General features: G+C 66.6%; 64 protein-coding genes, 1 pseudogene and 1 other annotated feature (2 of these 66 only partly in view). Of the genes and pseudogenes, 33 read left to right on the top strand and 32 right to left on the bottom strand.

What is annotated here, in order from left to right:
• Positions 1-1,112, bottom strand: partial view of a MobF family relaxase gene (mobF, locus tag A3Q40_RS16470; protein ID WP_068103809.1) — the 5' portion only. 3,697 nt of this gene lie to the left of the window's left edge; the window shows 1,112 of its 4,809 coding nt (coding positions 1-1,112); the start codon lies at positions 1,110-1,112; its stop codon lies beyond the left edge, outside the window.
• A gap of 331 nt (positions 1,113-1,443) precedes the next feature.
• Here mobF and A3Q40_RS16475 point away from each other — a divergent pair, with 331 nt between their 5' ends.
• Together A3Q40_RS16475 and A3Q40_RS16480 are read left to right on the top strand one after the other, a co-directional pair.
• Positions 1,444-1,866 carry a hypothetical protein gene (locus A3Q40_RS16475; protein WP_157889644.1) on the top strand — a complete coding sequence of 141 codons (423 nt, stop codon included), beginning with the start codon at positions 1,444-1,446 and terminating at the stop codon, positions 1,864-1,866.
• 18 nt (positions 1,867-1,884) lie between these two features.
• Positions 1,885-2,475 (top strand): hypothetical protein, encoded by a 591-nt coding sequence (locus tag A3Q40_RS16480; protein ID WP_068103813.1) that lies wholly within the window; start codon positions 1,885-1,887, stop codon positions 2,473-2,475.
• Here the strand turns inward: A3Q40_RS16480 and A3Q40_RS16485 are convergent.
• Positions 2,462-3,115 carry a hypothetical protein gene (locus tag A3Q40_RS16485; protein ID WP_068103815.1) on the bottom strand — a complete coding sequence of 218 codons (654 nt, stop codon included), beginning with the start codon at positions 3,113-3,115 and terminating at the stop codon, positions 2,462-2,464. The two genes, A3Q40_RS16480 and A3Q40_RS16485, sit on opposite strands and share 14 nt — an antisense overlap.
• 115 nt (positions 3,116-3,230) lie before the next feature.
• Here A3Q40_RS16485 and A3Q40_RS16490 point away from each other — a divergent pair, with 115 nt between their 5' ends.
• The 4 genes from A3Q40_RS16490 to A3Q40_RS16505 all read left to right on the top strand — a co-directional run bounded on the left by A3Q40_RS16490 (position 3,231) and on the right by A3Q40_RS16505 (position 5,659).
• Entirely contained in the window at positions 3,231-3,518 is a 288-nt protein-coding gene (locus A3Q40_RS16490) for a hypothetical protein (protein ID WP_068103817.1), read from the top strand.
• A gap of 205 nt (positions 3,519-3,723) precedes the next feature.
• Complete coding sequence (locus A3Q40_RS20420) at positions 3,724-4,125, top strand: hypothetical protein (protein WP_068103819.1); 402 nt, start codon at positions 3,724-3,726, stop codon at positions 4,123-4,125.
• A complete protein-coding gene (locus tag A3Q40_RS16500; protein ID WP_068103821.1) occupies positions 4,122-5,108 on the top strand; it encodes a hypothetical protein in 987 nt (328 codons plus the stop codon). The genes A3Q40_RS20420 and A3Q40_RS16500 overlap by 4 nt, the downstream gene beginning before the upstream one ends.
• Positions 5,105-5,659, top strand: a complete 555-nt coding sequence (locus A3Q40_RS16505) for a thermonuclease family protein (RefSeq protein WP_068103824.1) — start codon at positions 5,105-5,107, stop codon at positions 5,657-5,659. Before A3Q40_RS16500 ends, A3Q40_RS16505 begins: the two co-directional genes overlap by 4 nt.
• A 268-nt stretch (positions 5,660-5,927) precedes the next feature.
• On the opposite strand, the gene A3Q40_RS16510 is transcribed toward A3Q40_RS16505, so the two are convergent.
• Positions 5,928-6,266: a DUF2834 domain-containing protein gene (locus tag A3Q40_RS16510; protein WP_068103826.1), complete on the bottom strand. Its 339-nt coding sequence runs from the start codon at positions 6,264-6,266 to the stop codon at positions 5,928-5,930.
• Between the two features lie 97 nt (positions 6,267-6,363).
• Between A3Q40_RS16510 and A3Q40_RS16515 the strand changes: the two genes are divergently transcribed.
• The gene (locus A3Q40_RS16515; RefSeq protein ID WP_371831482.1) at positions 6,364-6,582 is read left to right on the top strand and encodes a hypothetical protein; all 219 of its coding nucleotides are present in this window, start codon (positions 6,364-6,366) and stop codon (positions 6,580-6,582) included.
• A 253-nt stretch (positions 6,583-6,835) separates the two neighbouring features.
• On the opposite strand, the gene A3Q40_RS16525 is transcribed toward A3Q40_RS16515, so the two are convergent.
• The 8 genes from A3Q40_RS16525 to A3Q40_RS16555 all read right to left on the bottom strand — a co-directional run bounded on the left by A3Q40_RS16525 (position 6,836) and on the right by A3Q40_RS16555 (position 9,946).
• Entirely contained in the window at positions 6,836-7,180 is a 345-nt protein-coding gene (locus A3Q40_RS16525) for a hypothetical protein (RefSeq protein WP_068103833.1), read from the bottom strand.
• A 138-nt stretch (positions 7,181-7,318) separates the two neighbouring features.
• On the bottom strand, positions 7,319-7,750 hold the full coding sequence (locus A3Q40_RS16530; protein ID WP_068103835.1) for a hypothetical protein: 432 nt from the start codon (positions 7,748-7,750) through the stop codon (positions 7,319-7,321).
• A complete protein-coding gene (locus A3Q40_RS16535; RefSeq protein ID WP_068103837.1) occupies positions 7,747-7,968 on the bottom strand; it encodes a hypothetical protein in 222 nt (73 codons plus the stop codon). Before A3Q40_RS16535 ends, A3Q40_RS16530 begins: the two co-directional genes overlap by 4 nt.
• Positions 7,965-8,420 (bottom strand): hypothetical protein, encoded by a 456-nt coding sequence (locus A3Q40_RS16540; protein WP_068103839.1) that lies wholly within the window; start codon positions 8,418-8,420, stop codon positions 7,965-7,967. The genes A3Q40_RS16535 and A3Q40_RS16540 overlap by 4 nt, the downstream gene beginning before the upstream one ends.
• Positions 8,417-9,055 carry a DnaB-like helicase N-terminal domain-containing protein gene (locus A3Q40_RS16545; RefSeq protein WP_235606337.1) on the bottom strand — a complete coding sequence of 213 codons (639 nt, stop codon included), beginning with the start codon at positions 9,053-9,055 and terminating at the stop codon, positions 8,417-8,419. Before A3Q40_RS16545 ends, A3Q40_RS16540 begins: the two co-directional genes overlap by 4 nt.
• Positions 9,056-9,091: 36 nt before the next feature.
• Positions 9,092-9,235 carry a hypothetical protein gene (locus A3Q40_RS20425; RefSeq protein WP_157889646.1) on the bottom strand — a complete coding sequence of 48 codons (144 nt, stop codon included), beginning with the start codon at positions 9,233-9,235 and terminating at the stop codon, positions 9,092-9,094.
• 35 nt (positions 9,236-9,270) lie between these two features.
• Positions 9,271-9,504, bottom strand: coding sequence for a glutaredoxin-like protein NrdH (nrdH, locus tag A3Q40_RS16550; RefSeq protein WP_068103841.1), 234 nt, complete (start codon positions 9,502-9,504; stop codon positions 9,271-9,273).
• Positions 9,505-9,715: 211 nt separating this feature from the next.
• The gene (locus A3Q40_RS16555; protein ID WP_068103843.1) at positions 9,716-9,946 is read right to left on the bottom strand and encodes a hypothetical protein; all 231 of its coding nucleotides are present in this window, start codon (positions 9,944-9,946) and stop codon (positions 9,716-9,718) included.
• A 391-nt stretch (positions 9,947-10,337) separates the two neighbouring features.
• Between A3Q40_RS16555 and A3Q40_RS16560 the strand changes: the two genes are divergently transcribed.
• A complete protein-coding gene (locus tag A3Q40_RS16560; RefSeq protein WP_157889647.1) occupies positions 10,338-10,508 on the top strand; it encodes a hypothetical protein in 171 nt (56 codons plus the stop codon).
• A 332-nt stretch (positions 10,509-10,840) separates the two neighbouring features.
• Here A3Q40_RS16560 and A3Q40_RS16565 read toward each other — a convergent pair whose 3' ends face one another.
• Both A3Q40_RS16565 and A3Q40_RS20430 read right to left on the bottom strand, forming a co-directional pair.
• Positions 10,841-11,833 (bottom strand): DUF4192 family protein, encoded by a 993-nt coding sequence (locus A3Q40_RS16565; protein ID WP_068103847.1) that lies wholly within the window; start codon positions 11,831-11,833, stop codon positions 10,841-10,843.
• Between the two features lie 44 nt (positions 11,834-11,877).
• Positions 11,878-12,018: a hypothetical protein gene (locus tag A3Q40_RS20430; protein WP_157889648.1), complete on the bottom strand. Its 141-nt coding sequence runs from the start codon at positions 12,016-12,018 to the stop codon at positions 11,878-11,880.
• A 932-nt stretch (positions 12,019-12,950) separates the two neighbouring features.
• Between A3Q40_RS20430 and A3Q40_RS16570 the strand changes: the two genes are divergently transcribed.
• Positions 12,951-13,301 carry a hypothetical protein gene (locus tag A3Q40_RS16570; protein ID WP_068103849.1) on the top strand — a complete coding sequence of 117 codons (351 nt, stop codon included), beginning with the start codon at positions 12,951-12,953 and terminating at the stop codon, positions 13,299-13,301.
• A 137-nt stretch (positions 13,302-13,438) separates the two neighbouring features.
• Here A3Q40_RS16570 and A3Q40_RS20435 read toward each other — a convergent pair whose 3' ends face one another.
• Positions 13,439-13,603, bottom strand: a complete 165-nt coding sequence (locus A3Q40_RS20435) for a hypothetical protein (protein ID WP_157889649.1) — start codon at positions 13,601-13,603, stop codon at positions 13,439-13,441.
• 179 nt (positions 13,604-13,782) lie between these two features.
• On the opposite strand from A3Q40_RS20435, the gene A3Q40_RS16575 reads away from it, so the two are divergent.
• Positions 13,783-14,631, top strand: coding sequence for a lipase family protein (locus A3Q40_RS16575; protein ID WP_068103851.1), 849 nt, complete (start codon positions 13,783-13,785; stop codon positions 14,629-14,631).
• Here A3Q40_RS16575 and A3Q40_RS16580 read toward each other — a convergent pair.
• A protein-coding gene (locus tag A3Q40_RS16580; RefSeq protein WP_157889537.1) for an IS3 family transposase occupies positions 14,589-15,850 on the bottom strand; the annotation gives its coding sequence in 2 pieces (ribosomal slippage) (positions 14,589-15,556 and positions 15,556-15,850; 1,263 coding nt in all). The genes A3Q40_RS16575 and A3Q40_RS16580 overlap by 43 nt on opposite strands.
• Positions 15,435-15,566, bottom strand: a sequence feature (AL1L pseudoknot). Its footprint overlaps the gene before it by 132 nt.
• 63 nt (positions 15,851-15,913) lie before the next feature.
• Between A3Q40_RS16580 and A3Q40_RS16590 the strand changes: the two genes are divergently transcribed.
• A complete protein-coding gene (locus A3Q40_RS16590) occupies positions 15,914-16,489 on the top strand; it encodes a lipase family protein (protein ID WP_068103854.1) in 576 nt (191 codons plus the stop codon).
• A gap of 90 nt (positions 16,490-16,579) precedes the next feature.
• Here the strand turns inward: A3Q40_RS16590 and A3Q40_RS20440 are convergent, their stop codons facing one another.
• The 8 genes from A3Q40_RS20440 to A3Q40_RS16625 form a co-directional block, all read right to left on the bottom strand.
• Complete coding sequence (locus A3Q40_RS20440) at positions 16,580-16,948, bottom strand: hypothetical protein (RefSeq protein ID WP_068103855.1); 369 nt, start codon at positions 16,946-16,948, stop codon at positions 16,580-16,582.
• A gap of 153 nt (positions 16,949-17,101) precedes the next feature.
• Positions 17,102-17,314, bottom strand: a complete 213-nt coding sequence (locus A3Q40_RS16600) for a hypothetical protein (RefSeq protein ID WP_068103858.1) — start codon at positions 17,312-17,314, stop codon at positions 17,102-17,104.
• Positions 17,311-17,583: a hypothetical protein gene (locus tag A3Q40_RS16605; RefSeq protein WP_068103860.1), complete on the bottom strand. Its 273-nt coding sequence runs from the start codon at positions 17,581-17,583 to the stop codon at positions 17,311-17,313. Before A3Q40_RS16605 ends, A3Q40_RS16600 begins: the two co-directional genes overlap by 4 nt.
• A 239-nt stretch (positions 17,584-17,822) precedes the next feature.
• Positions 17,823-19,451, bottom strand: coding sequence for a ParB/RepB/Spo0J family partition protein (locus A3Q40_RS16610; RefSeq protein ID WP_068103862.1), 1,629 nt, complete (start codon positions 19,449-19,451; stop codon positions 17,823-17,825).
• Positions 19,452-19,591: 140 nt separating this feature from the next.
• A complete protein-coding gene (locus A3Q40_RS16615) occupies positions 19,592-19,861 on the bottom strand; it encodes a hypothetical protein (RefSeq protein ID WP_157889650.1) in 270 nt (89 codons plus the stop codon).
• A gap of 438 nt (positions 19,862-20,299) precedes the next feature.
• Complete coding sequence (locus A3Q40_RS20445; protein WP_157889651.1) at positions 20,300-20,470, bottom strand: hypothetical protein; 171 nt, start codon at positions 20,468-20,470, stop codon at positions 20,300-20,302.
• Positions 20,467-20,799, bottom strand: a complete 333-nt coding sequence (locus A3Q40_RS16620) for a hypothetical protein (RefSeq protein ID WP_068103866.1) — start codon at positions 20,797-20,799, stop codon at positions 20,467-20,469. The genes A3Q40_RS20445 and A3Q40_RS16620 overlap by 4 nt, the downstream gene beginning before the upstream one ends.
• 30 nt (positions 20,800-20,829) lie before the next feature.
• Positions 20,830-21,591, bottom strand: a complete 762-nt coding sequence (locus tag A3Q40_RS16625; protein WP_082833976.1) for an ImmA/IrrE family metallo-endopeptidase — start codon at positions 21,589-21,591, stop codon at positions 20,830-20,832.
• A gap of 127 nt (positions 21,592-21,718) precedes the next feature.
• Between A3Q40_RS16625 and A3Q40_RS16630 the strand changes: the two genes are divergently transcribed.
• The 6 genes from A3Q40_RS16630 to A3Q40_RS16655 are packed head-to-tail and all read left to right on the top strand — an operon-like array spanning position 21,719 to position 25,839.
• A complete protein-coding gene (locus A3Q40_RS16630; RefSeq protein WP_068103868.1) occupies positions 21,719-22,117 on the top strand; it encodes an ArsR/SmtB family transcription factor in 399 nt (132 codons plus the stop codon).
• Positions 22,114-23,223, top strand: a complete 1,110-nt coding sequence (gene arsB, locus A3Q40_RS16635) for an ACR3 family arsenite efflux transporter (protein WP_068103870.1) — start codon at positions 22,114-22,116, stop codon at positions 23,221-23,223. The genes A3Q40_RS16630 and arsB overlap by 4 nt, the downstream gene beginning before the upstream one ends.
• On the top strand, positions 23,223-23,876 hold the full coding sequence (locus A3Q40_RS16640) for an arsenate reductase ArsC (RefSeq protein ID WP_068103872.1): 654 nt from the start codon (positions 23,223-23,225) through the stop codon (positions 23,874-23,876). The genes arsB and A3Q40_RS16640 overlap by 1 nt, the downstream gene beginning before the upstream one ends.
• Before the next feature lie 40 nt (positions 23,877-23,916).
• Positions 23,917-24,339: an arsenate reductase ArsC gene (locus tag A3Q40_RS16645; RefSeq protein WP_068103874.1), complete on the top strand. Its 423-nt coding sequence runs from the start codon at positions 23,917-23,919 to the stop codon at positions 24,337-24,339.
• Positions 24,336-24,743, top strand: coding sequence for an arsenate-mycothiol transferase ArsC (locus A3Q40_RS16650; RefSeq protein ID WP_068103876.1), 408 nt, complete (start codon positions 24,336-24,338; stop codon positions 24,741-24,743). The genes A3Q40_RS16645 and A3Q40_RS16650 overlap by 4 nt, the downstream gene beginning before the upstream one ends.
• A gap of 37 nt (positions 24,744-24,780) precedes the next feature.
• Positions 24,781-25,839, top strand: a complete 1,059-nt coding sequence (locus A3Q40_RS16655) for an ArsO family NAD(P)H-dependent flavin-containing monooxygenase (RefSeq protein ID WP_068103878.1) — start codon at positions 24,781-24,783, stop codon at positions 25,837-25,839.
• A gap of 59 nt (positions 25,840-25,898) precedes the next feature.
• Here A3Q40_RS16655 and A3Q40_RS16660 read toward each other — a convergent pair whose 3' ends face one another.
• A complete protein-coding gene (locus tag A3Q40_RS16660) occupies positions 25,899-26,345 on the bottom strand; it encodes an ArsI/CadI family heavy metal resistance metalloenzyme (protein ID WP_068103880.1) in 447 nt (148 codons plus the stop codon).
• A gap of 96 nt (positions 26,346-26,441) precedes the next feature.
• Here A3Q40_RS16660 and A3Q40_RS16665 point away from each other — a divergent pair, with 96 nt between their 5' ends.
• The 4 genes from A3Q40_RS16665 (at position 26,442) to A3Q40_RS16680 (ending at position 29,846) form a co-directional block, all read left to right on the top strand.
• The gene (locus A3Q40_RS16665) at positions 26,442-26,801 is read left to right on the top strand and encodes an Rv2640c family ArsR-like transcriptional regulator (protein ID WP_068103882.1); all 360 of its coding nucleotides are present in this window, start codon (positions 26,442-26,444) and stop codon (positions 26,799-26,801) included.
• Positions 26,802-27,031: 230 nt separating this feature from the next.
• Positions 27,032-28,099, top strand: coding sequence for a tyrosine-type recombinase/integrase (locus A3Q40_RS16670; RefSeq protein ID WP_068103884.1), 1,068 nt, complete (start codon positions 27,032-27,034; stop codon positions 28,097-28,099).
• Complete coding sequence (locus A3Q40_RS19950; RefSeq protein WP_082833978.1) at positions 28,099-28,446, top strand: helix-turn-helix domain-containing protein; 348 nt, start codon at positions 28,099-28,101, stop codon at positions 28,444-28,446. The genes A3Q40_RS16670 and A3Q40_RS19950 overlap by 1 nt, the downstream gene beginning before the upstream one ends.
• Positions 28,447-28,712: 266 nt before the next feature.
• The gene (locus tag A3Q40_RS16680) at positions 28,713-29,846 is read left to right on the top strand and encodes a hypothetical protein (RefSeq protein WP_157889652.1); all 1,134 of its coding nucleotides are present in this window, start codon (positions 28,713-28,715) and stop codon (positions 29,844-29,846) included.
• Here the strand turns inward: A3Q40_RS16680 and A3Q40_RS16685 are convergent.
• The 3 genes from A3Q40_RS16685 to A3Q40_RS16695 all read right to left on the bottom strand — a co-directional run bounded on the left by A3Q40_RS16685 (position 29,822) and on the right by A3Q40_RS16695 (position 33,678).
• The gene (locus tag A3Q40_RS16685; protein WP_068103888.1) at positions 29,822-30,064 is read right to left on the bottom strand and encodes a hypothetical protein; all 243 of its coding nucleotides are present in this window, start codon (positions 30,062-30,064) and stop codon (positions 29,822-29,824) included. The two genes, A3Q40_RS16680 and A3Q40_RS16685, sit on opposite strands and share 25 nt — an antisense overlap.
• A 454-nt stretch (positions 30,065-30,518) precedes the next feature.
• A complete protein-coding gene (locus tag A3Q40_RS16690) occupies positions 30,519-32,138 on the bottom strand; it encodes a pentapeptide repeat-containing protein (protein ID WP_157889653.1) in 1,620 nt (539 codons plus the stop codon).
• A 766-nt stretch (positions 32,139-32,904) separates the two neighbouring features.
• Positions 32,905-33,678 (bottom strand): hypothetical protein, encoded by a 774-nt coding sequence (locus A3Q40_RS16695; RefSeq protein ID WP_157889654.1) that lies wholly within the window; start codon positions 33,676-33,678, stop codon positions 32,905-32,907.
• A gap of 85 nt (positions 33,679-33,763) precedes the next feature.
• On the opposite strand from A3Q40_RS16695, the gene A3Q40_RS16700 reads away from it, so the two are divergent.
• The 6 genes and pseudogenes from A3Q40_RS16700 to A3Q40_RS20945 form a co-directional block, all read left to right on the top strand.
• Positions 33,764-33,958 carry a helix-turn-helix domain-containing protein gene (locus A3Q40_RS16700; protein WP_068103894.1) on the top strand — a complete coding sequence of 65 codons (195 nt, stop codon included), beginning with the start codon at positions 33,764-33,766 and terminating at the stop codon, positions 33,956-33,958.
• Between the two features lies 1 nt (position 33,959).
• Positions 33,960-37,229 (top strand): helicase-related protein, encoded by a 3,270-nt coding sequence (locus tag A3Q40_RS16705; protein ID WP_068103896.1) that lies wholly within the window; start codon positions 33,960-33,962, stop codon positions 37,227-37,229.
• Between the two features lie 7 nt (positions 37,230-37,236).
• Entirely contained in the window at positions 37,237-37,899 is a 663-nt protein-coding gene (locus A3Q40_RS16710; protein WP_068106455.1) for a DUF4391 domain-containing protein, read from the top strand.
• Between the two features lie 31 nt (positions 37,900-37,930).
• The gene (locus A3Q40_RS16715) at positions 37,931-39,886 is read left to right on the top strand and encodes a site-specific DNA-methyltransferase (RefSeq protein ID WP_069972975.1); all 1,956 of its coding nucleotides are present in this window, start codon (positions 37,931-37,933) and stop codon (positions 39,884-39,886) included.
• 4 nt (positions 39,887-39,890) lie between these two features.
• The gene (locus A3Q40_RS16720) at positions 39,891-42,968 is read left to right on the top strand and encodes a type III restriction-modification system endonuclease (RefSeq protein ID WP_068103900.1); all 3,078 of its coding nucleotides are present in this window, start codon (positions 39,891-39,893) and stop codon (positions 42,966-42,968) included.
• Between the two features lie 135 nt (positions 42,969-43,103).
• Positions 43,104-43,469 (top strand): annotated as a pseudogene (locus A3Q40_RS20945) (hypothetical protein); the annotation flags it as partial.
• Between the two features lie 51 nt (positions 43,470-43,520).
• Here the strand turns inward: A3Q40_RS20945 and A3Q40_RS16725 are convergent.
• The gene (locus tag A3Q40_RS16725; protein ID WP_068103902.1) at positions 43,521-44,105 is read right to left on the bottom strand and encodes a recombinase family protein; all 585 of its coding nucleotides are present in this window, start codon (positions 44,103-44,105) and stop codon (positions 43,521-43,523) included.
• A 297-nt stretch (positions 44,106-44,402) separates the two neighbouring features.
• On the opposite strand from A3Q40_RS16725, the gene A3Q40_RS16730 reads away from it, so the two are divergent.
• From A3Q40_RS16730 to A3Q40_RS16740, 3 genes are all read left to right on the top strand, one after another.
• Positions 44,403-44,885: a hypothetical protein gene (locus A3Q40_RS16730; RefSeq protein WP_201132877.1), complete on the top strand. Its 483-nt coding sequence runs from the start codon at positions 44,403-44,405 to the stop codon at positions 44,883-44,885.
• A 435-nt stretch (positions 44,886-45,320) separates the two neighbouring features.
• On the top strand, positions 45,321-46,322 hold the full coding sequence (gene zapE, locus A3Q40_RS16735; RefSeq protein WP_235606338.1) for a cell division protein ZapE: 1,002 nt from the start codon (positions 45,321-45,323) through the stop codon (positions 46,320-46,322).
• 81 nt (positions 46,323-46,403) lie between these two features.
• Positions 46,404-47,147, top strand: coding sequence for a hypothetical protein (locus A3Q40_RS16740; protein ID WP_157889655.1), 744 nt, complete (start codon positions 46,404-46,406; stop codon positions 47,145-47,147).
• 872 nt (positions 47,148-48,019) lie between these two features.
• On the opposite strand, the gene A3Q40_RS16745 is transcribed toward A3Q40_RS16740, so the two are convergent.
• Entirely contained in the window at positions 48,020-48,421 is a 402-nt protein-coding gene (locus A3Q40_RS16745; protein ID WP_068103908.1) for a hypothetical protein, read from the bottom strand.
• A 404-nt stretch (positions 48,422-48,825) separates the two neighbouring features.
• On the opposite strand from A3Q40_RS16745, the gene A3Q40_RS16750 reads away from it, so the two are divergent.
• On the top strand, positions 48,826-49,629 hold the full coding sequence (locus A3Q40_RS16750) for an SMI1/KNR4 family protein (protein ID WP_235606339.1): 804 nt from the start codon (positions 48,826-48,828) through the stop codon (positions 49,627-49,629).
• 49 nt (positions 49,630-49,678) lie between these two features.
• Here A3Q40_RS16750 and A3Q40_RS16755 read toward each other — a convergent pair whose 3' ends face one another.
• Positions 49,679-50,242, bottom strand: a complete 564-nt coding sequence (locus tag A3Q40_RS16755) for a recombinase family protein (protein WP_068103912.1) — start codon at positions 50,240-50,242, stop codon at positions 49,679-49,681.
• Between the two features lie 206 nt (positions 50,243-50,448).
• Here A3Q40_RS16755 and A3Q40_RS16760 point away from each other — a divergent pair, with 206 nt between their 5' ends.
• Positions 50,449-50,883: a hypothetical protein gene (locus tag A3Q40_RS16760; RefSeq protein WP_068103914.1), complete on the top strand. Its 435-nt coding sequence runs from the start codon at positions 50,449-50,451 to the stop codon at positions 50,881-50,883.
• A gap of 312 nt (positions 50,884-51,195) precedes the next feature.
• On the opposite strand, the gene A3Q40_RS20450 is transcribed toward A3Q40_RS16760, so the two are convergent.
• Complete coding sequence (locus A3Q40_RS20450; RefSeq protein ID WP_068103916.1) at positions 51,196-52,185, bottom strand: hypothetical protein; 990 nt, start codon at positions 52,183-52,185, stop codon at positions 51,196-51,198.
• Between the two features lie 350 nt (positions 52,186-52,535).
• On the opposite strand from A3Q40_RS20450, the gene A3Q40_RS16770 reads away from it, so the two are divergent.
• On the top strand, positions 52,536-53,474 hold the full coding sequence (locus A3Q40_RS16770; RefSeq protein WP_068103918.1) for a hypothetical protein: 939 nt from the start codon (positions 52,536-52,538) through the stop codon (positions 53,472-53,474).
• Positions 53,475-53,597: 123 nt separating this feature from the next.
• Here A3Q40_RS16770 and A3Q40_RS20640 read toward each other — a convergent pair whose 3' ends face one another.
• Positions 53,598-54,683, bottom strand: partial view of a hypothetical protein gene (locus A3Q40_RS20640; protein WP_201132880.1) — the 3' portion only. Its footprint extends 108 nt past the window's final position; 1,086 of the gene's 1,194 nt are visible here — the last part of the coding sequence; its start codon lies beyond the right edge, outside the window — the gene reads right to left on this strand; its stop codon occupies positions 53,598-53,600.

The following is a 54,683-nucleotide window of genomic DNA, read 5'->3' on the forward strand; positions in this document are numbered from 1 at the left end:
AGGCGGATCTGCTGCGCCTTCGACGGGGTGCGCCCGTGCTCGGCGCGGTATTCCTCGGTGAGCTCGCGGGCGCGGGCCATGATCGCGTCGCGTCGGGAGAACTCCGACAACAAGTCGGCGTCGAACCCGACGATCTCGCGCACCGGCCGTTTGCCGTCCGGGCGGGCGCGGTCCTCGAACTGCACACCGGCGTAGCGGGCGGTCTTGTCGGCGACGAGGGAGTTGTAGCGGGCGGCGGCGGCGACGGCGATGCGGTGCAGCGGCCGCGCATCGAGTGCGCGCCACTTCCCGTCGTCGGTGGTGCGGACCTTGTTCGAGATCGCACAGTGCGTGTGGAGGTTCGGATCCCCGGTGCGGTTGTCGTAGTGCACGAACTGCGTCGCCACCAACCCGTCGGTCTCGACCTGCTCGGTCGATCCCTTGCCGCGGCGGGTGAAGCCGGCTTCGGCCTCGATCCACGCGAGAGTTTCGTTCACCGCTTCGGTGTGCGCCCGCTCGACCGCGTCCTTGGCGGCGGCGTCGCCGAGTCCCCACAGGGCGCTGATCGACTTCTGTGGGGTGAACACCAGGTCGTACCCGGCGACGGGGTGACGCACCTTCGCTTCCTGGGCGCGGATGAACTCGGTGAGCTCCTTCGGTGCACCGTCGCGGCCGTACTCGGCGCGGTAGAACGCGGCGGCGGTGTCGATGCGGATGCGTTGCCGCTCCCCCGCCGACAACGCCTTCCCTGCATCCTTGGCCGCCGCCGTGGTCGCCGCTGTCACCGCGGCGAGGTAGGGCACCTTGTTCTCGAAGGTGGGGAACGGGCGGCCGAGCTGCTGCGCGGCGGCGGTGCGGTCGATGTCCTCACCGGCGAGCGCGGCGCGGGTGATGTTCGCTTCCGCGTCCGGGTGCAGTCCCTCACCGAAGAGCGCCTTCATCTGCGTCTCCGACACCACACCGTCGACACCGAGTGCGGCGGCGCCGCGGCCGGCCCACCGCCCGGGAGGGGCGCCCTCGGCGGTGTAGTAGTCGGCGATGTTCTGCCCCCGGGTGACGGTGTGATCACACGCCGCCACCTGCCGGGTCAGGTAGGTGTACCCGTCGCCCGCGTGGAGGCGGTGCAACGTCATCACCGCACACCACCCCCAGCGCGGGCCGAAATCGGATGCCCGGAAGGGCAGGGGGTTCGGTCCAGAAATAGCCGCTCAGCGGCCCTATCAGGGCGCGTCGTACCCCCCTTATGGGGGTCGCGCGACCAGACAAGCACAGACCGATCGTGCCGCAGGCGCTCTATAAGAGCAAATGGTGTGTGCGTTATGGGTTGGCGAGGAACGAGCTGCTTGGTGACGACGGAGGAGGAATGCGGGTCGACGGGTGTGCAGCGGAGCGGAAAGGCGATCCGGGGTCGGGTTGTGTTAGGGATCGGGCGAAATGTCGGGCGGGGCGGTTAGGGTGGCCGGCATGGCGTCCACCTCGGCGCGCGTCGCCGCGCGCACCCGCGCCCGCGAAGCGCAGCGACTCGTCCTCGCCGCCCGCGCCGAACGGGACAAGGCGAACATGGCCTCGCTGACGGAGTTCTTCACCGCAGCGGAAGAAATCGACGCGGCCCGCCGCCGCCAGGCGGAGGCGTTGGCGGCGATCCGCGAACGCGAAGGAACACTCACTGCGGCCGCGTCGCTGGCCGGTCTCACCCTCGGTCAAGCGCGCACCCTGCTCGCCGAACTGACCGGCCCCGTCGCACCGTCCGGTGCGGCGGCCGGCGGCGAGCTCGGCGCCGACGACGCCCCGTCGGCGGCGCCCGTCGACGACACCACCGTGTCGTCGACCGACAGTCCTGCACCGCACCACGCCGACGCTTCCGGCTCCTCCGAGTCGGCGGGATAAGCACCATTGCGGGTGCAAATGCCTCCCCACCACCCCGCCGCGGCGACGCCCGCCGTCGACGGTGACGACCAACTCGTGCTCCCCGGCTTCGACCCAGCCCCGCCGACTCCGGTGCGCAGCTCCTACCGCGGGACACCGCTCGCCGCTCCCCCGTCGGCCGCGACGATCGCGCGATTCCGCGCGAAAGTGGTCGTCACTCCCGGCTGCCACTTCTTCGTCGGCGCGGTCTCGAACCCCGACGGATACGGGCGCATCAACTTCGTCGACGGCGGCGCGCAGCGCACCGTCGGCGCGCACCGCTTCGCGCTGATCCTCGTGCACGGCGACCTCGGCCCCGACGCGGTCGGTGAACACGACTGCGACGAAACGTTGTGCGTGCGCGTCGGCGACGGGCACCTCAAGCTCGGCACCCAATCAGCGAACCTCGCGCACGCCGTCGCCACCGGCCGGCACCTCGGCTCGACCCCCGCCTACCGCGACCCGCGCGGCCGATACGGTCGAGCGGTCGCCATTCGCGACGCACTGCTCGGTGGGTACGACCCCGATCGGCTGCGTGCCGCGCTCGCGGGCGTCGACGCCGACAGCATCGCCGCTCCTACGCTGTTCTGAACCGCCGCTTACGTTCGGCCGGGTCGGGCAACGTGAACGGAAAGTGCTCGCGTGTGTTGTTGACGACGTGAGCGAGTTGTTCGCGGATCACGGTGGATTTGGCCTCCAACATCTCGCGGCCGGATCGAACGCTGGCGTCGTCGGGGTACTCGATTCCGTTGATGATCGGGCGCAGCTTGTCGACGGCGTGCAACATCGCGCTGATGTGCGGGTCGATGTGTGGGCTTCTCGTCAACAGGTGCATCGAGTAGAGAGCCGACCGCATTCGGCGCTCCGCAGGGAAGAACTCGTTGTCCTTCGTCCGCGCGAACTGCTCAGCCAGTTGCTCCTCGACGCGGTTCCCTGCGGTGCGGGCGTCGAGCATCATCTCGAGACCGGTTCGGTACGCCGAGTCGATCTGCATCCACTCCATGCAGGCGGTCGCTATGTCCACGGCGGCGTTGCGCACGTGGTCGTTGTAGTCGTCGCGGCGCTGCACTTCGTGGCGTCCATCGGCCTCGCCGAGAGTGCGGCGGTTGAAGTGCGCCGACACCACCAACGCGACCAACGCAACGACAATCGTTCCGACGCTCCCCCAGCCCTGGGTGAAACGAAATCCTTCCGCTGCCTGCTCGACTGCATCCTGCGCGGCGTACTGCATTCGTCGGACGCTACGGCGTTCATGTCGGACCTGTCCTGTAGGAACCGGGGCACACACCTTGTGCGCCGCGCCGAACGGCCAGTGGTGCACTCCCCCCGTCGTTGGGAGACCGCTCGTGCTGACACCGTTCGCCATCGCCGGCGGAGGACTGCTGATCCTCGCCGTGCGCCACATCGCCGTCCACGGCCGCGGCCGGTGGGCCACCGCCGCTGCGTGGTTGGTCATCCTCGGCAGCTTCGCCGTCAGCATTACCATCGCCGTCGCCGTGATCGCGTTCTTCGCGACGTTCTTCGCGGCGTTCGGTCTCGTGCTGATGGTGCTGGCGTTCATGATCCCGCTCGCCTACCTCGGCGGGTCCGTCGGCAACGGCAGCAAGGGCACCTACCCGCGCCGCTACTACTGACACCGACCGGCGCGCATCACCGTCGCGGATGCGTGTGTCGGTGTCGTGTTCTACAGTCGTCGGTGTTCGACCGTCGATGAGGGTCACGGTCGAGCGTCCATCACCGGTCGTCACACACCGCGTGTGCACACCACCGCTACTGCTGCGGGGGTGCACCTTTCGCGTACCTGTTGTGCGGCCGTCGACGCTCCCACGAAAGGCCCTCATGTCTGCCATCACCACACTCGACAAGGACACCGTTCTCGCACGCGCTCGCGCCGCGATCGACACCCGCACCCGCTACGTCGAATCCCTCTTCGACGCCGCAGCCGCCGCCTCCGCCGCACACACCGCAGCCGAAGCCGCCCGCAGTGCGGCCGCGGACGCCGACACCGCACTGGCGAAGGCGTACAAGGACGCCGTCGACGCCGGCTGGACACCGGCCGAACTGAAATCCGCCGGCCTGCCCGCACCGACCCCGCCGCGCAAGCCGTCGCGGCGGACCTCGGGTCGACGCACCCGACCCGCCACCGACACACCCGCCGCCGACACCACGGCCAACGACGGGACCGGCTCGACCGGTGCCTCCGACGCGCGCACCGACGGCGGTGCGGAGGTCCACCAGTGACGCCGCAGTCGGTGATCGAGGTCGTGATCGCCGACCGGCGAAGCGACGGCAGCGGCCCGCGCAACGTGCACGCCCACGGGGTGTTCCCCGACGAAGCCGCAGCGACCTGCTTCGTGCGGAACCAGCTCGCCGCCCTCCCGCTGCGTGGAGTGACCGACGTGCACGTGAGCCTGACCGCGCTCGGCGCGTCCGACACCGCGCGGCCGCTGCGCGACGTCTCCGGTGCGGTGGCCACGGTCGCGGCCGAGTTCGACACTGCACCGGCCGTCGAACGGGACCTCGCCGCAACACTGACCCGCGCCGCCCGCAGTCGCCGCGTCGACGTCGCTGCCGTCCTCGAACGGGCGGCGGCGACTGCGGCGGCGAACGTCGGCGGCGCCGACCTGCTGCTCGCGGCCTCACCGGAGTCGGTGGCGGCGCATCACGTGTCCGCGTTGGCCGGCCTGGGCACCGATCCGGAGTTGCCGCTGCTGCGGCGCACCGAACCGGTGGTGCTCTACTTCGAAACTCGCGACCAACAGCTCGACGACTACGGCATCCGCGAACTGTGCACGCGCGACACCGTCGCCATTCGGGCGGAGCTGCGCCGCGCCGAACTCGACGGTGGGCCGCGGGCGGAGTTGGAGGCGGAGCTGGCGGCAGTGCAGACGCTCTACGAGACCGACGTCGAGGCGTACGTGGCGACGTGGATCGCGGCGGCGACGTCACGGGCCCGCGACCTCGGGTTGCCCGACGACGTGCCGGTGCTGCTGTCGACCGATGAGACCGAGAGCTACGACGACGGGGATCTCGAACCGCTCTACGACTACGCCTTCGCCACCGTCGCCTTGCCGGGGTGCGGGTACACCCCGACCACCTACCCGCACCGCGACAGCAGCGGGATGCCCGACGTCGAGGCGTTCGTCGACGCCGAAGCCGCCGCACACCGTTCGTACCGGGACCGTGTCGCGGCGACCCGCGACGGCCGGCGGGTGCCGACGTGACCCGCGGGACCCGCCCCGTGGTCGCCGCGGGTGCGGCAGTGTGCGCGGCGGTGCTGGTCGGGTGCCAACCGGCGGATCGGTCCGGCGAGACGTTCGGGTGGGTCGATCCCCCGCCGACAGTTCAGGACGTCACGGTGACCCGCGTGATCGACGGTGACACCGTCGAGGTCGACACCGTGGACGGTGTCACGCAACGGGTGCGGGTGGTCGGGATCGACACCCCGGAAACGAAGCGTCCGGACACGCCGGTGCAGTGCTGGGGACCGGAAGCGACGGCGTTCGCGCGAGAGCTGCTCGACGGACAACGGGTGACGATGCGCGACGACCCCCGCGCCGGCGACGTCGACGACTACGGGCGCCTGTTGCGGTACGTCGTCCTTCCCGACGGGCGGGAGTACTCCGTCGCCGCCGCCGAGGCCGGCGCTGCCCGCGCGTACGTCTACGACGACACCCGTCCTCCGCAGTTGGCCGGCGAGATCGCCGCCGCGCAGGACCGCGCCGACGCTGCGGGCCTGGGGTTGTGGGGACCGCCGTGCCACGGCGGCCTCTGACAGAGTCCCGCTCACACGACGAGAGCCGCAGACCGATGGTCTGCGGCTCTCGTTCTTGCATGGGACGGTGCCCGCCAGTGCACCTCTCGGCAGGTGGCCGCTCGTAGCGGCGAAAGGGGTGGTACCCGGGGCATTGGGACCGAACACCGTCGGCCTGTCCAACGACGGAGGCACCGGAGGTATTCCGGTGGCGCCAGCTGCACGGTCGGGCGCCTGTGAATGGGTTTCGGTTGCCGTTCGGACTCGGGTCGGTCCGGGCGCTGCGGTTCTAGGTGGTCGAGCGGATCGTCCGGGCGCGGATGCCGAGGAAGAACGGGATAGCGGTGCCGATGCCGACGGTGAAGGTCATCAGCACGCTCACCCACCACCATCCGCGAATGCCGAGTCGCCCGGCTTCGGCTCGAGCCCACAGGTGGAAGCCGACCACCACCAGGATCAAGTCGACCATCGCGAAGCGACCGGGCATGGTGGACCAGATCTTGCCCACGAAGAAGTCGGCTGCGGAGCGTGGTCCGTTCTGCGCGACGTAGGGCAGGGCGATCGCGTTCTGCGCGACCCCGGCCGCGGCGGCGAGCGCCATCAGCCGGCGTTCTTCGGACAAGGTCATCGAACACTCCTCGGTTGGTCGTCGAGACGGTGAACGGTCGGGCTGGTTGACTGTAGCGGTGAGTGAGACACGACGTAGCACTAACTTCGTGCCGACTGTGGGTGCCCGCGTCACAGTGACCCTGACCGACGCCGGCCCCGGCTCGGATGGGCACACCACGTCGCCGGGCGTGGTGGTGGAGGACTTCGGGGCGGAGGTGCTGTCGGGCGACGACCTCGGCCGCGACTGGGGCCTCGCCCGGCGGTGGGCGGTGGCGCTCGATTCCGGCCGGCTGGTCTTCGTCGACACTGCCAACCTTGCACCGGTTCGGCCGTAACCCAACGACCCACGGAACCCATCCACCGCTGCCGACGACGAGAAGGAACCGCTGTGATTCGCCATCCCCGCTGTCGGGACACCTCGTCGTCGTCCACCCCGTGCGGGGGTCTGCTCGGTTCCGGTGACCGCGTCACCCTCGACCGGGAGGAAGCACGGCAGCGGTCGTGGGTCTGCACCGTCGATCCCACGCACAACCCCGACGGTTCATCGCCGCGCCCCTCGCACGAGGCCGGCCGGTAGCGCGCTGCGGTTCAGCGGGGATCGTGCAGCCACGGTCGGTCGGCGCGGTCGTCGTCGGCGACGTCCTGAGCGAGCGACGACGGCCGCTGCGGCTGTTCCGGGCGCTCGGTGGCCGCCGATCGCCGCGACCGGTCGTGTCCGCGCACCAGCATGGACATCGCGATGAGGGCGAACACCACGGTCAGAAACAGTCCGCCGTCGGCGGCGGTGAGGTTCCCTCCCGATGCGAACCCGCGGTCGGCGGTCGCGTTACCGATCAGCATCACCGAGCACATCGCGACCACCAGGACGAGCAGGGCGAGGGTCAGCTTGGTCAGCAGCGGCATCGAACTGGTGGCCTTACGGAAGTCGGGCACGTCGGAGATACCTCTTTCGTCTGGTGGGTCGGACGGTGTCACGGGGCACCGACACGAGCCGGCAGTGTGGTCCATCTTCTCGTCGAGTAGGGCGGACGCGATGCGGCCGTCGCCGTCGGCGCGTAGTGCACGGTGCGCTCAGCGGGGATCGTGCAGCCACGGTCGGTCGGCGCGGTCGTCGGCGGCGACGGTGCGGGTGAGCGACCACGGGTGGCGCAAGGACGCGGGAGCGGCCGATGCGCGCCGCGCGGTGGCCCTCCTGCTCACCAGGTACGCACGGGCGAAGATCGCGACCATCAGGAGCAGCGCGGCGGGTCCGATCATGAGTTCCCACCCGGGTCCGGGCCCACGGCCGACCGCGTCGTTCGTGTATTTCGCCAGCACCACCCCTGCCCACGCGCATTGCACCAAGTACAGCGAGACCAGCAGCACGGGGAGCAGCCTCGTCGACAGCATCGGCTCGAGTGTTCGGGCGGGGGCCTTGTGGAAGTCGGTCACGGTGGGGTCCTCTCGTTGTCCGGTCGGTGAAGGCCACGTCTCGTCACGGGTCACCGACACCTCGTAGGTCATCGCCGGCGCACCCGATTGACACCGATCACGACCAGGACCACGGGGCACAGGATCAGCACTACGGCGGGGACGCTGGTGGCGCGGACAGCGAGCGGCAGAACGACGGCGAACAGCAGCACGGCGGCGGCGATGGCGGCGAGGCCGGGGCCGCCGAGGTAGGTGCGGACGCGGCGGTCGGCGGCGGCGATCCGCTCGCCGATCGGGCGGTGGTCGGTCATCGTGTCCTCCGGTTCCGGGCGGGGCGGGTGAGGTGGTCTGGGGCGGGCACCCAGGTGCCGGTGTGGCCGTCGTAGACGCGGCCGTCGTCGGTGACGTGGCGGGTGTCGTGGTCGGGTCGGTTGGCGGTGCGGGTGGCGGGGTCGTCGACGTCGAGGGGTGTGCCGCGTGTGCTGTAGGCGCGGCCGGCCCACACCATCCCGGCCAGCTCGGGCACGGTCCCGTCGGATCGGCGGCCGGTGGCGGTGATCTCGTCGCGGCGGGCGCGGCAGGCGTCGATGATCGGGCACAGGGTGCGGCATTCGCGGACGGCGATGCGGATTTCGTGGATCGGGGCGCGGTCGGTGTCCCACAGTCGGGGGTCGATCCGGCACGGCGCCTCCACCATGCGCCCGTCCTCGTCGTGGGCGAACCACCCGGCGGGGAGCGCGGCACCCGCGGCGTCGCCGGTCACGACCGCTCCCCCTCACCCTGCACGGCACCGCCGGATCGGAATGTGTTGAGGCGGTTCCACGCGGCGCGCTGTTGGCGGCCGAGCTGGACCATGTAGTCGAACAACTCCTCCTCCGGCCCTTGTTCGGCGGCCTGGGTGATGCGCTGTCCGGCGATGTGGAACGACCGCCGGTAGGACTGGGAGAGCACGATGTCGGCGTAGTGCGCGGCGGAGACGGCGGGGGCGTCGGCGGTGACGACGTCGGCGAGCACCCGCCGCAGCGGGGCGTCCTTCTGCCCTCCCCCGGCGCGGTGGATCACCGCAGCGACGGAGGCGGGGTCGTGCGGCCGGTTCTCGGTGATGAGGGCGGCAATGATGGTGAACAGTTCCGCGTGTGCGGGGTTGGCGAAGTCGCCGGGGGTGAGGGCGGTGGCGACACGGGTCGTGTCGGCGGACTCGGCGGACCACATGAGGGCGCAGAGGGTGAGCGATTCCGGGTCGGTGCGCGGGTCCAGCTCGTCGAGCTCTTGGGCGGTGGGGTCGCCGGCCGGTGCGGCGACGGGCGCAGTGTCGGGTGCCAGGTCGAGGACCGCAGCGTCGTGGCCGGCGGGGTGCTCGTCGGGGCCTTCGGTGGGGACGGCTCGGAGTGCGCTCACGGCTCTCACCTGCTCTCGGGGTCGGATCGGTCGGGGTTACGGGGTGCTGGTGCGGTCGGGGGGCGTGGGCCACGGTCCGGCGATGACGGTTCCGCCGGCGGTGTCGGCGGCGAGTTCGGCCTCGATCTGCTCGGCGATCCAGTCGTGGTCGTAGTGGGCCTGGGTGGCGTAGTGGGTCATGGCGGGTGCGTCCTTCCTGCGGTGGGGGTGTCGGGTCAGGCGGCGGCGAGTGCGGCGATGCGGGTGTCGCGGTAGCCGGACCAGTGGGTGCTCTCGTCGACGACGACGACGGGGGCGGCGAGGTAGCCGAGGGCCATGACGTAGTCGCGGGCGTCGGTGTCGAGGGTGATGTCGACGGCGGTGTAGTCGATGCCGGCCTTGTCGAGTGCGCGGAAGGTGGCCTTGCACTGGACACAGTTCGGCTTGGTGTAGACGGTCACTGCGGACATTTCTCGGGCCCTTTCGGTATTCGCTGGGATTGCGTCTATTCTATTTCAGCGGTGGATATTCGGCCAGTCGTGGGCGGGTTTATTCGATAACGATTCGGCGCACCGTGCGTACCGCTCTTTTCGTATTTGCATTTCGCTTCGCGGCGGCATTTCGCATTCGGCGGGGGCGGTCCGGCGCTGTGTGCGTGGCCGCCCCCGGTCGGGCGTGTGGTCAGTCCTCGTCCCATCGTTCGCCGGCGTAAGTGGGGTCGAAGTCGGCCGGCGGGTGCTGGGGGTAGCGTCGCCGGATCTCTTCCTCGCGGTCGAGGCGGGCGTCCCAGTGCCGGTCACAGCGAGAGAACGGTGTTCCGCTGCCGCTGAGCGACATTCGTGGCTCGACGGTGCCGTGGCAGGGTGTGGTCCCGCGCTCGATGCAGTCGGTGTGGGTGGTGGTGTCGGGCATGGCTTCTCCTGTGGTCGGCGGTGGTGGGTGACCCCCTTGTCGGTGGCCTTCCCCCTCGTTCTTTCGCCGTCATCCGGCGTGGTGGAGAGTCGGCGGTGCGAGTGGCCGTGCGCCATTGTTCGAGACGACAAAGTTTTCGGGCGCCGGAGCGCAGCGCAGGTGTGGGTGCCCGAAAAGTTTTCGGACCCCGGAGGGGCCGGTAGGTCGGATATTGGCGTGTACGGCCGGGAGTGCCGCAGAATCGGAATGCGCAGGATGTGCCGAAAGAACAGTGTTTCTTCTTTTCTGCACGGAGCGCAGCGGAGTTCCGCCTGTGGGGTTGGTCTTCTCGCCGGCCCGCCAGGGGCGGCGAGACGACGGAAAGTCGGTGGTGCGGTTCTACGATCGGGGTATGGAGCGGTCGTCTTTGGAGTCGAGGTTGTCGGAGCTGGTGCACGCGGCGGTGCCGCCGTCGGATTTGGCGGTCGCGGCGATCGTGGCGGGTGTTCCGGTGGAGCAGACTCAGCCGCGAGGGCTGCGGAACGTCGATGTGGTGTGGCCGCAGGACGAGGTCGAGCAGTAGGAGCTCGCTCGCGTTCCGAGCTGCCGGGGCTGTCGTTTCGGTCCGGTGCGTTCGGGTAGGCGGTGCGCGGACGCGGTCGAACCCGGGTATTGACCGCTCCGTGGTGCGGGGTTCAAACCGGACAGCTCACGTGCCGGGGCCGTCGGCCGATTCTCGTAGGTCCGGTCGGCGGCCTCTCCCGGTGTAGTACGACCGGCGACGGAACGTTGCGGGGTGAGTGTGACGCGAAGGCGCTGGCCGGGGCTCGATGCCCCGACCGGCGCGTCCCGCCCCGCGGGCCGGACCGACGCGCCCGGGGGCGACCCCGTCGGTGGGGTCGCCCCGGGCGGGGGTCAGTCGCGGTCGGGTGCGCCGGGGAGGTGTGCGCCGGTGAGGGCGCGGATCGTGTCGGGGTCGAGGGCGAGTCCGACACTGCGCACGTCGGTGGGGGTCATTCCGGCGTCGATTGCTCGGCGGAGCAGGTCGAGCAGGTGGGACCGGGCGGTTCCGGTGGCGACGGTTTCGGCGTCGGCGGCGTCGTAGGCGATCTGGGTGACGGCGCCGTTGCCGGAGCAGTGGGCGAGCCACCCGGCGAGGATGAGGGCGTTGACGCGGGCCTGGCCGCGGCTGTGGGTCGCCACGGCGGTCGCGACCTCGAGTGCGGCGGTGGTGCCGTAGGTGGCGAGCCGGAACATCGCATCGCGCACCGGCACGGCGGTGATGATCGCGGCGGTGCGGGCGATCAGGCGCGCGTCGGGCAGCTCGTCGGCGTAGACGACGGCGGCGAGTTCTTCGAGGACCGGGCCGGGGTTGGTGGCGGCGGTGTCGTCGGCGGGGATGTGGTCGGCGCGGGCGAAGCGGCGGGCAATGTCGGCGCGGCTGCGTTCGATGCGCTGGCCTCGGGCGATCTGCTCGACCGCCACGCGGGAGGCGGTGGGGTCGACGGGGTGCGTCTCGAGGGTGCGGACGCTGAGCGCGGTGGTCGGCGCGGCGAGGGTGGGGACGTAGAACAGTCCGGCCACGGCCGCGTGCTGGTCGAGCAGGTCGGCGAAGTCCTTGCCGGTGGTGATCGCGTCGTGCATGTCGGCTTCGTCGGCGACGACGACCACGATGACCCCGTCGACGTCGTTGCGGGTGGCGGCGTCGGTGATGGTGGCGGCTCCGGCCGTGTCGGCTTCGCCCAGGTCCATGCGCGCGGTGAACGCGACCGTGGCGCGGCCGGTGCCCGCTTCGGTGCGGAGGGCGAAGACGACGGCCGATCCGGCGGCGGGGACGTAGCCGAGCAGGGCGGGGATTCCGGCGAGCAGGTCGGCGGCGGTGCGGATGGTGATGCGGTCTTGCGTCATGGTTCGGGCCTTTCGAGTGGGTGGGTGTTCGTCGGTGGGGTGTGTCAGGACCGGAGGGCGCGGCGGGCGGCGCGGCGGTCGTAGCGGGCGCTGGCCTTCTTGACCGTGCGCCGGATCTTCGGTGAGCCCTGCTTGTGGATCAGGTGGTCGATCTCGTCGGCGGTGGTGGTGTGCTGTGCGCGCATAACGGGTGCTCCCCTTCCGGAACTGGTGTCGGTGCGGAGTCGGTGGCCCTTCCCCGCGTTCTTTCGCCGTCATCTGGCGTGGCGTAGAGGAGGCGGTGCGAGTGACCGGCGCCAGCATTCGAGCCGAAAAGTTTCCAGCCGGAGGCGCTTTGGAAAGTTTTCGGACCCCGTAGGGGCCGGAGCGCAGCGGAGGTCGGGTGTTGGCGGTAAGGGAGGGAGTGCCGCAGCATCGGAGTAGCCAGATGTGCCGAAAGAACGATGCTCTTTCAGGGTGCGGAGCGCAGCGGAGCTCCGATCAGGGACGCCCGCAGGGCGGCCGGCGCCCGGCCGGCTACGGCCGGCCTGCGATGCGACACTGCCGGCCGCGGGTGCCACCTACGCCCGATGCCTGTCCGGCGCTTCGCGTGCATCGTCAACTGGCGGTTACCCGTCTCGGGCCGAGCCCCCATCACACCTCCGAGCGGTTGTGACCGGGTTCGATGCTCGACGGTCGGCTGCACGACCAGGCCGGCCACCTCCCGCGTGTGCGGTGCATGTGGTGACTGTGCGGGAGCGACGGATCTGGACCACGTTGCGCGGGTCGCGGTAGCCCGGATTATTGATTGTTTTTTGATGCCTTCATATTTGGCCAGTGTAATTACGTGATGGGCTCGCATTTCCTGGTTCATGGTAATATCAGTTGTTTCAGTCGAAACGGTCGGACGACATCCAAAGCGGCTCTGACCAGCGCAGACAGTTTGTCTGAGTTCATATCGCGGCGCACAAAGAATGGTGCAATGTGATATTATAGAAGTAGGGGACGGAAACACTTTCCGGAGCCGTCAATATGGTGGTTCGTAGCCCTGGCAGTAATGCACGACCGAAAAGTTAGGACGCCTACAAATGTACGCAGAACAGCATTTCGAGAAAAACCCAACAAGAAAGGAGTACCGATGGTATTCAATAATAGAAGAAGCGGCAGCAACGCCGAGGGCGAGAACGAGGACGGCCACTCCGGGCCTGAGAGATCCAACTACGGCAGGGTCAAGTTCTGGGTGAAGGAGTTCCTGGACTGGTTGGAGATGTTCTGCCAGTTCCTGCGCTTGATGAAGAACGACTGGGTTGAGGGAGCCAGAAACATCACGGATCCGCTTATGGACGTGGCTGGCGATTTGTACTCATTGTGGTTCAACGTTGTTGCACACGTTGATATTTGCGTGACCTGGCCGCAGGCGGCGGTGGCCGTTGCGGCGGCGGCGTTGGTGGCGTTGTGGTGCTGGTGGCAGCAGCGCAGGGCGGGGTGAAGGGCGCGTGCAGCCCGTGAGGGCCGCATGCGTTCCGGCGGGTGGGGTGCGTCAGCACCCCATCCGCGGGGTCACTGTGCGGAGCGCAGCGGAGCTCAATGCCCTTGGGTCGGCCGCGGAGCGGCCTGGCCCTGGGGTCAGGTGGCGGTGAGGTGTGTGCGGGGGATGCGGAAGGTGTAGGCGCCGGGGGCTGTGGCGTCGGTTCCGGTGGGTGTGACGGTGGCGTGGGTGTCGTCGAGGTCGACGATTTCGAAGGTGCTGGTTGCGCTGGGGTGGAGGGTGATGTGGTCGCCTGGTTGCACGGCCGGTGACGGTAGCGCGGGGCACCGACTAAGTGGTCGCACAGGAAGTCTCGAGTCGAACCTACTGGCCCGTAGACATTTCTGATGTTGGACATTACTGTCCAACAATTATGTTGCATACGTCACAGACGGGTCGGTCGCGCACAGCTGCGGTAGCCGTAGCGGCGGCCCTCGCGCTGATGCTCGGGTGGTCGTCGGTCGCGGCGACACCGAGTGCGGTCGCCGCACCCGCCCTTCCCGACATCAGCGAGCCGACGCCGCCCGCGGATTCGTTCTACGACCGCCCGGCCGACCTTGACGAAGCCGCGCCGGGCGAGGTCTTGCGCAGCCGCCCCGTCGCCGTGCGCGCACTGCAACTGCTGCCCATCGCAGTCGATGCGTGGCAACTGCTCTATCGCACCACCGCCGCCGACGGGAGTCCGGACGCAACGGTGACCACCGTGATGATTCCGCGCGGCGCCTCGCCGAAGAAGCTGTTGTCCTATCAAGCTGCCACCGATGCGACCCTGCGTGAATGCAACCCGTCCTACAGTCTCACGCAGGGTTTGCCGATCGACTTCTCCGTTCCGGCCGGCCCGCTGACCCTGACGCTCCCCGGTGTCGAAGTACTCCTGGCCACCTCGGGGCTCGCCCAAGGGTGGGCCGTGACCATGCCCGATCACGGGGGCGTGGACGCTCGATTCCTCACCCCTCGCCAGCCGGGATTCGCTGTCCTCGACGGCATCCGCGCAGCGCAGTCGTTCTCCCCTGCTGGTCTCGAACCGAACGGCCCGACGGCGTTGTGGGGTTACTCCGGCGGCGCCATCGCCAGCAGCTGGGCGGTGGAGGAAAAAGAGGAGTACGCACCGGAACTGAACATCGTGGGAGCGGCGTTCGGGGCGCCCGAGCGTGACCTCGAAGCCTCGCTGCAGTCAGCGAACGGCGGCTTGCTCGCGGGTCTGATTCCGGTCGCTTTGAACCGTCCTGGTCCTGATGGAGACTTCGTTCAGGCCACCTCGCGGTCGGAGGCGGCGGTGGAGCTGTTCTGACGGTAGTCGTTCTCGTACTCGATGGGCGAGGTGTAGCCGATCGAGGAGTGCACCCGGGTGGTGTTGAACCAGTGCACCCACGCCGCGGTCTCCCGCTCGACCTCCGCGCGCCCGGTCCACGACCGTTGGCGGTCGATCAGCTCCGACTTGTAGAGTCCGATCGTCGATTCCATCAATGCATTGTCGAGCGCGTCACCGACCGACCCGATAGATCCGGCGATGCCGGACTCGGCGAGAGCCTCGCTCAGGGCAATCGACGTATATTGCGACCCGGCGTCGCTGTGGAACACCAAACCCGTTGCTGTGAAAGCGAAGTCGGCCCGTCGGCGAGTGAACAACGCTTGCTCGAGGACACCGGTCACCAGCGGTGTCGCCTTGGTCGTCATCACCCGCCACCCCAGGATCCGGCGGGAGAACACATCCACGACGAAGGAGGTGTACACGAACCCTGCCAGCGTCCAGCAGTAGGTGAAATCAGCAACCCACCACTGATCCGGGCGGTCCGGCAGGGCCCATCGCCGGTCGATCAGGTCCGGATGCCGCGGCGCCCGGTCGTCGCGTTCGGTGGTGATCGTGCGCCGGCGGCCCCGCACCACTCCGACGGCTCCGCAGATACTCATAAGCCGGCCGACCTGATCACGGCCGACGTCGTGACCGGCACGTTTCATGGTGTGCCACATCTTGCGCACCCCGTATAGGCGCCGGTTCGCCACGAACATCGTGTGGACGGTGTTCGCGGCGTACGCCTCGACCAACGCGGCGGCGGAGACGGTGCCGCGCTTCTTGGCGGCGTAGTAGGTGGACGGGGCGATCTTCGTTCCGTGCTCGGTGAGCACGGAACAGATCGGGGCGACCCCGAATCGGTCGCGGTAGCCGTCGATGTAATCGACGATCACCGCAGTCGGCGGTCGACCTCCGCCGCCGCGAAAAACGCCGATGCTGTCTTGAGAATCTCGTTGGCCCTGCGCAATTCGGCATTCTCACGCTGCAACTTTTTCAGCTCGGCATCGCGATCGGATACCGTCGACGTCCCTTCGGGCAGATCGTCACGATCAATTCTGTCGATCCAATTGCGCAACGTCTCGGGTTTGACATCGAGCAACGCACCGACGTGCTTGCGAGCCGCCAGCTTCGAATCACCGTGCTCGGCGACCCGTTCCCGATACATCCTCACCGCCCGCTGGCGGGTCTCCTCGTCGAACTTCCTCGGTGCTGCCATGACTGCATTCTCCTGGTGAGATCACAGTCTCCACCAGACCCAGGACGGTTCACTTTGTCCGCGATGGCCAAGGACTCCCCCGAGTTCGCGGCCGCACTGGACCCCTATCTCACCGATCGCGGTCGAGCCATCGTGGCCGATACACGTCAACACTGTCTCGCGCAGAACGTGTTGTCGAACATCTGGTTCGACTACCGCGCATACCTGAACGCACCACTCGAGGCCGTGCTCGCGCAACCCGACATCGCTCGCGCGATCAGCGACAGGGGCATCTCCGGACGCGCCTCCTCGGTGCCGACCTACGTCTACAACGGCGTCACGGAAGAAGTCGCGCCGGTCAGCGGCACCGACAAATTGGTCCGGTCCTACTGCGAGGCAGGATCGTCGGTGACCTACCGCCGCGAGGAGCTCCCGCCTGCGTTGCCGACGCAGATCTACAGCACACACGGGACGGTGGCCGTTTCCGGCGCACCCGGGGCGTTCGACTGGCTGAAATCCAGGCTCGACGGTGCACCCGCATCACCGGGGTGCGATATCCAAACGGTGCCGAGCACACTGATCGAGCAACGATCGCTGGCACGCCTCGGTCCCATGGTCTCGGCTGCACTCACAACGCTCCTCGGGCTGCCCCCTCAGTGAACCGGCCACGACCGGTACAACAGGCTTCACCGCCCCACGACGCACTTAAGGCAGAGCTGTTTCCGTGCGTGTACACCCCCTCCGGCGTGGTCAGGCGGGCGCGTCTCGGTCACGGTGGCCGGCGGCGGTCTGTCCGCCGGTATGGTCGGCGTCTGGAGTGATGGCGTTGCTGGGGCACCACTGTTGGACGTGGAGGGTGCCGTGTCCGTTGCCGGTGTGCAGTTCGATGTCGCAGAGGCCGATCCAGTCACCGGCGGTGGTGCGGATCCACACCCGTAGTTGTCCGGGGGCGTCGCCGATGAGGGCGATGCCTTCGGCTTTGACGCGCAGGGCGAGTCCTTGGCGCATGGATCGGGGTGTGCGGGCGAAGGCGCGGCCGAGGTCGATGGTGACCGGGAGGGGTGGGTCGAAGGTCTTGCGGGGTTCGGGGGTGTGGCGGACGGGCCATTCCTGAAACATGTCCGCTCCCCTGCCCTACCTGCATCGTTCCCGGGTTGGGTGTGTGCGGGGCCGAACGCTTCCCGTGGCGACCGGGGGGTGGTGCGCCACCGCCCGGCCCCGCGGGGTCGACTGTAGCAGAGCATCGAACTCACGTTCGATACTCTGTTGGTGTCAGCGTCGGGTGCGGCGCAGCGGAGTGGTGTCGCGCCACGCGGCGAGGGGCCCGTCGCCGGTGGCCAGGTGCCGGTGCTGGCGCAGGAGCGTGGCGACGTCGGCGTGCTCGCGGCGCAGCTGCGGGTCGTCGGGGTCGTAGCCGTCAGCGATGAGGGCGTATCGGGCGTCGGTGTCGACGTCGTAGTCCGGCGTCCCCGGGTGTTCGGTCACGCTTGGTCGCTGGGCGTGGTGCGGGCGAGGTGGATTGCGACGCGGGTGCCGGCGGCGGCGATGACGGCGGCGAGGACGGTGACGGTGCCGCCGATGATCCAGTGGGCGGGGTTGTGCGGGTCGTCGAAGCGGGTGAGGAGTCCGGCGGCAGCGAGGACGACGCCGGCGACGATGGCCGCGTATGCGGCGGCGCGGTGTCGGGGTGCGGTGAGCCGGGTGGTGGCGTAGGCGGCGGCGACGATCAGTGCGAGGCCGAGGTAGGTCAGCATGGTTCCCCCCTGAGTGCTGGTCTGTTCGTGGTGGTGGTCAGTGTGCCGTAGGGGTGCGACAGGGTGCCGCGCCCGAGGACGTGCGCCCCGGCGGGTGGTGCGCCCCGTGGGGGGAGCGCGAGGGGGCGCTCCCCCTCGCCCCGACCCGGGGACGGGTCCCGGCGGCGACGCCCCCTGGGCGGTTGCCCCGCCGCCGGTGGTGCGGGTGCCCCCTGTTGTGGGGGCACCCGCACCGGGTGTCACTCGGTGACGGCGGTGACTTCGGCGTAGGCGTCCTCCGCGGTGTGCTCGCCGGTGACGATCTTCTCCACCGGGCCGGTGGTGTAGCCGTGCTCGGTGAGGAACGCCAGGTACCGGGCGGCTCCCCTGGGGAGGCCGTCGCGGGTCCAGCGGGTCTGCGGGCTGGCCCGCCACCACGACTTGTCCGACCCGGCCATGCGCGCTTCGAGCGCGGTCAGCACCAACGCCAGAGTGAGCACCTGCGCCTTCGCGTCGGTGGCGGTCTCGAGCATCGCCGCGATTCCGGCGCTGGTGTCCGCCCCGGGCAGCACCTCACGCAGCACCTCTCCGGCCTTGCCTTCGGTGAGCAGGTCCGGCGATCCGGCCAGGGTCGCCGCCGTCCACACCGCCGCACCCTTCGGCGCAGTCTTACGGGTCAGGAGCGTCTTGATGTGCTCGCGGCGCAGCGTGGTCTCGGCGAGACCGGCGGCGTTGAGGGCCTTGACCTGCCGCCGCTCGGCGCGCTGGGCTTCGGCTGCCTCGTCGGCGCGGCGAGCGGCTGCGGCCGCGTCGTCGTCCCCTGCACCGCTGGCGGCGGTGACGGGTTCGGGGCGGGTGGTGCGGTAGCCGTCCCGCTCGGCGTCCTCCGGGGTGATCCAGTACGACGCCTCCCACGTCCACCCTTCCTTCACGGTGTCGGGGTGCCGCAGTCCCTCGGCGGGGACGGCGTCGGGGCCGTCTGCGTCCCAGTCGACGGTGCCCTCGTCGACCGGCTCACCGCTCTCGGCGTCGACCCACGCCTCGACGCGATCCGCCCACACCGACCAACGCTCAGGGTGGGCGGTGGGGTCGACCGCCTCGCCCTCGGCGGTGCGGACCTCACCGGCGTAGAGCCACACGTCCTCCCCCGTCTCCGGGTCGGTCTCAAGGACGGGGTGCCCGGCCTCGCCGTAAGGGACCAGCGCCTTGGCTCGCTCGCGGGCGGTCTTGCGGTCCTCGGTGAGCCGCCGCGCCAGGTGCGGGAAGTTGAACGGGCAGCGCTCGGCGGCGTCGAGCAACTGCGCGACGGCGTCGGTGTCGCCCAGCTGCTCGAACGAGGAGATGATCGAGGCGTGCTCGAGGTCGAGTTGCCCGGCGTCGAGGGCGCTACGGGCGGCGGCGGACCCCCCGACCTTGGCGGCGGTCTTGGCCGCTTTCTGCGTCATCGACAACGCCTGCGCGGTCTCCTTCACGCTGACCCCGAGGTCGAGCAACTGCGCCACCCCGGCGGCGCGTTGCCCGTCGGTGAGGCCGCTGCGCTGGTCGTTGGAGACGATCTGCTCCACGATGCGACTGACCTGCGCGCCCCGGGTGTCGGTGTCCTGCTCGCGCACGATCACCGGCACCGTCGCCGCCCCGACCTCGGCGGCAGCGAGGGTGCGGCGCTGTCCGTCGACGACGGCGAGGGTGCCGTCCTCCCTCCGGACGGCGAGGATCGGGTGCAACACCCCGTGCTCGCGGATGGAGTCCACGAACTCGGGGGTGGCGTCGAGGTCGACGCTGTCGCGGACGTTCTCGGCCACGTCGAGGGTGGTCGGGTCCACCCGCACCAGCACCGCGTCGGCGGCGGGTTCGGTTGCGGGGGTGGCGTTCTGAGTTGGTGCGTTCATGGTGGGTGTCTCTCCTGCTAGGGTTCTCGGTGAGACACCGGGCAGATTCGAGCTGTCCGGTGTTTTTCTTCTCTGGGTGGTGCTGGTCGGGGTGAATCACCCTGGGGTTGGTGGGCCTCTCCCCCTCCCGCACGAGTGCGTCACCGGACGAGCCTCGGTGCGGCCTGCTCGGCGGCGGTGATCTGCTCCTCGGTGGCCCCGTTCTCACGGGCGGTGCACGCCCAGTAGGCGACTCCGTCGCGGTGGGCGGCTTCGGTGGACGACTCCGGATCGGCAGCGGCGTGCTCGGCGCGTGCGGTGTAGGCGGTGACCTGTCGCAGTGCGTGCTCGCGGACCCGCAGCGCGGCGGCGGCGACGGCAGCGCGTGCGGCGGTCTCGAAATCCCCTGTGACAGTGACGGTGCGGCTCATGGTGAGCACTCCCCTTTCTCCCTCGGCGTTCTTTCGCCGTGCATCCGGCGTGGCGTAGAGGAGGCGGTGCGAGTGACCGATGCCAGTACACGATCCGAAAAGTTCTCAGCCGAAGGCGCTTTGAGAAGTTTTCGGACCCCGCAGGGGCCGGAGCGCAGCGGAGGTCGGGTGTTGGCGATGAGGGAGGGAGTGCCGCAGCATCGGAGGTAGCCGGATGTGACGAAAGAACGTCCCTGCTTGTCACAGGGCGGAGCGCAGCGGAGCTACGATCAGGGGACGCCCGCAGGGTGGCCGGCGCCCGGCCCCCGGCCGGCCACCCCGCACGACCAGTAGCCGCCGACACCAGCGGGCAGCGACACCCGCCGGCCGCGACCCGGCCCCGGATACGAAGAAGGCCCGCACCCTGGTGGGTGCGGGCCTTACTCGGGGCGTGCGGTTCTACCGACTCGGAGTCGGTGGTGCGGAGTCCTTGCCGGCGGCGACGTCGCGGAGCCACTGCGGTACGGGCTTGTTGTCGTACTCGCGGAGCTTGATCGACGCGCGAGCGGCGGCGGACCGGACCTGCATCGACCGCGCCTTGCGGGGCGTGGGGTTCTCGGTGGTCGTCATCGCGGGTCCTCCTCGTCGGTGTCGGTACCAGTGTCGTCGGTGTCGTCCGGCTGCGCTAGGCCTGCCGGTCCAGCGGCGTAGTCGGCGATGGTCTGCAGAGTGTCTCGGTCGGTGGCCGCGATGAACGGCGTTCGGGCCACGGTCCCGAACACTTCCCATCCGAGCGTCGCTTCGTCGTCGTCCTTGCTGACGGTGCGCTCGAGACACCACGTGATGCGCTGCCAGGACTGGGCGCGGTTGTCGGCGCGGGTGCGTTGGCGGACGGTGAGGGCGACCCCGACGACGGCGAGGACGCCGACGATCAGGGTCACCCAGGCTTGAGCGGGCATCGGGTGGGCTTTCCTTCCAGGTCAAGGCGGTCAGGTCTCGGCCGCGTCGGTGGTGTCGGTGCCGGGTTCGGTCTCGGTGGGGTCGAGGGCGTCGGCGAGCTCGTGCACCGTAGCGAGGACGGCGCGGGCGGTGTCGGCGACGGCGGTCGTGTCGCCGTTCGCCCATCCGGCGACGTAGCCGACGCTGTACGCGGCGGTATCGAGTCCGAGGATCCCGGCCAGGACGTAGGCGACGGATTCGGCTTCGATCTCCATCCGCCCGCGGTGCAGGTCTCGCCGGTCCTCGGCGGTGAGGGTGTCGGCGGCGTGCATGAGGGCATGCGCGGCTTCGTGGAGCATCGTCTTCGCCGCCTGGGCGGGGGCGAGTCGGGCGTCGACGACGATCCGGCGGCTCCCGTCGGTGGTGGTGTAACCGTTGGTCTCCCCCGCGATGATCTCGCGGGTGACGGTCCACCCACGGGCGGCCATGACGGCGGCGGTGCGGTCATGGATCGCGGCGGGGTCGTCGCCGGTGAGGCGGCGGGCGACCGGCTCGGGCTGCGGGTGCCCCTCGATGGGGTCGGTCTGTCCCTGGTCGAAGACGGACAGGATCGGGAACGCGGGGACCTTGCGGGTGCTTTCGTCGCCGGTGTCGGGGTCGGTGTCGGTGACGGTGCGGGTGCTGTAGCCGTAGATGCGGATCGCCTTCTCACCCTTGCGGACCTGGCGGCCGAGTTTCTGCCAGGCGCGGAGCCCGGCCACCTGCGTCGCGGTGGGGCGCTGAGCGAGGATCAGCAGGACGTTGTTGAACAAGTGTGCGGAATAGCATCAGCTGCACGATCCCGCTCCGGTGTGTGCGGACAGAGCTTCGCATCGGCCGAGGTGTGCGTTCACTGGGTGTTCATTTGACCCTTGATTCGCCGAACGTCAATATAGACGCATGTCGAAACATGCCGAGCCCATCGTGGCGGCAGGTAGCGGGTGCTGCTCCCCGCTGGTCCGCGAACCCCTGACCACCGATTGGGCCGGGGATCTGGCTCGGATGTTCAAGGCACTCGGCGATCCCGTCCGTCTGCGCCTGCTGAGCCTGGTGGCCAGTCACGAGAGCGGCGAGGCGTGCGTGTGCGACATCTCCGGGTCCTTCGACCTGTCACAGCCGACCATCTCCCATCACCTCAAGGTGCTCCGCGAGGCCGGACTGTTGGACTGCGAGCGCCGCGGAACGTGGGTCTACTACTGGGTGATCCCCGCTGCGCTGCAGCAGTTGTCGTTCGTGCTCGCCGCTGCGGATCCGACCGCCGACGACGCCACCTCGACTGCCGGGCTGGTGACGGCATGAGCACCGCGGCGAACACCACCGACCACCCCGCCGTCGTCGGCAAGCTCTCCACCCTCGACCGCTTCCTCCCGGTGTGGATCGGCGTCGCGATGGTCGTCGGGCTGCTGCTCGGTCGCATGATCCCCGGGATGAACGACGCTCTGTCGTCCATCTCCGTCGACGGCGTCTCCCTCCCGATCGCGATCGGCCTGCTGATCATGATGTACCCGGTGCTGGCCAAGGTCCGCTACGACCGCCTCGACACCGTCACCGGCGACACGAAGCTTCTGCTGGGTTCCCTTGCCCTGAACTGGATCCTGGGCCCCGCGCTGATGTTCGCCCTCGCCTGGCTGTTCCTCCCCGACCTGCCCGAATACCGCACCGGACTGATCATCGTCGGACTCGCCCGGTGCATCGCGATGGTCATCATCTGGAACGACCTCGCCTGCGGCGACCGCGAAGCTGCAGCCGTCCTCGTGGCGATCAACTCGGTCTTCCAGGTGGTCATGTTCGCCGTCCTCGGCTGGTTCTACCTCTCGGTTCTCCCCGGCTGGCTCGGACTCGACCAGACCACCATCGAGGCGTCGCCGTGGCAGATCGCGAAATCCGTGCTGATCTTCCTGGGCATCCCGTTGATCGCCGGATTCGCCTCGCGGTACTTCGGCGAACGCGCCAAGGGCCGCGACTGGTACGAGACGTCGTTCATCCCGAAGATCGGGCCGTGGGCGCTCTACGGGCTGCTGTTCACCATCGTCATCCTCTTCGCCCTGCAGGGCGACCGCATCACCTCCCAGCCCCTGGACGTCGTCCGTATCGCGCTGCCGCTGCTGGTGTACTTCGCGGTGATGTGGGGTGGCGGATACGCTCTCGGTGCCGCGATGGGCCTGGGCTACGAGCGCACCACGACGCTGGCCTTCACCGCGGCGGGCAACAACTTCGAGCTCGCGATCGCCGTCGCGATCGCCACCTACGGGGCGACCAGCGGACAAGCACTCGCCGGCGTCGTCGGACCCCTCATCGAAGTCCCCGTGCTCGTGGGCCTGGTCTACGTCTCGCTCGCTCTTCGGAAGCGCTTCACACCTTCGCCGGCCGCGACCGCGTCGGCGCCCGAACGCAAGGAATCGTGATGTCCGAGCACCGCGCACAACCGGAACTGCTCATGCCGCAGGCGGTCCTGACCCGCACCGCGCAGACACTGTCGGAGAAGTACGCCGGCATCTTCTCCCCGCAGACGGTGGAGCGGTACGTCTTCGAGTCCTACACCGCACTGCGCCGCACCTCGAAAATCCACACCCACCTGACCACCCTCGCAGGACGCTTCGCCGCCGACCGGCTCACTGCACTCGCTCAGTCGACCGGCGACGCCCCGAAGGAAGTGCCGGAGGTGCTGTTCATCTGCGTGCACAACGCGGGCCGCTCTCAGATGGCGGCGGCACTGCTGACCCACCACGGCGCCGGGCGCGTCCATGTCCGCTCCGCCGGGTCCGCGCCCACCTCCGCGATCAACCCGGTCGTCGTCGAGGCAATGAACGAGCTGGGCATCGACCTCGGCGATGCGTATCCGAAGCCACTCACCGACGACGTCGTCGCCGCCGCGGACGTCGTGGTGTCGATGGGCTGCGGCGACGCCTGCGCCGTCTACCCCGGAAAGCGGTACCTGGACTGGGATCTCGACGACCCCGACGGCAAAAACCTCGACGAGGTGCGCCGCATCCGCGACGACCTCGACGCCCAGATCACCACGCTCCTCGCCGAGCTGAGCACCCCTGCACACGCCTGACACGTCACCGCTGCTGAACACCCGAAAGGTGCACACCCCCATGTCCGACAAACCCAGTGTGCTGTTCGTCTGCGTCCACAACGCAGGCCGGTCGCAGATGGCCGCCGCCTTCCTCACCCACCTCGGCGGCGGCGCCGTCGAGGTCCGCTCCGCCGGCAGCGCCCCCGCCGAAGCCATCAACTCCGCCGCTGTCGAGGCAATGGCCGAGATCGGCATCGACATCTCCGACCAGTCCCCCAAGATCCTCACCCCCGACGCCGTGGAGACCTCCGACGTGGTGATCACCATGGGCTGCGGCGACGCCTGCCCGATCTTCCCGGGCATCAGCTACCGGGACTGGGCGCTGCCCGACCCTGCCGGCAAGGGCCTCGAGGCGGTGCGCCCGATCCGCGACCAGATCAAGGCCCGCGTGGAGAATCTGCTCTCCGAACTCGTTCCCGCTCGAGCGGACGCAGCGCGATGAGCACGCCGAGTGTGCTGTTCGTGTGCGTGAAGAACGGCGGCAAATCACAGATGGCCGCCGGGCTGATGCGCAAGGCCGCCGGCGACGACGTCGAGGTGCATTCCGCCGGCACCCGGCCCGGCGACAGCGTCAACGCCCTGTCCGCGCAGACGCTGCTCGAAGTCGGGGTCGACCTCACCGGCGAGCACCCCAAGCCGATCGATCCGGAGCTGTTGTCGCGCATGGACTACGTGATCACCCTCGGCAGCGAGGCGACGATCGACCCGGTCGAGGGACCGACCTACTTGGACTGGGACACCGACGAGCCGTCCACCCGAGGGATCGAGGGCATCGAGCGGATGCGTCTGGTACGCGACGACATCGCCGCTCGCGTCGACGAACTCGCGGCCCGGCTACGACGCTGACCCCATCACCGCACTGCACACCGACCGCACGAACCCGATGACCACCACCCATGTTCGGGTGGTGGTCATCGGCGGTGGACAGGCAGGCCTCGCCGCCGGCTACTACCTTCGCCGAGCGGGCCTCGAGCATGTCACTCTCGACGACCAGCCCACTCCCGGCGGATCGTGGCGGGAGTACTGGCCGTCATTGCACCTGTTCTCCCCCGCCGCGCACTCCCGGTTGCCGGGGTGGCCGATGCCCCCGTCGTCGCAGGAGTTCCCACCCGGATCGCACGTCGTCGACTACCTGACCGCGTACGAACAACGGTACGAGTTGCCGGTGCAGCGACCGGTCAGCGTAACCGCGGTGCGCCACAACGGTTCCGGGTACCTGGTCGAGACCACCGCGGGATCCTGGTCGGCGCAGGCGGTCATCAACGCGACCGGCACCTGGTCCCGGCCATTCTGGCCCACCTACCCCGGCATACGGACCTTTCGGGGCCGTCAGATCCACACCGCGCAGTACGACGGACCCGATAGCTTCACCGGACGACGGGTCGCCGTCGTCGGGGGCGGCAACTCCGCCGCGCAGATCCTCGCCGAGATCTCCACCATCGCCGACACCCTCTGGTTCACCACCCGGCCCCCGCGGTTCCTGCCCGACGACGTCGACGGCCGGGTGCTGTTCGACGTCGCCACCCGCCGCGCCCGGGCACTCGCCGCCGGCGACGACGACACCCGCGGTGTGGCCGGGCTCGGCGACGTCGTCATGGTGCCGTCGGTCCGGGACGCCCGCGATCGCGGCGCTCTGCGGGCGCACCCGATGTTCACCGCGCTCACGGCCGAGGGTGTCGTCACCGCCGACGGCATTGACGAACGGGTCGATGCGGTGGTGTGGTGCACCGGGTTCCGGCCGGCGCTGCGGCATCTCCAGCCGTTGCACCTGCCCACCACTGACGGCGGCATCGCGATGGACGGTCTGCACGCCGCCGGCGAACCCACCATGGTCTTCCTCGGCTACGGCGACTGGACCGGGCCCGCGTCGGCGACACTGATCGGTGTCGGCCGCACCGCACGGCACGCGGTGGGGCACCTGACCGCGACCCTCACGGGCTGATCGCAGGATCGCGGTGGGGAGAGTTCACGTGCGATGCGGCGCGCCGATGCAGGTGGAAGTCAGCAGCAGGAAGTGGCCGTCGACGTCGAGCCGGTGGTGACGCTGGGTGCGGGCGCCGGAATCGGCTGCGATCCGAAGGTGTCCGAGTCCGCGAGGACGGTGTAGACCTCCCAGCGCTCCCCATTTGGTCCCGTCACCCACACTTTGTCCTGCGTGGCGAAGCAGCAGGTCGTCCCGATCTCCTCGTCGGTGAACAGCCCCTCGCCGGTCAGGCGGGCGATCTCCTCGTGCACCCGGCTCGACGACTCGACTTCGACGCCGAGATGGTTGATGGTGCCGCTTTGGCCGGGGTTCTCGATCAGCACCAGCTTCAAGGGCGGTTCGGTGACGGCGAAGTTGGCGTAGCCGGGCTTGACCTTCGCCGGCGCAACGCCGAAGAGCTTGCTGTAGAACGTGATCGCGGTGTCGATGTCGTCGACGTTGAGGGCAAGTTGAGCACGGGACATCCGAACCTCCAGGTATGCGACATATGTCGAATTGTTGGCCACCACAGGGTGCGCCACGTATTCGACATATGTCAAGAACGTTGTAGAGTCGGGTCCGTGCCCAAGACGTTGCCGATCATCGACACCACCACCCCGGTGTGCTGCGCCCCCGTCTCCGCTGCGCCGATGGACGAACATGCCGCACTCGAGGTGGCCGTGCGACTCAAGGCGCTCGCCGACCCGATGCGCATCCGCTTGATGTCCTTGCTGCTCACCGACACCGCAGGGGCAGTGTGCACGTGCGACCTCGCCGGCGCGCTGGAACTCGCCGAGTCGACCGTCAGCCACCACCTCGGTCAACTGCGCAGGGCGGGCATGGTGGTCTCCGAGCGGCGGGGCATGAACGTCTACTACTCGGCGCGTCCTGAGGCGCTCGACGCGCTTCGCGCCGTCCTGGACCCTGCGTGCTGCCGGTGAGCGTGCCACTGGAGGATCGACTCGTTCCATCGCCAGAGGACTGTGACGGAATCTGATCACGTTCTCTTGAAACAACACTGAACCCCCAACCGCGAAACCACCGATCGCCTCGACCCTCGGTCGCTGCCGCAACCGTACTTGCATCAGATGCGTGATACGTTCATGCGATGTCATCCAAGGGCATCATCGGCGCGAGCGCTCCTCGCGCTGAGGGATCTGCAGATCATCTGATGCGAGACGGCCTGTCGCTGCTCGCGCCCGAGGAGACCGTGCTCGCGGCGATGATCGAAGGTTGGGAGCAACAGCAGCGCTCGCGGATGCTCGCGAATCTGACCATCGAGCGGCGGACACAGATCGTGCGCAGGTTGGTGGTCTTCACCAACGACTACCCGTGGCGGTGGTCGTCGGCGGACGTAGAGGAGTGGACGACGCATCTGGTGGAGTCGGGGGCCGCGCATTCGACGGTGCGGCTGTATCAGATGGCGGCATCACTGTTCTGCAGCTACATCTCCGACGTCCGCTACCGGTGGCACGAGGTCTGTGAGCGGCACTTCGGGGTGCACCCGGTGCAGATCTTCCATGAATGGAACATGGTCGTGCACCGCAGCGACTACGAAGGGCGGCCCGGGAATCGGCCGCTCACCCGCGACGAGCTGCAGGCGTTCTTCGACTACTGCGACACCCGGGTGAACCGGGTCGGCGCCTCCGGCCGTAAGGGATGGTTGGCAAGCTATCGCGACGCGACGCTGTTCAAGGTGATCTACGCCTGGGGCCTGCGCCGCCGGGAGGCCTCGATGCTCGACACCGTCGACTGGACCGCCAACCCGGCGGCCACCGAGTTCGGCCGCTACGGGGCGCTGTCGGTGCGCCACGGCAAAGCCCTCTCCGGCGGGCCGCCGCGGCGCCGCACGGTCCTGACCACCATGGAATGGGCCGCCGAGGCCGTCGACGAGTGGGTCACCGAGATCCGGCCCCTCTACGACTCCGACCAACTCGCCCTCTGGCCCACCGAGCGCAGCGCGCGGGTGGGAGCGGTGTCGATCTCCCAACGGTTCGCCGAGTACCGCGACGCCGTCGGGCTCGAGAAACACCTCGGCCCGCACTGTCTGCGCCACTCGTATGCGACACATCTGCTCGAGGACGGCTTCGATCACCTCTTCGTCCAACAACAACTCGGACACTCCTGGGGATCGACCACCGCGATCTACACCAGCGTCGGCACCGACTACAAGAACAACGCCCTCCGACGAGCACTGAGTCGGGCGTTCACCACCGCGAGCACCGACGAGGAGAATTGATGCCGCACCCGCAGCTGAACTACCAGTGGCATCTGCGCCGCCTCCTGGCCGACCAGGGCATCTTCGCGACCACCGGACTCGGACCCCTCCTCGCCGAACGGGGCATCACACTCTCCGAAGCACAGGTGTATCGCCTGGTCACCGGGACACCCGAACGTCTGAGCCTGCGCACCCTGATGGCACTGTGCGACATCCTCACCTGCACACCCAACGACCTCATCGAACCGATCGCCGAACCCGCCAGCGGGACAGCGACCGGAACATCGACACACCGCCCCGACACCGCGGCCGCGACCACCCGCGCCAAGACACGAACACCCCGACGCGCCGACATCCGGCCACGGTGATCGCAGGACGGTGCCGCATCTGCACCACCGCCGAGGTTCGCGGCAAGACGGTCTGCGACCGCTGCAGAAAACGAGCCACGCAGCACCGCGGCACGTGCGCCGGCTGCACAAAACCGGACAAACTGTTGGACGACAACGACACCTGCCGGTGGTGCCGCCAGAAGGCGCGTCGCACCTGCACCTGTTGCGATGGACAAGGTTTAGCTCTGACCAGAGTCGAAGGCGACACCATGTGTCACCTGTGCACACTGACCCGCCGCCTCGACGTGATCATCCCTCCAGACGCCGACAGCCCGCTCGCACCGCTGCGGCAGCCGCTCCTGCGCGCCGAACCCGTCACCACCCGCCGATGGCTCATCCGCACCACACCCCTGCTGCACTCGATACAGGACGGCAGCATCACCCTCACCCACGCGTCGTTCGACACCCTCCCGCACCAGAAGTCAGTCGACCACCTTCGCTCGCTCCTCGTCGCCACCGGCATCCTCGGTCCCGACCTCGACCGAAGCCTGCGCCACCTCGAAGCCCAACTCCCCCAATTACTGAGCCGCCTGACCCCGAACCACCGCGCACTCCTGACCAGGTGGACATATTGGGCCGTACTACCCAGACTGCGGGCGGCGACGGAGAAACGGGAAAGCCACGTCAGCGCCCAGAACGCCCGCTCACAGATTCGCCAATCGGCACTGTTCCTCGACCTGCTGCAGAAGCGCTCGACAGCACTCGGCGAATGCACGCAACACGACATCGACACCTGGTTCAGTACGCCCGGAGCAGTCCACTGGCGTGTGAGGTCGTTCCTGACGTGGGCACGACGCAACCGGCACCTGCCCCGCACACTCACCCTCCCCCCGAGCTACCGAGGTCGGGCCGAAGTCCCCACCGACGACGACGAAAGGTGGCAGATCTGTCGACGCCTCGTCCACGACGAGGCGCTGGACCCCGCCGACCGGCTCGCCGGCGCTCTGATCGCACTGTTCGCCCAACCGCTCACCCGCATCGCCGGGCTCACCACTGCCCACGTCACCGAAACCAACGCCGGGGTCGAACTGCGACTCGGCAGCGCCGACACGCTCCTCCTACCGGATCCGTTCGCCCAGATCGCACTGCAACTACCCCAACTACGACGCGCAGGAACCGCCGAGCAGATACCTCGGACGTGGCTGTTCCCCGGTCGCCACGCCGACAAGCCATTGACGGCGACCGCACTCGGTAACCGTCTGCGTCACATCGGCATCAGCCCGCGGGCCCTGAGACTGTCCGCCATCTCCCACCTCACCCGAGAACTCCCACCGAGCGCACTCGAAGCGATGCTGGGCCTGAACGCACACACTGTCGCGCAGCACACGCTCCGAGCAAACGGCCAATGGACGAACTACGCCGCCAACCGCCACTCCTGAGTCCCGCTATTCGAAGGATCGAATACGGCAACCCTGCCAGTGGAGTACGAGTGGAACGCAGCCATGTGGTCGAGGTACGCCCGCCACACATCCGAGTCCACCAGCGCGGCGACCTGGTCGGTGATCGAGGCGTGCAGCTGCGCGGCCAACTCACGGCGGGCGTCGGCCTTGTCCTCGGCGGACTTGGCGGTGGTGCGGGCGGTGCGGTGTGTGGTCATGGTGATCGGTCCCCTTCTCCCCTGGCGTTCTTTCGCCGTCATCTGGCGTGGTGTAGAGGAGGCGGTGCGAGTGACCGGTCGCCAACATTCGAGCCGGGAAGTTTTCGGGGGCCGGAGCGCAGCGGAGGACCGCGGGCCGAAAAGTTGTCGGACCCCGCAGGGGCCGGAGCGCAGCGGAGGTCGGGTGTTGGCGGACAAGGGAGGGAGTGCCGCAGCATCGCAGGTAGCCAGATGTGCCGAAAGAACGATGCTCTTCGGCAGGGCGGAGCGCAGCGGAGCTCCGATCAGGGACACCCGGAGGGGGGCCGGCGCCCGCGGCCGGCCTGCGGTGCCCGGACGGCGGTCACAGCGCCCGAGCTGCCACCTCCCACCCGTTAGGCACGCAGCGGCGTTGTGCGGGAGCGACGGAGACCGGCCACGTCCCCGCCGGGCCGCGGTAGCGCGATGGGTAAGGTCAGTCCCCTGTAAAAACTGTGGGTGGCCAGATAGCAGGAAGAACGTTCACGGGTTGTACGCCCTTGACCGCGTAGGGAATCTGCGGATCCCAGTCGAAGTACACGTTGTTCCACGCCGCCGGCGATTCGAACGACGTCTGCTTACCGTGGAACTGCGCCCCGCCGAATGACGTCCGCTCACCGTGGAACTGCGCCCCGCCGAATGACGTCTGCTTACCGTGGAACTGCGCCCCGGCGAACCACGTCTGTTTACTGTGGAACTGCGCCCCGCCGAACGACGTCAGCTCACCGAGGAACCGCGCAAAGACGAACGACGTCAGCTCACCGTGAAACTGCGCCTCGTCGAACAACGTCTGCTGACTGTGGAACTGCGCATCGACGAGCGACGTCTGCTGACTGTGGAACTGCGCATCGACGAACCACGTCAGCTCACCGTGGAACCGCGCATTGCCGAACCACGTCTCCTCACCGTGGAACCGCGCCCCGCCGAATGACGTCTGCTTACCGTGGAACCGCGCATCGCCGAATGACGTCTGCTTACCGTGGAACCGCGCCCAGACGAATGACGTCTGCTCACCGTGGAACCGCGCGTCGTCGAACCGCGTCCGCCTACTGTGGAACTGCGCCTCGTCGAACCACGTCTGCTGACTGTGGAACTGCGCTCCGGGGAACGACGTATTCACACCGTGAAACTGCGCCCTGTCGAACCACGTCCGATCACCGTGGAACCGCGCCCCGCCAAATGACGTCCGCTCACCGTGGAACCGCGTTTTGCTGAACAGCGCATCACCGTGAAAGAGGCTGCCTTTGAAGTCGGCGTTGTGGAGGTGGGCGCCGCTGAGGTTGTAGTCGTAGGTGCTCCAGTTGTGGTGGTGCTCGGGTTGGGTGTGGTTGGCGATGGTGCGGGTGATGGCTTGTCGGACGTGGAGGTCGTCGTGGGGGTGGGTATAGGTGCGTTGGATGGTGGTGGCGGTGTCGGGTGTGACGATGGTTTGGCGTAGGTGGGGGTGTTCGGTGGGTGGGGTGTAGGGGCGGGTGAGGTAGCCGCAGTAGTAGTTGATGCAGGTTTGGGCTTCATGGTGGGCCTCGCGGTCGATCCAGTCGTCGGTGAGCGCTTCGAGTGCGTAGACGGCGGCGAGCCGGACTTCGGTTGAGGGGTCGGCGAACTGGGCTGCGATGGTGACGAATCGTGCGCGGAGTTCTTGGGTGACGGCGAGGTGGTGGGCGCGGTCGGCGGTGGCGGCGTCGAGGGTGTTCTTCTCGGCGGCTATGCGTTCGGTGCTTTTGCGACTGAGGTGGGTTCCGGTATAGGCGACGATGGCGGCGAGTCCGACGAACATGCCGCCGATGACGGTGCCGTGACCTGGGGTGAGGTCTTGGTCGAGGAACCATCTCCAGGCGGTGGGTGCGCCGAAGCCGAGGCCGGCTCCGCCGAGGAAGGCGGTCGGGTAGATGGTCTTCCAGTGCCGTTGTACGTAAATGGTGAGTGCTGAGGAGTGCTTGTGGCTGCCGGGGGCGCTGCGGTTGGCTCCGGCGAGGCGGCCGGCCTGTTCTCGTGTGCCGTCGGGGCTACTGTCGTTCTGGTCGGCCGGCGGGGTGGCGGGGCTACCTGGTTGCACGCTCCGTGACAGTAGTGCGGGGGCGGCGGCGTGGTGGGTGGCTCACGTTTCGACTGTGGAGCGGGTGGCGGCGTATCTGCTGCCGTTGGGGTTGGCGGCGGTCGCGGCACGCTGGTTGTGCGGCGTGAGTCGATGGATGCGGCGCGCACAGACTGAGTCGACCACCTTCCACCCGTGGGAGTACGCAGCGGGATTGTGCGGGAGCGACGGAACCGGCCACGTCCCGCGGGTCGCGGTAGCGGCTCTAGTCGCGTGTCTGGGCGTCGGATTGACCATCTCGAACGGTCCTTATCGGAGGTGTGTCAGTAACGATCGTTTTAGACACGCGACGCAACTGACACGTCGCTCCTGAGCGGTGGGCGTGTCGGAACTCATGTCCGAAACCGAACCGGCGAGATGTGTCTCTACGACCAGTTCTGACACGCGCGATCGTCGTGCCCCCCCGATTCCCGATCGCCGGTCACAGCACCTTGGGACGCCACTCCCGACTTCGGGGTACGCAGTAGCGGTGTGCGACAGCGTCTGAAAATGACCAGATTCTGCGCCGTGAGCGGCACAGCATGCGGTCAAGCGGTGCGCCACCACGTCAGAGCAGCGGGGTGGCTGCGTTTGCCTCCAGACGAGGGCGTCTGGCAAGCGTGCTCTCAACGGTTCTGTCGCGGCGGTGCAGATGGCGTGAGCCGAAATATTGCGACGGGTGCGGCCTCAGAAGTCGCCCCAGGGGCACTACTGATCTGACGGACCCGTCGGGCCGCACGCGCAGGAGTCAATGAGACGGCGATGTCTTGGTGACCGCCCACTTCCTGGCAAGTCCAAACGCTGCTGCCAGGACGGCAGTAACCACGGTGATGACTGCGACGAAGGTGGGTGCGGAAGTGTCGAAGCCGAGCCACCACGCTGTTGCAGAGCCGGCGGCGGTTGCCGCGATGCCGCCGAGGGGTGCGGCTGCGGCCGTCGCCCGGACCGTAGGGGTGGACCAGGTGTCGTCCCATCGTTTCATCAACAGTCGCACGGACACGGTCGCGGCGATCCAGGCCAGGGCAGCACTGACCGCGTACAGCGGCAACGTCAGGTACCCGGTGGCGACACCGTCTATCCACGACGAGCCCGAGAAGGCGGCCCCGATCACGACCAGCGCCGGCGACAGACCCACCGCTGCTCCCACAACACCGGCTGCGGCGACCCGCCCCGGGCGAACCACCGGATCGCCCGACACCGTGACACCGAGCCCGTGCAGCGCCGCACCCAGCAGTGCTCCGAGGACGAACCCCACCAGCGCAGCCTCGACGACCGATTGGACGCCCGACGGAGGTAAATCGCCGATGAAACCCTGCCCGACCACCACGTACCCGCTCCAGCCGCCGGGTGAGAAAACGGTTCCCGACAGCACTGTCCCCAGGACCGCCGCAATCATGCCCACCACACCGAACCCGACGCCCTGTTTCACCATGGGCTCATCATGGCGCTCGCGCAGGTTCATTCGCGACGGCCCTACCCAACAGATAGGGCAGGCCAATGCTGTCACCTGATCGTGCAGCACTCCCTAACAAGGTTAAACCAGGTTTAAACCTGTAACGTCCCGAGAGACCGATACACGATCGGTCGATGATTCCGGAGGGGTGCCAGTGTCCGAACCGTGGCTGTCCGCTGACGACATCGCCATCCACCTCGGCGTCACCAAGGACACCGTGTACACCTGGATCGCGGAGAAGGGCATGCCCGCTCACAAGGTCGGCCGGCTGTGGAAGTTCCAGGCCAGCGAGATCGACGATTGGATTCGTGGTGGGGCCGCTGCGGACCATGACACGGCGGAGGGCTGACGTGCGAAGCATCGACAACGTCAACGACCTGCTCGGGGACGACCTCAAGACGGAGATCACGCCGGGCGCGAAGGTGCGCATTGCGGCATCGACCTTCTCGATCTTTGCGTTCGAGGCGCTGCGCAAGAAGCTGGAGCAGGTCTCCGAGTTGGAGTTCATCTTCACCTCCCCTTCCTTTGTGACGGAGAAGGTGACAGACAGGCTGCGCAAGGAGCGCCGCGAGTTTTTCATCCCGGGGGGACACGCTGAGTCGAGCCTGTACGGCTCGGACTTCGAGATCAGGCTGCGCAACAAGCTGACCCAGCGCGCAATCGCGAAGGAGTGCGCCGACTGGGTGCGCCGCAAGGTGACGTTCCGGTCGAACGCCACTGGGAACCCGATGCAGCAGTTGGCGGTGGTCGACGAGACCGCCGCCTACTTCCCGATTCAGGGATTCACGACCGCCGACCTCGGCTACGAGCGTGGGCCGGCGGTCTCGAACATGAGCACCAAGTTCGAGGGCGCCCCCGAGACGCGGCATCTCCTCGACATCTTCGACCAGATCTGGAACAACCCGGACCAGCTCGATGACGTCACGCAGGCGGTCCACGATCACATCGCCAGCGTGTATGCCGAGAACTCCCCGGCGCGCATCTACTTCCTGATCCTCTACAACTTGTTCGCCGAGTTCCTCGACGACATCAACGAGGACGTCCTGCCCAATGACCGCACCGGGTACCAGGACACCAAGGTGTGGCAGAGCCTGTACAACTTCCAGCGCGACGCCGCGACCGGGGTCATCAACAAGCTCGAAACCTACAACGGCTGCATCCTCGCCGACAGCGTCGGCCTGGGTAAGACGTTCACCGCGCTGGCGGTGATCAAGTACTACGAGCTGCGCAACAAGTCGGTACTCGTGTTATGCCCGAAGAAGCTCGCGGAGAACTGGACGAACTACAACGCGAACCTGACCACCAACATCTTCGCTGGCGACCGCTTCAATTACGACGTGCTCGCCCACACCGACTTGTCTCGCACCCGGGGCGAGTCGATGGGGCTGCGGCTGGATCGGATCAACTGGGGAAACTACGACCTGGTCGTGATCGACGAGTCCCATAACTTCCGCAACGCCGACTACTCGGGTGAACGCGAGTCACGTTATCAGCGGCTGATGCGGCAGGTGATCCGCGAGGGTGTGAAGACGAAGGTGCTCATGCTCTCGGCCACCCCGGTGAACAACAAGTTCAGCGATCTGAAGAACCAGCTGCAGCTCGCCTACGAGGGCGAGTCGGACAACCTTGCGAAGCATCTGAGAATCTCCACGACGGTCGAGAAGGTGTTCAAGGATGCACAGACCGTGTTCAATGCCTGGTCGAAGCTCGATGCCGAGGACCGCACGACCGACCGCATCCTGCAGATGCTCGACTTCGACTTTTTCGAGTTGCTCGACTCGGTGACGATTGCCCGCTCCCGCAAACACATTCAGGCGTTCTATGACACGTCGAAGGTGGGCGTGTTCCCGAAGCGGTTGCCGCCCCGGTCGATCCGGCAGCCGCTCACCGACCTCGACGACGTCCCGACGTTCGACGAAATCTTCGAGCAGTTGCAGCAGTTAACGCTCGCCGTGTACACGCCGCTGGCGTACGTCTTCCCCAGCCGCCTGCAGAAGTACGAGGATCTCTACAACGTCGGCACCGCCGGCGGCAAGGCCAACCTGGGCCAGCAGGGCCGTGAGCAGGGTCTGAAGAAGCTCATGACGGTCAACCTGCTCAAGCGTCTCGAGAGTTCGGTCGACGCGTTCCGGCTGACGCTGACGAAGATCGAAGGAACGGTTGATCGAACGCTCGGCCGCCTCGAGGGGCGTCAAGGTTCGCTCACCGACATGGACGTCGACCTCGACGATCTCGAAGTCGACGAAGAGGACGCCGCCGACGCCGAGGCGCTCGTGTTCGGCGACAAGATCAAGATCGACCTCGAGGACATCGACGTCGACTCCTGGCAGCGGGATCTGTGGAACGACCGCGAGACGCTGCACCGACTGCTCATGGAGATGCACAAGGTCACGCCCGAACGCGACCTGAAACTCCGCGCCCTGAAGGACCTCATCGCGGACAAGGCGGCGAACCCGATCAACGACGGGAACCGCAAGGTGTTGATCTTCTCCGCGTTCGCCGACACCGCCAACTACCTCTACCGAGAGCTCGGCCCCGAGTGGAGTCGAGACGGGATGGAACTCGGGCTCGTCACCGGCGGCGGGAACGGGGCGAAGACCACGATCGGCACCGGCTACGACTTCCAGGAGGTTCTGACCCTGTTCTCGCCGCGATCGAAGCAGCGGCACCTGACCATGCCGAAGGAGACGATCGAGATCGACGTCCTGATCGGTACCGATGTGATAAGCGAGGGACAGAACCTTCAGGACTGCGACTACCTGGTCAACTACGACATCCACTGGAACCCGGTGCGGATCATCCAGCGGTTCGGCCGTGTAGACCGAATCGGGTCGACGAACACCCACATCCAGCTGGTGAACTTCTGGCCCGACATCTCCCTCGACGAGTACATCAAACTCAAGGAACGGGTGGAGAACCGGATGGTCATCGCCGACCTCGCCGGCACCGCCGACGATAACGTTCTCACTCTCGAAGACTCCGACGTCGCGTTCCGTAAGGAGCAGCTCCGCAAGCTGCAGGACGAGGTCATCGAACTTGAGGACGTCCGCACCGGTGTCTCCATCACCGACCTCGGGCTCAACGATTTCCGGATGGATCTGCTCGGATACCTTAAGGAGTACGGCGATCTGGCCGCCGCACCGAAGGGCCTGCACGCCGTCGTACCCGCAGATCCCACCAGAGGGCTGACGCCCGGCGTGATCTTCGCACTGCGGAACGTCAACGCTGACGAGAACATCAACCGCGGCAACCGGCTCCACCCACACTACCTCGTCTACCTCGGCGACGACGGCACCGTCGTCGCCGACCACACCGAGGTCAAGCACCTGCTCGACCTGATCCGGGCCGGTTGCCGCCCCCACGACGAGCCCGTCGCCGACGTCGTCCGCATCTTCAACGCCGCCACCGGCGAGGGCGCGAACATGGACCGGTACTCCGAACTGCTCACCGACGCGATCCATTCGATGATCGACGTCACCGAGGAACGCGACATCGACAGCCTGTTCACCGGCGGCCATACCACCGCCCTCGCCCAGACCATCGCCGGCCTTGACGACTTCGAACTCATTGCCTTTATCGCCGTCGTCGACCCCGATGGTGAGGCGCCGACGGATGCGTGACCCCGGCATGAACCTGCTGTACCGGTGGCCTGATGCAGCACAGTTCGGCAGCCGCATCTCGAAAGAGAAGTTCTATCAGCACGGCACCATCCCTGCCGCGGTGAGGGAGAAGATCGTCGCCGAGGTGCGACGCATCACCTGGGCGTACAAACTCGCCGAGGCCACCGTTAACCTGCCCGGTAGCGACGTGGTCCCCGAGATACAGGTGTTCCGGATCGATGCGAAGGACACCGACGTCTCCGAGCCGGTGCTGACTGCGATCGACAAGGCCATCCCGTTCCCGATCGTCTTCGAGATTAGCCGCGGCCAGGGCGAGGCCGAGCGCATACGGATGGTGGCCGCGCACAAGCAACTCGGTTCCGATGCGCCCCGACTGAGCGCCTACTACTCGACCGGCTGGCAGCCCGCAGACACCGAACGGCGGCCACTGCCGACCGTGATCACCCTGCCCGCCCTCTACACCGCGCTCCTGGAACCGCTGACCCCGGTGGCGGTGCGACCTGGCGAGGATGTGTCGGAGGTTGCGGCCAAACTGGACGCCGCACGAATGCTCGAACGCGAGATCGCGGCGTTGGAGCGCAAGCTCCGCACCGAGCCGCAATTCAACCGCAAGATCGAACTGCGCCGGACACTGAAAACGAAGCAAGCAGAGTTGGACGCATTGAGATGAAGAGGCAGAACTGACCGTGGAGAAACTGCGCATGACCTCCCCCGACCTGACCGACGCGAACATCGACAAGCTCGCGGAACTGTTTCCCAGCGTCGTCACCGAGACTCTCGATGCCGAGGGCAATCCGAGGCGAGCCATCGACTTCGACCTCCTGCGTCAGGAGATTTCGGATCATGTCGTCGAGGGGCCGCAGGAGCGCTACCAACTCGACTGGCCCGGCAAACGCGCTGCAGCCTTCGCCGCCAACGCCCCCATCACCAAGACCCTCCGACCCGTGCGCGAGGAATCCGTCGACTTCGACACCACCAAGAACCTCTTCATCGAGGGCGACAACCTCGACGCACTCAAGCTGCTCCAGGAGTCCTACCTGGGCAAGGTCAAGGTGATCTATATCGATCCGCCGTACAACACCGGAAACGACTTCGTCTACGAGGACGACTTTGCTGAGAGCACGCAGGAGTACCTCGCCCGTTCCGGACAGGTAGATGACGCGGGCGTGAAGCTTGTGGCGAATACCGAATCCAACGGACGGTTCCACTCGGACTGGCTGAGCATGATGTACCCGAGGTTGAAGCTTGCTCGGAACTTGCTGACTGACGACGGCGTGATCTTCGCTTCGATTGATGACCATGAGTATGACAATCTCAAGAAATTGCTTGATCTCGTCTTCGGTGCCGCGAATCACCTGAATACCTTCGTGTGGGCGAGCAACCTTAAAGGGCGGCAGATTTCGTCCAGCGGAGCTGCCGGAACTAAGGAATACGTGCTCTGCTATGCGCGCCATGCAGAAGAGGCTGGAGCCTTTCGCGTGTCCGGAAGCCAGATGAAGGCTTTGATGCCTTCCATCTACAAGGGATTCAATTATGCGGTTCAGAATGACGAGCACGGACCCTATGTTCTGAAAAATGAGCTATACAACACAAACTCTGCATTCAATGAAGAGACGCGACCAAACCTTGTCTTCGACATCTACTACAACGAGGATTCTGGAGAGGTCAGGACCTCGCCGGTGTCTGTCAACCATACTTACGACGGATTCATTAAGATATCCCCGAAGCAGAACAACAACGGCGTAAACCGCTACCATGCGTTCCGATGGAGTGCGCGGAAGGTCGAGACCGAATCGTACGATCTGGCTTTCGTGGAGTCTTCGAGCGGGTGGAAGGTCTACACGAAAGTTCGTGACGTTGACTCCACTTCACTGAAAGATCTGCTCATGGATATCTCAACCAACGAGGGGGCCGCCGATGTTGAGCGCATTGGAATAGATCCCAGTTGGTTCGACTATCCGAAGCCGGTGAGTCTTATTCGTACGCTAATTGGGGCTGCATCTTCGCGGGATTCCATCGTTCTCGACTTCTTTGCGGGATCCGGGACAACTGCCCATTCGGTGATGCAGCAGAATGCTTTCGATGGCGGCACTCGCTCGTTTATTCTAGTGCAGCTTGATGAGGGAGTTGGACCAGGAAATACGGCGCAAAAAGCGGGTTTTGCTGCAATTTCTGAACTTTCAAGAGAGCGCATCCGCCGAGCTGGCTCGGCCGTACTTGAAAGCGTTGGACTTGCGGTGGGCACGTTGGATGTTGGCTTCAGAAGTCTGCGGGTGGACTCCACCAACATGGCCGATGTGCTGCGCTCGCCTGGTGAGACCGATCAGCTCGCACTCCATCAACTGGAAGGCAGTGTGAAGGCAGACCGATCTGGCGAGGATCTCCTATTCCAGGTGCTACTTGACTGGGGCCTCGAACTAACGATGCCGATCGTCGTCGAGCGGATCGACGGTCACGAGGTCTTTGTGGTCGAGGAGGGGGTGTTGATTGCGTGCTTTGACTCGGAGGTCAGCCCCGAGCTCGTGCGCACCATCGCCAAGCGCGAACCTCTGCGCGCAGTGTTCCGGGATTCGGGTTTCTCCTCGGACGACGCCCGTATCAACGCGGAACAGGTCTTCCGTGAGGTCTCGCCGGCCACGGACGTGAAGGCGATCTGATCAGATGAAGCTCCAGTTCAAGGTTCAGCAGTACCAGACCGACGCCGTCGACTCGGTGGTCGAGGTGTTCGCCGGGCAGCCCAAACACGACGGCATCTCCTACCGGATCGACCCCGGCAAGGTGAAGCCGGTCTCGAATCCTGCGTTGTTCGAGGCGAACTCGACACCGGACCCGGGTCTCCGCAATGCCGAGATCGCCCTCACCGGTGCCCAGCTTCTGGAGAACGTGCAGAAGGTGCAGCGGTCTCGGAACCTTCCGCTGTCGGCCAAGGTTGTGGACAGCAAGGCTGCGCCGGGGGCACCGAATCTCGACGTCGAGATGGAGACGGGCACCGGCAAGACCTACGTCTACATCAAGACGATCATGGAGTTGCACAAGCGGTACGGCTGGTCGAAGTACATCATCGTCGTCCCGTCGATCGCGATCCGCGAGGGCGTCAAGAAGTCGTTCGACGTGACCGCCGAACACTTCCAGCAGATGTACGGCACCAAGCCGCGCTCGTTCATCTACGACTCGTCGCAGCTGCACGAGATCGAGCGGTTCAGTTCCGATGCCGGCGTGCAGGTGATGATCATCAATATCCAGGCGTTCAACGCCACAGGCAAGGACAACCGCCGCATCTACGACGTGCTCGACGACTTCCAGTCGCGTCGCCCCATCGACGTCATCAGTGCCAACCGTCCGATCGTCATCATTGACGAGCCGCAGAAGGTCGGTGCCGCAAAGTCGTTGGAGGCGTTGTCGCGGTTCAACGCGCTGATGATGCTGCGGTACTCGGCCACCCATAAGGTCGAGCACACCAGGGTGCATCGGCTCGATGCTGTCGATGCCTACAACCAGAAGCTGGTCAAGAAGATCGCGGTCAGAGGTATCACCGTCAAGGGGCTGGCCGGCTCGACCGCGTACCTGTACTTGGATGCGATCGAGATCGCCAAGGGCGCAAAGCCCCGGGCGCGGGTCGAGCTCGAGGTGCAGACCAAGGGTGGGCCGATCAAGCGACAGGTCAAGCGCCTCGACGTCGGTGCCAACCTGCATGACATCTCCAACGGTATCGAGGCCTACAAGGGTCTGTTCGTCACCGACATCGACGCCAACCGTGACGTCATCGAACTGAGCAACGGCGACATTGTCATGGCCGGGCAGGTCACCGAGGACGTGACGGAGGAAGCGAAGCGCCGCATCCAGATTCGTGAGGTGATCCGCGCGCATCTCGACAAGGAGCGTGAGCTGTTCAGCCGGGGCATCAAGGTCCTGTCGCTGTTCTTCATCGACGAGGTCGCGAAGTACCGCGACTACGCCCGCGAGGACACCCTCGGCGACTACGCCCGCTGGTTCGAGGAAGAGTACGCGAGGATCCGTGACGAGGTGCTCGGTGAACTCGCTCTCGACGAATCGACCGAGGCGCACCAGAAGTACCTCCGCCGTGACGACGTCCGGGCCGTGCACGAGGGCTACTTCTCCATCGACAAAAAGACCAAGCGTCAGATCGACGGCAAGGTCAGCGGCCGGGGCGACGACAAAGGCCAGTCCACCGACACCGACGCCTACGACCTGATCCTCAAGAAGAAGGAACGCCTGCTGTCGTTCGACGAGCCGGTGCGCTTCATATTCTCCCACTCCGCGCTGCGCGAGGGCTGGGACAACCCAAACGTGTTCGTGATGGGCATGCTCAAGAAGAGCGACAACACGGTCTCGCGCCGTCAGGAGATCGGCCGCGGACTGCGCCTGGCGGTCGATCAGCACGGCGAGCGCATGGACAACCCGGTCACCGTGCACGACATCAACGAACTCACCGTTGTCACCGACGAGTCCTACACCGACTTCGTCACCGGGCTGCAGAAGGAGATGGCCGAGTCCCTGTCGGCACGGCCACGCGCGGCGAGCGAGGAGTTCTTCACCGGCAAGACGATCCAAACCCAGTCGGGCGAGTCCGTGGTGGAGGAAAAACTCGCCAAGGCGATCTACTTCCATCTGGTGCAGAGCGGTTACGTCGACGAGGACGGGCTCGTCACCTCCAAGTACAAGGACGACAAGGCTGCCGGCACCCTCGCTGTGCCGACCTCCGGGGTACTGGCGCCGGTCATCGATTCCGTCTGGCCGCTGGTGGACATGCTCTACCTCGACGTCCCGGTTCCGGAGAACGACCGCAGGCCGAAGAAGATCCCCCTCAACGAGGCCAACTTCGCCAGGAAAGAGTTCCAGGCACTGTGGAACCGGATCAACCACAAGGCCGTCTACCGGGTCGAGTTCGACTCGAACGAGCTGATCCGTAAGTGCATCCAGTCGCTCGACACGCACCTCAACGTCGCCGCGATGCAGTACGTCATCCACGAAGGTGCGCAACAAGGCACCCTCGACGCCGACGACCTCACCAACGGTGCCGGGTTCACAGTCTCAAACACACGCACCGAAACCGAAACGGCCACGGCCGGTTCGCAGGTGAAGTACGACCTTCTCGGTGAGATCACCGCGAAGACCCAACTCACCCGACGCACCGCGGCCGCCATCCTCGGCGGGGTCACCCCGGCGACGTTCGCCAAGTTTCGGCTCAACCCGGAGCAGTTCATCACCGAGACCGCTCGGCTGATTAACGAGCAGAAGGCCACCGTGATCGTCGAGCACCTGACCTACGACACACTGGACGACCGCTTCGACTCGGCAATCTTCACGGAGAACCAGACGAAGCAGGATTTCACCCGTGCCGGCGGCAAACTGAAGAAGCACATATACGACTACATCGTCACCGACTCCAAGGTCGAACGCGAGTTCGTGAACGAGATCGACACCAGCAACGAGGTCGCGGTCTACGCGAAGCTGCCGCGGGGCTTCTTCATCCCGACTCCGGTCGGCGACTACAACCCCGACTGGGCGATCGCCTTCACCGAGGGCAGCGTCAAACATGTGTACTTCGTCGCCGAGACCAAGGGGTCACTCTCGACCCTCCAACTCAAGGGGGTTGAGGACGCCAAGATCGCGTGTGCCAGGAAGTTCTTCGCATCCCTCAACGTGAAGAACGGCCGGGACGTCACGTACAACGTCGTCACCGACTACACCGAGCTGATGCAGCTCGTGACCGCGTAGCCGAGATGAGAGGCCGTCTCACTTCCTCAAAGTGAGACGACCGCCCCTCGCCGACCGCCGGGGAGCGATAGCCGGACCACCCCAGTAGCGACGGATTGGGCTTCGGCCAACAACACGGACAAACAATGCATGGAACCCCCGTACTCGGTTGGACAGGACAGCGCCAACGACGACAACGCCAACCTCCGCTACCCCACCCTCGATGCCCGTATCGCCGCGACCTACGCCGGCCGCTCCACCGGCACCAACAAGAACAGCCTCTACGACTCCTACGACCGCGCCTACCGATGGGCCACCGACCGCGTCGGCGACACCGGCATCGTCGCCTTCGTCTCCAACGGTGGATGGATCGACGGCAACACCGCCGACGGAGTCCGACTCAGCTTCGCCGACAAGTTCGCTCACCTGTGGATCTACAACCTCCGAGGCAATCAGCGCACTGCCGGCGAGCTCTCCCGGAAGGAGGGCGGGAAGGTTTTCGGCTCCGGAAGTCGTTCCACCAAACCAGCTGGGTTCCCCCTCGGCGAACACCCACCTCGACGAGCGATGTCTCTACGCCCGTTCCTCTCTTGCTCGGGCGAGAGTGGCGTACATCGCGGACCGACTCAATCCGGAGATCTCCATCAGCTGCGCGGTGCTGTACTCCCCCGTCTCGTAATCGGCCAGCAGTCGCCGGCGTTGCAGCGCGGACAGTTTCGGGGTGCGGCCGAGCATGCGCCCCTCGGCCTTGGCGATCGCGACGCCTTCACGCGTGCGGGCGCGGATGAGGTCGGCCTCGAATTCCGCCATGGCACCGAGCATGGTGAAGAACAACTTGCCGGCGGGGTCGGCCGGGTCGTGGGTGGATCCGCCGTACGCCAGGCGGGCGCCTTTTGCTTCGAGCTCGGAGGCGATCGCGTGCAGATCGGTGACCGAGCGGCCGAGGCGATCGAGTTTGGTCACGACGAGGGTGTCGCCCTCCCCCACTGCGGCGAGGGCGTCGGCGAGACCGGGTCGGCTGCGGTTGCGTCCGGTGTAGCCGCGGTCGGTGTAGATGCTGACGGCGGCGACCCCGAGGCGCTTGAGGGCTGTGCGCTGCGCTCGCAGGTCTTGGCCGCGGGTGGAGCATCGGGCGTACCCGATCAGGTTTTCGTCCATCTGCGGCCCTCTGTCTCGTATCGCGGCGTCTAACAGGATTTTCTTGCAGGAGTATCTACCAGGACACCGACACGCAGGTCCGCGATGCGGCTGATTCGCCCTCGGGGTGTCTTGATAGACGACGGTCAAAACGCACACCCAAACCCGCAGAGAGCGACTCAGGCGAGGACTGGCCGGTGGCCGCTCAGTGAACTCGTCTGTGTACGACTGAGCTGTCAGCGCAGCTCGCTAGGCTCTGAGGAGTACCGGACAGTACGACAGATAGGGCAAGGCATGGGACTCAGCGAAGTCGAAGTCATGAAGCAACTCGACATCGAGTCCTGGAGGAACCTCTCCAAGGACAAGATGCTGCGGTTTGCCGCTCTCATGCCCGACATGGACACCGAGGTGGCCCTCAAGATCATCGAACAGTTCCCAGCTTTCAAGGAATTCGCCCTGGACACGGTGAAAGAGATAGAAAAGGCTCACAAGTCCACGCTCAAGTCGAATGACAAGAGCCAGAAACAGGTATACAAGGCTTTTGAAGATGTCCGCGAGATCCTTAAGGGTGAGCTCGACAAGGATGACCTCACCTGGGATCAGCGAAAGTTCATCATCGAACTGATCCGAGAAAACGGGAAGCAGGTATCCCAGAAGGACAGTGAGAATAAGGAGTTCCTCAACACCGTCCTCGGAAAGGTCGCGGTCTTCGGGGGTGGTGCGATTGCTGCGGGAGTAGTTTTCTTGGGTGGCAAAATCATGCTCGAACAGGGCGACGGCATCAACCGACTTGGCGCCTGAGTCGACCACGGAGGTGCCCGCTAGCTGGTCCGATAACCGAGCCACCGGCCCGCGCTTGACGTCGCGAACCGCAACCGTGCCCACTCCCAGCACTCGGTTGGCGCGGTCCAGACACCCCCTGAACGAAGTTGAGCTTGTGTGCGTTTATCGCAGTCTCTGAAAATTCAATTCCGGCGATCGATTGTGGAGTTCACTTCTGCACTAAAAATGCCAGAAGGCGACTGCAATCGAAGGTAGTTCCCCAGGGAAGTCATGACGGCCAGTTCTGAAACTGACAACGGATAGCCTTCGGGGTGTCTCGATAGACGACCGTCAATCGGGACGGGCGCACTGCGGTCTGTGACCAATCGCTCGTACCGCTCGGTCGGCACACCTTCTAGGTTCAGCCCTATGCGATGGCCGCGGCGGCGCTCCCAATCCGCCACCGATCTGACGGTGGAGCCCGCCGCCGTACGTCAACGGGCGGCCGAAGCGGGGATGCCGCTCGATGCGTCGCAACTCACCGCCGTCGATGCCCTGAGCAGTTCCGGGTCGAGTGGGGTGTTCCTCTATGGCCCGGTCGGGAGGGGCAAGAGCTGGCTGATGGACTGCTACTTCGACCTGCTGCCCACCGAACACAAGACCAGAGTGCACTTCCACACGTTCTTCGCAGCACTTCATGCCCTGCTCCACCGACACGGTCACCGCCTGGACGACGCCCTCGACGACATGCTCGGCGACGTCGCGGTCGTGTGCTTCGACGAGTTTCAGGTCGATGACCCCGCCGACGGCCTCTTCGTCCGCCGCCTACTCGATGCGCTCCTGGCTCGGTCCGTGCGACTGATTGTGACGTCCAACCAGCCGCCCAGCGGGTTGATGCCGAATCCGTTGTTCCACAGCATGTTCACGGACGCCATCGCCCTCATCGAGTCGGCGATGCTGGTCGTCGAGGTCGATACCGGAGTGGACTACCGCACCGTCGAATCCAGCAGAGACCGTACCGGATTCGCTACGGGACGCTGGATACACGCAGCATCGGTAGCCGATGCTGCAACCGCGGGATTGGTGTGGCCCGAACCGACAGAGGCCGTGGTACTCACCCCGAACGGTCATCCCGTTCGGGCCTTGGCGACGCGACCTCGACGGGGCCAGGTGTGGTTCGACTTCGCAGACCTATGCGCGACACCGACCGCGCCAACGGACTACGCCGCTGTTGCCGACGTGTTCACCTGGTGGGTGATCAGCGGGGTGCCCGACCCTTCCGACATGGAACGGGAGCCCACCCGACGCTTCGTCCACGTCGTCGACGTCCTCTACGACCGATCGTTGCGAACCGACCTCGTCACCTGCTCCACCGCAGAACACTTCCTTTCGCGGGCCGGCAGCTTCACAGGACCAGATCGCACCATCAGTCGGCTTCATTCCCTCCACCGGTCCGCTCCCCCGCATCAGCCATAGAGGCGCCTCTGTGGACCAGTGCCGAACAGGACACGCTGTCCGCGTGACCGCCGGGGCTGAATCAGGCGTCATGATGTGCGCATGCGGAAACAGGGCGCTGAGTACGAATCGATGGCCTTGGGGCCGGCTGAGCGGGGCGACGGGGGCGGCGGCGTGTTCGTGACCCCCGACGGTGCCGGGGTGGCCGCGAACAGTCCGCGACGAAATGCGGTGGGTCGGGGATGGTTGCTCGTCGTCGCGCTCGCCGCGGCCGTCGGGGCGGTGTCGTTCCTGTCGAACATCACGTCGGACGAGCAGTTGTCGGGGCAGGCCGATGTGGTGTTGGCGGCCCGGTGGTCGTTGTCGCTCATCGTCAATGCGGGAGCGGTGTGGGCAGCACTGTCGGTGGCGGCCGGATATCGGGCGCGCAGCAGGTGGGCGGCGGTGGTGTCGGGCGCAGCGGCGCCGACACTGGCGTTGGTGGTGCACTACGGCGCCGGCGTCGTCACCGGATGGATAGGCGCTGCGACCTGGTCCGGAGACAATTTGATGTGGTTCGCTGCGGCGGTGCTACTCGGTCCATTCCTCGGCCTGATCGGTCACGCCGCACGGCGGCCGACAGGCGCAGGCATGGCAGCGGCGTTGGTCGCACCCGCGGGCGCGGTCCTGCAACCGGTGATCATGGGGACTCTGCGGTGGGATGGGTCAGTGCCGTGGCCGAATGCCCTCGCTGGCCTCGTCAGCAGCATTGTGCTCATCGTCGCTGGGGTGACCGGCGTCTGCGCACTTGCCCGGATACGCCTCTCCCGCCCCTCGTCGCCCTCTCCTGGTTGCGTGTCTAAATGAACCGTTGACAGAATCCCCCTGTTCGGTGCTAAAGCATTCTCACATCCGGACACCGGTCGGGTAGATGCTTACCCGAACGCCCGCTGGCTGCATAGCCTTCGGATGAGACTGCTGGGGTCGTATCGACGGGTACGGCCCCAGTCGTCTGTCTCGGGCCAACTCTCTATGGGTGAGGTTGTTTCGATGTTCCGTGTCACCGGCCGCCGTGAGGGTCCCTCGCCGCTCGGTGGATCTGCGCTGGCACCTGCCGCGGTGGGCCTGGCGGTGGGGTTCCTCGCAGCCCTGGGGTGGCGGTTCGCAGTACCTCGGGTGTACTTCGATGCCGACCCGCCACCGCCCGACGTGGCCCCTACGGACATCGGGTACATCCAGGTCTTCGACTATCAGCTATATGTGGACGGGCCGGGTTGGTGGCCCAGCGTCGCGGTTCTTCCCGCACTCGGGGTCGCCCTAGGCATATTGGTCGGGTTCGCCGCGCAGGCGGCCACTGGACAGCGGCGACGGCCAGGTGTCGCAGCGGCATTGGTGATCACCGGGCTGTTGACAGGGGTGGCCGGGGCGCTTTACGCCGATCAGTGGACACCGCAGCTTACGGTAAGAGCAGTCAGCGACCCCACATATACAGGCGCTCCGCCTCCCCCCGGGACGTCGTTCGACGACACCGTGGTCGGGGCGCCGCCGAGGTGGGAACTGGGGCCACCTGCGGTACTTCTCCCGACGATGGGTCTTGTCGTCGGATCGGCCTGCGGGGCGGTACATGTGGCGCTGCACCGCAGGCGCAACTCGTAGCCCTCGCTGCCGAGGGCAGCAGTAGGCGCGCCCTGCCTTCGGCGGTTCACCGCGGCGGCATGGTCTAGCCCGTGTGCTGATCGTCAACTGCGCAGGGACCAGCTCTGTTCATCTTCGGCGGGGTCGTCCCACCGGTTGCGGTTCGGTGCGGGCTCGCGGCGGCTTATTCGCTGCTCGCGCGGGCGGAAGTAGATCGGGATAGCGATGGCCATGACCACCGCCATTGCAGTGCCGACCAGAGTGGTGGCGGTGACGCCGCCACTGGGGTCGGGGGTCTTGTCGTCGCCGTACCGAACGAGCTGCATCGGATTCCACAACAGGACGAGGTAGAAGCCGAGGGCAATCAGGCTGCCGGCGATGCCGGACCAAACAGCCAGTCGCGCGGCACGGTTCCCACGGAACGCGGGGAGGCCGGCAACTGCGGCCGCGGTGAGAGAAACGGTGGCGAGCGTGACGACGAGCAGGATGAGCGCGGTGGATGTCACAGGTGCCCTTCTCCCAGATCGTCTGCTCTGCATCCGGCGTGAGGCGCTGGAATGCACCCTCACCTCGCAGGTCAACGTAACCTGCGACTCGTGTTGCAGCTAGCGGCGCGGGTGCAGCAGCGGCGGTGGAGAAGTGCGCCAGCCCCACCGCCTCGTCGACGAGTCGGGCCGGTTCCGCTGGGGTCGCATGTCGCCCGGCATGGTCGTTCGACCGTTACGGTGCGTCCATGTCGCTCGTCGAGGTGTGGTCCGAGTACATGACACTGCTGCGCGATCGGTTCCCTGCGACGGCGCAGTCGGTTCTTCCGCCGCGATCCGAGGTCGAGCGTCGAGATCTGGAGCGGGCGACGACGCCGTGGTCGGACGAACTGCGGGAGTTCTTCACCCTCCACAGTGGCCAATACGTGCCCACCGAACGGTACGTCGGAACGCTTCTGCCGGACTATGTCCTGCTCACGTTCGAGGGGATCGTCGACCGGCACGAGTTCCAGCTCGCAAATCCCTTCCCCATCGATGATCTCGGCGATGAGTGGCCCTCGGAGGTCGCAACCCAGGAGGCGGGCGAGACGTCCCACATGTTCCTTCCGGCGTACGTGCCGATCGCCGAGGACGGTGCCGGCGGGTTCTGTTACGTCGACACCCGCAGCGGCCCACGGCAGGGGTGCGTTCGATTCTTCGGGAACGACACGGCCGACGAGGGCGGTCCGGAGTACGAGTCGTTGGCCGACTACATCGATGCTGCGCGGCTCAGTGTCGAAGCAGAAACCGAGTTCGACGGTGTTGTCCCGAGACTGATGGAGGGCGCGCTCATCTGGGAGGTCGACCTCTCCAATCGACCCCAGGCACCGCCCGCGCCCCCGCCGACACTTCTGCGGCTGCCGTTCGCACCCATCGACTTTCGGCCGTCGGAGTGGACCGATGACGACGACATCGTGGATCTCGATGCTGTGCGGTCAGCGGTGATGAAGGCAGCCCGTGACCTGTATCCGGGGTCGGTCGTCGAGGACGCGCACGCTGTGTATCAGCGCGTTCCTCGCCTGCGGGGCGCCAACATGAACTGGTGGGTGTCGATGAGCGGCACGGGGAGCCTGCCACCGTTCGGCAACGAGCGCGTGTTCACCGCGTTCGTCACGGGGGTCGGCGACGAGGTCATCGTCGTCGAAGCCACACCAGGCGGCTACACGATCGAGGTCGACGAAGAACGCTGACACATCGGCGCTGTCGGTGCACGTCCACAGGGGACGTACGAACTCCGAGTCAGGGGCGGGCTGTCTGGTGGAAGTGCCGGTACAGGGTTCGTTTGCTGACACCGAGCACGTCGGCGATGTCGCCGACGGTGCTGCCCTGGTTGCGCATGCGGGTGGCCTCCCTCTTCTTCGCCGGGGTGAGGGCGGCGGGGCGTCCGCCGACCTTGCCGCGTTCGCGGGCGGCGGCGAGGCCGGCGGCGGTGCGCTCGCGGAGGAGCTGACGCTCGAAGGAGGCGAGGGCACCGAAGATGTGGAAGATGAGTTCTCCGCCGGCGGTGGTGGTGTCGATCTGTTCGGTGACCGAGGCGAACCCCACTCCCCTGCTCTTGAGGTCGGTGACGAGTTCGATCAGGTGTGGGAGGTTGCGGCCGAGTCGGTCGAGTCGCCAGACGCAGACGGTGTCGCCGGGTAGGACGACGGCCAGGAGCTCGTCGAGGGCGGGGCGGGTGGTGGAGGCTCCGCTGGCGGTGTCGGTGAAGATGCGTGCGCAGCCGAACGCCGTGAGAGCGTCGCTCTGCAGCGCGGGGGTCTGGTCGGTGGTCGAGACCCTGGCGTATCCGTATTTGTGGCCCACAGGGCCGAAGGGTGCCACAACTCACCGACACGCCCGGTTCTGACACCTTCGGTTTAGCGCACGTTTTTGGCACAGCCGCGCGCCTGGTCGACGGAACGGCTCGAACGAGCGGCGGGGTGGTGCCAGAAACGTTCGTTTTAGTCGCAGGCCACAGGTCTTCAGCCGATGGCTAAAAACAAACCATCAAGTCGAATATCATGCCGGATATGTCGTGGATCTCGTCGTCTAAGGATTCGGTACTGGGCTTGGCCGTTCTTCTCATCTTCGGGATGGCGCTGGTCGTCCCGATTGTGGGTGCAACCCTTTCCGTAGTCAGGGGCGAGACGCTCGACCACACCTTTGGTGGGATAGCACTGGTCGCTGTTGCGTTCGTTGCTGGAACCTATGCCACCGCCTACTCCTCGTATGGGTTGTACCTCAAGCTCATGTCATCGCATCGCCGTAGGAACGGCCCGGTACTCGCGGCCCGGCTCGACACGGCTGCGGTCGTCCTGGCGTGGGCGGCGCTGGTCGCGGGCATCGTCGGCCTCGTTCCGGGCTCCGCGGTACTGATTGGACTCACCCTCGGTGCGGTCGCGAGTATTGCCGGGGGCTCTGTCCGATTCTGGGTGAACAGGAAGAACGCAGGCGCGTCGAACTGATGAGAGCCCTCGCCTCGACACTGAGCGAGCGGCAGGTGCCACAAACCATCGTTTGTGACATAGCAGTCGCATGCCCTAGCAAGCTAGGTCAGCTAGCTAGCAATCTGGGCAAGCGCCGTATACGTCGTGCTTATCCATCCATTCGCTGATGCGGCGACGGTGGCGTACGGGCGGTGAGTGTCCGCGATCGGTCGAGGGCGGCGCGGGGCAGCACGCCTCCTGATGGGACGTCGGTCGATCCTGCATCGGGGGGCACACCGGATTCGTGAATCTCCTTGCGTGCTATCAAGCGGGCGGCACCAGCGGCGGCTGTTACAACGTCTGGAACGTCTCGAGCAGATCCATCGTGCAACGCAGCAGCTGCTCGGTGCGGATGTCGATGTCGTCGAAGATGTCGTCGACTTCGGTCATTGCGACGGCCGCGTCTCGTCGTGCGGCTGTTCCGGCGTCGTAATAGCCGTGATCGAGCCTCGGTGCCTCGTAGTGTTCTGTGCCGGGCGGTGCTGTACGCGCGTCGCCGCCGCGCGAGACCCGCTCCGGTCGGGTGGGGTGTCGCGGCGCTGTCCCATTCAGGTGCGCGGCGATGACGGCCGCGACGGACGGTGCGCTCATGGCAGTCAGTGGGAACGGAACTGCACCCCACCGGTCAATGGGCACCACTACCGGTCCGCGACGGGCCGCAGCGCCCACATACGGCACTGGGACATGTCCGGTCCGCAGAAGATCTTCGAGCACCCGCGTCGATGCAGAGCGATCGGCCACGTCCAACACCTGCTGCCACAGCGTCCAGGTACGGGCAGACGCCCCAGAATCGACCTCGGAGAGCTCGGTGGTGTCGAGCTGGTGTCGACCATGGATTCGCAGCCCATCGCCGCATGCCTCGATGTCTCGTCGGTCGAGCGCGGCGATGTCGCGCGGCCCGAGTCCCAACGCATACAGCACGAGGACGAGCGCATCGCGCCGGCCGAACAACCCGGCCGGCCACCCGATGGTCGGTAGCGCCGGAACGATCGACGCTGCTGCGATGCGGCGCCGAGCGACACGATGAGAACGGGCACGGTCGAGGCGCAGTCTGATGGCGGTCACCGTTCCCGGCTCGGACTCGCCGGCGTTTCGGTGGGCGCGATTGATGGCGGCGACGCGCCGCCGCAGGGTCTCGTCGCCGGCCGGATTGTCGTCGAGGAACGCGGCGAGCGTCTCCGGTGACGCGGGCAAGGGCACGGTCTCCGCGGCTGCGCACCAGTCAGCGAACAACGCCCACTCGTACCGGTAACCGGGCGGTACCTGGTGGGGTCGTTCCATGCGCTGCACGTTAGTTCGCGAGACCCGACATGCAGGCGGAAGGGCGAGAGCCGCTCATCGCGGATGTTCGACATTTCCGTCGACAGTGGCTGCCGTTCGAAGCAGAGTAGGGCTTCCGCCCGGAATGCGACCGAGAACGAGTAGCCGGACCTTTCCTGTCCTTAGTCTCGCGAACGTGTCGTCGGGGCATTAGGTTGGACGCAGTAGTTGACTCGCTCTTTACCTAGCCGGAGGACGTTGCAGCCGTGACAATTTCGATCCAACCGCGCATTCCCTTCCTGAGCCCTGTCGGTCGCCGGCTCACCCGTGCTTCGGCCCCGGCGTGCGCGGTCATCGCCGTCGCGGTCGCAATGACACCGGTCGCCGCTGCGGCACCGACCGCGCAATGGAGCAACACCGGAAGCATCTCGGTCGGGTCGTCACCGAACCAGTTCGCGTTCAGTCCCGACGGGTCGCGCCTTTATGTCAGCGTGAACGACGGAGTCGATGTCATCGACACCGCCAGCAACACGGTCATCGCTTCCGTCGACGTCCCGTTCGGCAACACCGGCATCGCCGTCACACCGAACGGGTCGGTGTACGTGGTGAGCACCGATGGAACCGTGTCGGTGATCGACCCGTCCAGCCTCACGGTGACAGCTACCGTCGGTGCCGATGCCAGCGCGCTGGGGATGGCTGCCGCCGGCTCTGCCGTCTACGTCACGCAACCCAGCAGCGGTTCGATCTCCGTGATCGACGCGGCCACCAACACCGTCCGCACGTCCGTCCCTGTGGGAACCTTCCCCATCCTCGCCGCCGCGCTGGACGGTACGGTCTACGTGAGCAACGCCGGTTCGGGCACGGTGTCCGTCATCGATTCCGCCACTGACACCGTGTCGGCCACGATCACCGTCGGCGGCACGCCCGCGGGCATCGCCGCAGCGGCCGGCCGCGTGTACGTCGTCGATGGTCAGAGTTCGTCGGTGGACGTGATCGATGCCTCCACCGACACCGTCGTCGACACGATCACCGTCGGCGGTGGAACCCTCACCGGTGTTGCTGTCACGGGCGATGGGTCGACGTTGTTCGTCAACCAATCCGACTCCGACACCACCGCGGTGATTTCCACCGCCGACACCACCTCCCGGCAGTCGGTGACGGTCGGTGCCCGACCGGGTGGCGCCATCAGCTCCCCGAGCACCACGACCGCGTACATCGGTAACGGCGAGGCGGCCTCCATCAGTGTGCTCACCACGGCCCAGGCGCCGTGCGCTGCTGCGTGCATTCCCGGAACACCGTTCGGCAGCTGACCGGTTACGCTTTCTGCCACACGGTGGAAGCCCTCTGTGGCCGTGACGTTTTCGCAGCAGCCCGCCCCGGCAAAACGGTCAGGCTTCGGCCAGTACCGCTCACTCGTAGCCCGGGCGACCGCCCTACCATTCACCGCGCGATGCGCGATACATCTCCGGTAGGTCACGCTTGATCGCCGTGTGCAACTCAGCAGCGCGCGAGCCGTAGGCGCAGGACGCGTGCATCACCGTCTCGATGGCGGCCTTCCAAGGGTCGAGGTCCTGGGCGGAGTACAAGGCAGGAATCGTCATGTAGCGGGGTTCGTTGTTGGCGCCGAACGGGTAGTCCGACGCGGCACGGTGGCTGGTAGTGATCGTCACCGAGGTGGTCGCCACGGCATCGGGAGATTCCAGTCGCGCGAACGCATCTCCCATCTGCGACGGGTCGGCGAACGGTGCCGGCAGAGCAGTGTTGTTGCCCAACGCGTCGAGCGCCGGCCGCACCCACGGAAGGTCTGCCAGGCCCGCGAACTCGCAGGCGCGGGCCGCGGCGTACACCGCGACCAGACGTGCAACGTGGTGATCGGTCTCGAGTATTGCTTCCACGAGCGGGCGGTCGAACTTGGTCAGCAATTGCCCACCGTTGTATCGGGTGACCTTCTCGATCGGCGGTCCGCCGCCCCACTCGTCGAGCAGATGTTGGGACGCGCGCTCTTCGAGTTCGCTTCGTGCAACCATCCGGTGCGACCCGTCCTCGTGGAGAACGGTGATCCATCGGGGCTCGTCGTCCTGCGTCCGAGCGGGTTCCGGAGCCGGTTCTGCGTTTTCGGGGATTCCGTACCCGGGCATGTCCCACCGGACGGCCGGTCGTGGGCCGGTGCCGTCGGTGGGGAACAGACGGATCCGCCACACGTCGTCCGGGGTGGTGGTGCCGGGCCATCCGTAGTTGACGAACCCTCGACCCGCGACCTGCACCAGATACTCCCCCGGCTCTACGTGGACCTCGCCGGGAGACATCGTGGTCGATTCGATCTCGAGAATCCCCTCCGGTCCGATGCGCAGAATGTCCTCGCACACCTGCTCCCAGTCGTCGGCATCGTCCGGTGGGCGGGTGGTGAACACTTCGATGTCGATGGGCATCTCGAAGTTGTTCTGGTGTGGGCTCAGAACCACCATCGTCGTTCCGTCGCCTGCGTTCGGCTGAGCTGACAGGGCTTGCTCCAGCAGCGG

Origin of the sequence: Rhodococcus sp. PBTS 1 (assembly GCF_001620025.1) — a bacterium.
Classification (GTDB): domain Bacteria; phylum Actinomycetota; class Actinomycetes; order Mycobacteriales; family Mycobacteriaceae; genus Rhodococcoides; species Rhodococcoides kroppenstedtii.

Coding starts and splice junctions, on each gene's coding strand:
- A3Q40_RS16475 (WP_157889644.1), top strand. CDS start 1,444: ATGGCGTCCACCTCGGCGCGCGTCGCCGCGCGCACCCGCGCCCGCGAA.
- A3Q40_RS16480 (WP_068103813.1), top strand. CDS start 1,885: ATGCCTCCCCACCACCCCGCCGCGGCGACGCCCGCCGTCGACGGTGAC.
- A3Q40_RS16485 (WP_068103815.1), bottom strand. CDS start 3,115: ATGCAGTACGCCGCGCAGGATGCAGTCGAGCAGGCAGCGGAAGGATTT.
- A3Q40_RS20420 (WP_068103819.1), top strand. CDS start 3,724: ATGTCTGCCATCACCACACTCGACAAGGACACCGTTCTCGCACGCGCT.
- A3Q40_RS16510 (WP_068103826.1), bottom strand. CDS start 6,266: ATGACCTTGTCCGAAGAACGCCGGCTGATGGCGCTCGCCGCCGCGGCC.
- A3Q40_RS16530 (WP_068103835.1), bottom strand. CDS start 7,750: ATGACCTACGAGGTGTCGGTGACCCGTGACGAGACGTGGCCTTCACCG.
- A3Q40_RS16535 (WP_068103837.1), bottom strand. CDS start 7,968: ATGACCGACCACCGCCCGATCGGCGAGCGGATCGCCGCCGCCGACCGC.
- A3Q40_RS20425 (WP_157889646.1), bottom strand. CDS start 9,235: ATGACCCACTACGCCACCCAGGCCCACTACGACCACGACTGGATCGCC.
- nrdH (WP_068103841.1), bottom strand. CDS start 9,504: ATGTCCGCAGTGACCGTCTACACCAAGCCGAACTGTGTCCAGTGCAAG.
- A3Q40_RS16555 (WP_068103843.1), bottom strand. CDS start 9,946: ATGCCCGACACCACCACCCACACCGACTGCATCGAGCGCGGGACCACA.
- A3Q40_RS16560 (WP_157889647.1), top strand. CDS start 10,338: ATGGAGCGGTCGTCTTTGGAGTCGAGGTTGTCGGAGCTGGTGCACGCG.
- A3Q40_RS16565 (WP_068103847.1), bottom strand. CDS start 11,833: ATGACGCAAGACCGCATCACCATCCGCACCGCCGCCGACCTGCTCGCC.
- A3Q40_RS20430 (WP_157889648.1), bottom strand. CDS start 12,018: ATGCGCGCACAGCACACCACCACCGCCGACGAGATCGACCACCTGATC.
- A3Q40_RS16570 (WP_068103849.1), top strand. CDS start 12,951: ATGGTATTCAATAATAGAAGAAGCGGCAGCAACGCCGAGGGCGAGAAC.
- A3Q40_RS16575 (WP_068103851.1), top strand. CDS start 13,783: ATGCTCGGGTGGTCGTCGGTCGCGGCGACACCGAGTGCGGTCGCCGCA.
- A3Q40_RS16590 (WP_068103854.1), top strand. CDS start 15,914: ATGGCCAAGGACTCCCCCGAGTTCGCGGCCGCACTGGACCCCTATCTC.
- A3Q40_RS20440 (WP_068103855.1), bottom strand. CDS start 16,948: ATGTTTCAGGAATGGCCCGTCCGCCACACCCCCGAACCCCGCAAGACC.
- A3Q40_RS16605 (WP_068103860.1), bottom strand. CDS start 17,583: ATGCTGACCTACCTCGGCCTCGCACTGATCGTCGCCGCCGCCTACGCC.
- A3Q40_RS16610 (WP_068103862.1), bottom strand. CDS start 19,451: ATGAACGCACCAACTCAGAACGCCACCCCCGCAACCGAACCCGCCGCC.
- A3Q40_RS16615 (WP_157889650.1), bottom strand. CDS start 19,861: ATGAGCCGCACCGTCACTGTCACAGGGGATTTCGAGACCGCCGCACGC.
- A3Q40_RS20445 (WP_157889651.1), bottom strand. CDS start 20,470: ATGACGACCACCGAGAACCCCACGCCCCGCAAGGCGCGGTCGATGCAG.
- A3Q40_RS16620 (WP_068103866.1), bottom strand. CDS start 20,799: ATGCCCGCTCAAGCCTGGGTGACCCTGATCGTCGGCGTCCTCGCCGTC.
- A3Q40_RS16630 (WP_068103868.1), top strand. CDS start 21,719: ATGTCGAAACATGCCGAGCCCATCGTGGCGGCAGGTAGCGGGTGCTGC.
- arsB (WP_068103870.1), top strand. CDS start 22,114: ATGAGCACCGCGGCGAACACCACCGACCACCCCGCCGTCGTCGGCAAG.
- A3Q40_RS16640 (WP_068103872.1), top strand. CDS start 23,223: ATGTCCGAGCACCGCGCACAACCGGAACTGCTCATGCCGCAGGCGGTC.
- A3Q40_RS16645 (WP_068103874.1), top strand. CDS start 23,917: ATGTCCGACAAACCCAGTGTGCTGTTCGTCTGCGTCCACAACGCAGGC.
- A3Q40_RS16650 (WP_068103876.1), top strand. CDS start 24,336: ATGAGCACGCCGAGTGTGCTGTTCGTGTGCGTGAAGAACGGCGGCAAA.
- A3Q40_RS16655 (WP_068103878.1), top strand. CDS start 24,781: ATGACCACCACCCATGTTCGGGTGGTGGTCATCGGCGGTGGACAGGCA.
- A3Q40_RS16660 (WP_068103880.1), bottom strand. CDS start 26,345: ATGTCCCGTGCTCAACTTGCCCTCAACGTCGACGACATCGACACCGCG.
- A3Q40_RS16670 (WP_068103884.1), top strand. CDS start 27,032: ATGCGAGACGGCCTGTCGCTGCTCGCGCCCGAGGAGACCGTGCTCGCG.
- A3Q40_RS19950 (WP_082833978.1), top strand. CDS start 28,099: ATGCCGCACCCGCAGCTGAACTACCAGTGGCATCTGCGCCGCCTCCTG.
- A3Q40_RS16685 (WP_068103888.1), bottom strand. CDS start 30,064: ATGACCACACACCGCACCGCCCGCACCACCGCCAAGTCCGCCGAGGAC.
- A3Q40_RS16710 (WP_068106455.1), top strand. CDS start 37,237: ATGAACCTGCTGTACCGGTGGCCTGATGCAGCACAGTTCGGCAGCCGC.
- A3Q40_RS16715 (WP_069972975.1), top strand. CDS start 37,931: ATGACCTCCCCCGACCTGACCGACGCGAACATCGACAAGCTCGCGGAA.
- A3Q40_RS16720 (WP_068103900.1), top strand. CDS start 39,891: ATGAAGCTCCAGTTCAAGGTTCAGCAGTACCAGACCGACGCCGTCGAC.
- A3Q40_RS16725 (WP_068103902.1), bottom strand. CDS start 44,105: ATGGACGAAAACCTGATCGGGTACGCCCGATGCTCCACCCGCGGCCAA.
- A3Q40_RS16730 (WP_201132877.1), top strand. CDS start 44,403: ATGAAGCAACTCGACATCGAGTCCTGGAGGAACCTCTCCAAGGACAAG.
- A3Q40_RS16740 (WP_157889655.1), top strand. CDS start 46,404: ATGCGGAAACAGGGCGCTGAGTACGAATCGATGGCCTTGGGGCCGGCT.
- A3Q40_RS16760 (WP_068103914.1), top strand. CDS start 50,449: ATGTCGTGGATCTCGTCGTCTAAGGATTCGGTACTGGGCTTGGCCGTT.
- A3Q40_RS20450 (WP_068103916.1), bottom strand. CDS start 52,185: ATGGAACGACCCCACCAGGTACCGCCCGGTTACCGGTACGAGTGGGCG.
- A3Q40_RS16770 (WP_068103918.1), top strand. CDS start 52,536: ATGACACCGGTCGCCGCTGCGGCACCGACCGCGCAATGGAGCAACACC.